Below are 56,458 nucleotides of genomic sequence, written 5' to 3'. Positions count from 1 at the left end.
CGACGAGATCGAGGCCGGGGTGCGCCGGCACGGCAGGGTCCAAGTCACCGGCCACGGCGAGGTGTTCGCCTACGAGGTCGACGGCCTGGGCAGCCAGGTGCTGATGGACGACGCCAACATGCCCAGCCTGCTGTCACTGCCGCTGTGCTCGTCGCTACGACCCGACGACCCGATGTACCTGGCCACCCGCCGCTTCGTCCTCTCCGAGGCGAACCCGTCCTTCCACCGGGGTGTCCACGCCAGCGGCATCGGGTCACCGCACACCCCGGCCGGCCACGTCTGGCCGATCGCGCTCGCGGTGCAGGCCCTGACCACCGACGACCCCGAAGAGCAGTCACGCCTGACCCAGAGCCTCGTGGCCACCGCCGCCGACGGTGGTGTCGTGCACGAGTCGTTCCACCCCGACGACCCACGTCGGCACACCCGGGACTGGTTCGCCTGGGCCACCGCCATGGTCTGTGAGCTGCTGCTGGTGCGCAGCGAACTCAGCCCAGACGCTCCCCGCTGAGCAGCGCGGGCAGACGCCGGCGGAACTGCGCCGGCGGCCAACTGGTGATGCCGGTGGTGGTCACCGAGGTGATCGCCCCGCTCGGGCCCCGGGTCAACACGGTGTCCTCGCCGTAGTCGGCGAACCCGTCCTTGGCCGGCGAGTGCAGCCGCAGGTCGTCGGTCACCCGCAGCGCCACCGCAGTCTGGGCCGGGTCGGCCAACTCACAACCCAACCGGACGACGCGAGCGCCCGCAGGCACCAGGTGGGTGGTGCCCCACAGCGCCTGGAACCGGCCGGCGAATCGCTCCGGATCAATCGGCTCCCCCTCCTCACGCGACGCGCCCACGACCTTGTCGACCAGGGTGTAGACCGCGGTGGCCCAGTCGCTGGCCATGGTGCCCAGCCGGTTGGTGAGCACCGCCACCGCCAGTCCCTCGACCGGGTCGACCCAGGTCTGGGTGATGTGGCCGGGGAACCCACCGGAATGCCCGACCAGGGTGCGATCACCGGCCTTGCGCTGGATCAGCCCCAGGCCGTACCAGCGGGTCTGACCGGCCTCGACCACGGTCGACTCCTTGCGCTGCATCAGCCGCTTCGAGGCGTCCGACAGGAGCTGGTCGGTGCCCAGGGCGTGGGCGGCCAACCAGGTGGTGGTGCCCTCGGCGGTCCCCCAGAACCCGGTGGCCGCCCCTTCGGCGAAGGTGTTCACCGGGGCGATCACCACAGGAGTGGGCGGGGCGTCGTCCATGCTCATCGGCAGGCTGTGCCCCGAGGCCATCGGACCCTTGGGCCCCACGCCGATCTCGGGGCCCAGACGCAGCGGAGCACCGTCACCGGGCAACTCGTCCAGCATCGTGGTCATCACCTCGGCCCAGGGCTTGCCGGTGACCGCCTCGAGCACCAGCCCGAGTGCGCTGTAGCCGAGGTTGGAGTAGTGGAAGTGCTGCTGGGGTGCCAGGACGAGGTCCTTGCGCAGCTCGGCGAGCAGCGAGTCGCGGTCGTGGAAGCGGTGGTCGAGCTGCCAGAAGTTCGCGTCCTCACCGTCACGGGCGATCCCGGCCTGGTGCGAGAGCAACTCGCGGATGGTCACCGACCCGGCGGGGGTGTCGTCGAGTTCGGGCAGCCAGGCACGCAGCGGGTCGTCCAGACGCAGCAGGCCTTCCTCGACCTGCTGCATCACCGCGGTCGCGGTGAAGGTCTTGGAGTGCGAGGCGATCCGGAACCCGTGGCGGGTGGTCAGCCGCTCACCACTGGCCTGGTCGGCCAGCCCGAAGGCCTTCGAGTACAGCAGGTCGCCCCGATCGCGGATCGCGACCTGCACCCCCGGCACCTGGGTCTTGGTCCGTTGGGTCTCGAACCAGTCGTCGAGGAAGGGGCGCAGTGCCGCGACGGCGTCGGCGACGGACAGGCCTGGCGTGGTCGTGGAGGTCATGGATCGATCCCACACCACCACGGGCCCGACTGGGGCAACTCTGGGCAACCCTTGGCCGAAGCCTCGTCCGGTCTGGCTGAATGGGAAGCACGAACCGATGACGAGGAGAGCGTGATGGTGGATCTGGCGGCACACCTGTCGCGGCGAGTACAGGGACGCCCTGGTGGCCGACTACGAGCAGTTGCTGCCCGAGCATCCGGCGTGGCCGACCTTGTGATCGCAGGGTCGCCGGCCGTGACTGTGGCGAATGTCACCATGGACGCTCTTGTCAGCACGCTGTGACCACGGCAGGGTGGGTTCATGAGTTCAAAGGCGAACAACCAGGCGGTGAGTGTCCCCGCAGACCTACGCAATGTCGTCCTCGTCGGCTCGGCCGGCTCGGGCAAGTCCACGCTGTTCGAGCACCTGCTACGGGCTCGGATCGCGGGGTACCGACCTGACAAGGACGACAGTGAGCGGGCAGCCGCCCTCACCCTGGCCTCGGTGGCCACCGGTGATGTCGTGGTCAACCTGTTGGACGCCCCCGGCCACCCCGACTTCGTCGGCGAACTGCGCGCCGGGCTGCGCGCCGCTGACGCGGCGATCTTCGTGGTGTCGGCCACCGACGGCATCGACAACGCCACCGCCGCGCTGTGGCGTGAGTGCGCCGCGGTGAACATGCCGCGGGCCATCGTGGTGACCAAGCTGGACGCCGAGCGCGGCGACTTCGAGGCTGCGGTCGAGGCCTGCCAGGAGGCCTTCGGCGCCAATGTGGTGCCGGCCTACCTGCCGCTGCGCAGGGGCAGCGAGATCATCGGCAACATCTCGCTGACCACCAAGAACGTGCACGACTACTCCTCGGGCAGTGACCAGCCGCGTGAGGCCACCGACGAGGAGTCGGCGCTGATCGAGGAGTACCGGGCCCAGTTCCTCGAGAGCGGCGTCACCGAGGCCGACGACGAGGAACTGATGGAGCGCTACCTCGAGGGCGAGGACCTCGCCGTCTCAGAGGTGGCCCAGGTGCTGCTGGGCGCCATCGCCCAGGCCAACTTCTTCCCGGTCATCCCGGTGCTGTCGACCAACGGCGTCGGCACCGAGGAGCTCTACAGCCTGATCGAGCGCGGCTTCCCGACCCCTGACCTGCACGAACTGCCCCAGATCGGCACCCCGCAGGGCGAGCCGCTCGATCCGATGACCGCCGACCCTGACGGTGAGTTGGTGGCCGAGGTGATCCGCACCACCTCCGACCCGTTCGCGGGCCGGTTGTCGATGGTGCGGGTGTTCTCGGGCACGCTGCGCACCGACGACGTCGTGCACGTCTCGGGCCACCGCCAGTTGTTCAGCGGTGTCGAGGACACCGCCCACCCCGACCACGACGGTGAGGAGCGCGTCGGCGCCCTGTCGTTCCCGGTGGGCACCGAACTCAAGCAGCGTCCGCAGGCGATCGCCGGCGACATCGTCCTGGTCGCCCGGCTGTCGCAGGCCGAGACCTCCGACACCATCTCGAGCCGGGAGCGCCCGGCCGTGATCGAGCCGTGGGTGCTGCCACAGCCTCAGCTGCCGATGGCGGTGCGTGCCCAGACCCGCAAGGACGAGGACAAGATGCCCAACGCCCTGGCTCGGCTGGTCGTCGAGGACACCACGGTGCGTCTGGAGCGCAATGCCGAGACCGACCAACTGGTGCTGTGGACGATGGGTCAGGCCCACACCGACCTGCTGCTGGCCAGGCTCAACGAGCGCTACGGCGTCTCGGTCGACATCGAGGACGTGCGGGTGGGCTACCGCGAGACCCTGACCGCGTCGTTCAACGGCCAGGGCCGTCACGTCAAGCAGTCCGGAGGCCACGGACAGTACGCGGTCTGCGAGGTGACCTACGAGCCCAACGAGCGTGGTGCGGGCTTCGAGTTCATCGACAAGGTGGTCGGTGGCGTGGTGCCGCGACAGTTCATCCCCTCGGTCGAGAAGGGCATCCGCGCCCAGCTCGAGAAGGGCACCGTCTACGGCTACCCGATGGTCGACGTCAAGGCCACCCTGTTCGACGGCAAGGCCCACTCGGTCGACTCCTCCGACATGGCGTTCCAGACCGCGGGATCGCTCTCGCTGAAGGACAATGCCAAGCCCCACCAGGTCGCACTGCTCGAGCCGGTCGACGACGTCACCGTCACCGTCGGCGAGGAGTACCTTGGCGTGGTGATGACCGACCTCAGCAACCGTCGTGGACGCGTGCTCGGCACCGACGCCGGTGGCCCGCACGAGGTGGTCATCCGGGCCCAGGTGCCGGCCAGTGAGCTCAGCCGCTATGCGATCGACCTGCGCGGACTGGCCCACGGCAGTGGCTCGTTCACCCGCACCTTCTCGGGCTACGAGCAGGCACCGGAGTCGGTGATCAAGGCACTGCCCGAGCGCTGATTGGGTTCGGGTTCGCCTACGCTGACCCTCGTGCACTCACCGACCCGACCGCGGCGCCAGGTGGTCTCGTTCGTCCGCCGTTCGGCGCGGATGAACGAGTCCCAGCAGCGTGCCTGGCAACGCCATGCCGCCGAGTGGGTGGTCGAGGTCGAGCAGCACGAGACCTCGACCTCGGTGGCCGAGCAGCCGCCGCTCGACCTCGGCACCCTGTTCGGACGCACCGCGCCACTGCTGGTCGAGATCGGCTCGGGCACGGGTGACTCACTGGTACCGATGGCTGCCGCCCGTCCCGACTGGAACGTGCTCGCCTTCGAGGTGTTCCAGCCTGCGGTGGCCTCGACGCTGGGCAAGCTCGCCGCCGCCGGGGTCGGCAACGTGCGGCTGCTGATGCACGACGCCGTCGGCGGCCTCACCCACCTGCTCACACCCGCTTCGGTGGACGAGGTGTGGACCTTCTTCCCCGACCCGTGGCACAAGACCCGTCACCACAAGCGCCGGCTGGTCAGCCCGGAGTTCGCCGGTCTGGTCGCCTCGCGGCTGACCGACACCGGCACCTGGCGGCTGGCCACCGACTGGGACGACTACGCCGAGTGGATGCGTGAGGTGCTCGACGTCGCGCCAGGCTTGGTCAACGTGCATGCCGGAGACGGCGGCTGGGCGCCGAGGTTCGCCGATCGCCCGGTGACCCGGTTCGAGTCGCGCGGTCTGGCTGCAGGACGCACGATCCGCGACCTCACCTACCGACGTGCCGAGTCGGGAACGGCGACGCCATGACCAGGTGGCGGATCGACCTGGCCTACGACGGCACCGACTTTTCCGGCTGGGCCCGCCAGCCCGGTCTGCGCACCGTGCAGGGCACGTGTGAGGACTGGATCGGCCAGGTGCTGCGGCTGCGCGAGCCGGTGACCCTGACGGTGGCTGGTCGTACTGATGCGGGGGTGCACGCCTCGGCCCAGGTGGCCCACGTCGACCTGCCTGATGACCTCGTCGTGGACGACCGCGGCGGAGCTCGTCCGTTGGAGCAGGTACTCACGCACCGGTTGCGGCGGGTGTTGCCCGACGACGTGGTCGTCCATGCCGTCAGCCCTGCTCCACCGGGGTTCGATGCCCGGTTCTCGGCGATCTGGCGACGCTACTGCTACCGGATCTGGGATGCCGCCTCGGTGCCGGTGCCGACGCTGCGGCGGCGCGTGGTGACCGTGCGCGGCGAACTCGACCTGGCGGCGCTGAACCGGGGCGCCTCGCAGTTGCTCGGGCTCCGCGACTTCGCTGCGTTCTGTCGGCCGCGCGAGGGGGCGACCACGATCCGCGACCTGCACCGGTTCGAGGCGGCGCGCACCGACGACGGCACCGTCGAGGTCACCGTGGTGGCCGATGCCTTCTGCCACTCGATGGTGCGCTCGCTGGTGGGCGCGGTCACCGCGGTCGCGCAGGGCCGTCGTCCCACCGGGTGGATCGACCAGGTCGCCGCCTCACCGGTCCGCCACGGCGAGGTGCTGGTGATGCCGGCCCACGGGCTCACCCTCGAGCAGGTCGGCTACCCTGCCGACGACCAGTTGGCCGAACGCGCGACCGCCGCCCGCGCCCGCCGCGACGAACAGGAACCGGTGTGAGCCACTACTTCACCACTCCCGACGGCGACGAACGCCGCCGCGAAGTGGGCGCGACCATCTGGGGGCGCGAACACACCTTCACCACGGCCAACGGAGTCTTCTCCGGCACTCGCCTCGACCCCGGCACCGCGGTCCTGTTCCGCGAGACCGCCCCGCCGGAACCCGGGCTGCGGCTGGCCGACGTCGGGTGCGGCTTCGGCCCGATCGCCGTCGCCCTGGCGGTGCACTCCCCCGGCTCGCAGGTCGCCGCGGTCGACGTCAACGACCGTGCCCTGCAGTTGACCGCGGTCAACGCCCACGCGGCTGGCGTCGGCGACCGGGTGCACATCCTGCGCCCCGAACAGGTCGACCCGCAGGCTCGCTACGACGAGATCTGGTCGAACCCCCCGATCAGGATCGGCAAGGAGGCCCTGCACGCCCTGCTGCTGGAGTGGCTCCCCCGACTGAGTGCCGACGGGCGGATGGTGATGGTGGTCGGCAAGTTCCTCGGCGCCGACTCGCTGCAGCGCTGGCTCACTGACCAGGGCTGGGCCTGCCGCAGGCTCGGCTCGGCCAAGGGCTTCCGGGTGCTCGAGGTGACCCGAATCGCCCACGACACCTGACGCCGCGGCCCCGGGCTGGGCACAGTGTGGCCATGCACCCTGACCTGACCGGGCCACTGGACCACAGGTGTGCAGGGACGGTTCCACGCCCGCTGGTACATCCCCTGCTCGACCGCACGGTCGACGAACCGGTGCTGCTGGAGGCCGGCTGGTACGGCTCCCTGGACAGCCCGTGCACCGGGGAGGCCCTGCTGCACCGCCACGTCGCTGAACCAGACGCCCGTGTGGTAGCTTGACTCAGCTGTTCGACGGGGGAATCCGGTGCGAGACCGGAACTGACCCGCAGCCGTGAGGGCCCCAGGCCCAAGTCGGAATGCCCGCCGCTTCAGCCATCCCACGCCCCGTGGTTCGGGGCGCCCCGTCGAGGCATGCGGGTGGGTACGGACGAGAGCTCCTCTCCGGGCCCGTGTGCCCGTGACCTGAGAGGACATCGAATGTCTGTCATTCGTCGACTGCTGGCTGCCGGGTTTGCGGCCGTGGTCGCCCTGAGCGCCGTCAGCGCCGCTCCCACCGCCCAGGCCGACCCTATCCGCGTGGTCGCCGTGGCCAACCAGGACCAGACCCACGCCGCGGCCGACTGGATCGCCGCCCAGTGGAAGGCCAACCCTGAGTCGTTCAACGCCGGTGTGCTGTCCGACTCGATCCTTGCGCTCGCCGCCTCCGAGACCCAGCAGGGCGTGGCGCTGCAGATGCTCGACGAGCTCAAGGCCCGCGCCGCCGGCTACGCCACCGGGCCCGCCCCCACCGCCAAGCTGGCCCTGGTGGCCGCCGTGATGAAGGTCGACGCCACCGACTTCGGCGGGGTCGACCTGCTCGCCGCACTCGACAAGGGCTTGGCTGCCGACCCGACTGCTGGAGGCTACTTCGGCCCGGCCCTGGCCATCCTGGGTCTGGCCCGCAACGGGGTCGACGTGCCGCCGGCGGTGCTCGAGGCCGGGCTCGCCGCCCAGGGCCCCAGCGGGGCCTTCGGCTACGTGGAGACCTGGAACGACAACGCGTTCGCCGAGGACGCCGACATCACCGGCATGATGATCGCCGCGCTGCTCACCATCCCCGACGCCCCCGGGGCCGCCGAGGCCCTCGAGAAGGCGCTGGCCTGGGCCTCGTCGCAGACCATCGACGCCAGCTACTGGGCGAGCTACTCCCCCGCCAACACCGCCGGGCTGCTCGGATCGGCGCTCGAGGATGCCGGCACAGACGTCTCGCGCACGCTGGCCTGGTTGGTCGGTCAGCAACTCGACAACGGCGCCTTCGCCGCGAGCCTCGACGGCACCACCGCCAACCTGATGGCCACCACCCAGGCGATCCTGCTGCTGGCCGAGACCAGCTACGCCACGGTGACCTTCGTCCCGGCCGAGGTCTCCCCCCCCGTCGACCCGGACCCGGGCCAGAACCAGACCGACCCCTCCCCGTCGCCCAGCACCACCGACGAGACCAAGCCGGTCAAGCTGCCCTCGACCGGTGACGCCGACGGTCTGGCCGGGCTGATCACCATCGTGTTGGTGGCCACCGCAGGCGGCACCGTCTTCGCCCGTCGCCGATGAAACGGACGATCGCGGCCTGGCTGTTGGCAGCCGGGGTGGTCGCCGGCGCCCTGCTGGGCGTCTCGACCGCCCGGGCCGCCGAGCCCGCCCCGGCCCTGCCAGCCGGCCCGATCACTGACTGCCTCTCAGGTGGGCGAGTGTGGCTGGTGGTGGTCACCGACACCGGTGCCACCCGGGCTTCGATCTGCGTCGGCCGGCCCTCGACGGGACTGCAGGCGCTCTCGACGGTCGGGTACTCCAACGCTCCTGGTGGCTACGTGTGCACGGTCGCCGGCTACCCGTCGACCTGCCCCACCACGTTCGCCAACCAGTACTGGAGCTACTGGTACGCCACCCCCGGCGGCCAGTGGACCTATTCTCCGCTCGGCGCTGGCGGCCGGCGGCCCCCGGCGGGCACGCTCGAGGGCTGGTGCTACACCGCCAACGCCTCAGCCGCAGCGCAGCGCAGCACCTGCCAGTCGCAGCTGAGCTCGAAGGTCAACCCGGCCACGCTGGTGGTCCCCACGGCACCGGCGACCACCAAGGCACCCACCACCAAGGCACCCACCACCAAGGCACCCACCACCATGGCGCCCACGAAGGCGCCCACGACCAAGGCCACGACCAGGATGACGTCCGTGCGTCCGCCGACGCTGGCTCCGCGACCCACGCGCTCGATGATCACCAAGGCCCCGGCCACCGCCCCCGCGCCGGTGTCGTCGGGTCCGGCGAGGCCCACGACTGCAGCCCCGACGGCCGAGGCCACGTCCGCCTCCGGATCGTCCCCTTCGTCGGCCTCGTCGACCAGCACGACCACCCCCACCCCGGGACTGTCGGGCGCGACCAGTGCGTCGGACTCACCCTCGAGTGGTGAGGACGAGGTGGTGGCTCCTCCGGTGGCCAACACCCCCGAACCGGGGTCGCCAGCCGGGGTGATCACCACCGTGGGTGTGCTCGCCCTGGGCGGGAGCGCCGCAGGCATCTACCTGTGGAAGGGACGCAGACCCTGACGTGGCAGCGGTGACCGCACCCACGCACCCGTGGGCCTGGTGGGGCTGGGCGTTGGTCGCCGCAGCCACGGTCAGCCTCACCCGCAACCCATTGCTGGTGGTGCTGGTGATGGCTGCCGTCGCGTTCGTGGTGCTCGCCCGCCGAAGCGATGCCCCATGGGCACGCTCGGTGGGCGCCTACTTCGTGCTCGCGCTGGTCATCGTGGCCATCCGGGTGACCATGCAGGTCTTCTTCGGCGGCCTGCGCGAGGGACCGGTGCTGTTCACCCTGCCCGAGGTGAGGCTGCCCGACTGGGCCGCCGGCATCCGGCTCGGAGGACCGGTCACCCTCAGCGGTGTGCTGTTCGCCCTCTACGACGGTCTGCGGCTGGCCGCGATCATCATCTGCGTCGGGGCCGCCAACGCCCTGGCCAACCCACGCCGGGCCTTGAAGAACGTGCCGGCAGCGCTGCACGAACTGTCGGTCGCGGTGGTGATTGCCCTGTCGGTGGCACCCCAACTGGTCGAGTCGCTGCACCGGGTGCGCCGGGCGCGCCGCCTTCGCGGTGGCGCCGCCAAGGGCTGGCGTGCGGTAACGGCCGTGCTGGTGCCCGTGATGGAGGACGCCGTCGAGCGATCGATGCAACTGGCCGCCAGCATGGAGTCACGCGGCTTCGGGCGCACCCGCGACCTCGGCCGAGTGGGTCCGGGGCTCAGCCTGCTGCTGGTCGGCTCGGTGCTGCTGGTCACCTTCGGCAGCTACCTGCTGCTGGGTGTCCCCGACTCCCGGCTGGCCGGACTGGCCTGCCTGGCACTCGGCGTGGCGGCAGCCGTGCTGGGGCTGAGGCGATCGGGACGACGGCTCTCGACCACCCGTTACCGGCCCGACCGCTGGACCTGGCGCGAGACCGCCGTCGTCGCCGCGGCAACGGCGGCGCTGATCGTCGTCCTGGTGCTGCAGGGCTGGAACCCGGCGGTGCTGCAGCCCACCACCACCCCGCCGGTGTGGCCATCGCTGCACCCGCTGTTCCTGCCCGCCGCGGCGCTGGTGGCCGCGCCGGTGCTGGTGACGGAGCGTGGACGATGATCCAGTTCGACGACGTCACCATCGGCTATGGCACCGAACCGGTGCTCGACCGGGTCAGCTTCACCATCGACGACGGCGACCTGTGCCTGCTGGTCGGCGCCACCGGCAGTGGCAAGTCGACCCTGCTCGGGGCGATCAACGGGCTGGTGCCGCACTTCACCGGCGCCAGCATGGCCGGCGACGTACGCGTCGACGGACGATCGACCCGCCAGCACCCACCGCGCGAGTTCGCCGACCTGGTCGGCTTCGTCGGGCAGAACCCGCTGGCCGGGTTCGTCACCGACACCGTCGAGGACGAGATCGCCTACGGCATGGAGCAGTTGGGCGTCGAGGCGACCGCGATGCGCAAGCGCGTCGAGGAGACCCTCGACCTGATGAACATCGCCGACCTGCGACGCCGCGCCCTGGTCACCCTGTCAGGCGGCCAGCAGCAGCGGGTCGCGATCGCGGCGGTGCTGGCTGCGCAGCCCCGGGTACTGGTGCTGGACGAGCCGACCTCGGCCCTCGACCCGACCGCTGCCCAGGACGTGCTGGCCGCGATCACCTCGCTGGTGCACGACCTGGGACTCACCGTCGTGCTGGCCGAACACCGACTGGAGCGGGTGATGCAGGCCGCCGACCAGGTGCTGTGGCTGCCCGGCGACGGCTCGGCCGTGCTGGGAGCCGCCAGCGAAGTGCTGGGACGCGCCAGCGTCGTCCCCCCGCTGGCCGAGCTGGCCGCCACCCTCGGCTGGGACGAGGTGCCGCTGTCAGTGCGGCAGGCCCGCCGCAAGGTCGCCGCGGAACGGATCGTGCTGCGACCGGCCGCCGAGGCCGTGCCCACCACGCCAGCCGGCCCCACCCCCCTGCTACGTGCCACCGGCCTCACCGTGCGCCATGGCGACCTGACCGCAGTCGACGGCATCAACCTCGACCTGCACGCGGGAAGCGTCACCACGCTGATGGGCCGCAACGGCGCCGGCAAGTCGAGCCTGTTCTGGGCGCTGCAGGGTGCACAGCCCAGCACCGGTTCACTCCAGGTCGACGGTCATGACCCGCGCCGGCTGTCCCCCGCCCGGGCGCGTGAACTGGTCGGGCTCGTGCCGCAGACTGCAGCCGACCTGCTGCACCTGCACACGGTCGCCCTGGAGTGCCAGCAGTCCGACCGCGAGTCGGGAGAGCCGGTCGGCACCACCGAGGGGTTGCTGCGGCGGTTGGGTGCCGACCTGGTCCCCGACCGGCATCCGCGTGACCTGTCCGAGGGCCAGCGCCTGGCGCTGGTGCTCGCGATCCAGTTGGCAGCCTCGCCTCGGATCGTCCTGCTGGACGAGCCGACCCGCGGCCTGGACTACCCGATGAAGCAGCAACTGGCCGACATCCTGGCTGACCTGGCCAGCCGCGGACATGGCGTGGTGGTCAGCACCCACGACGTGGAGTTCGCCGCCCATGCCTCGCAGCGCACGGTGATCCTGGCCGAGGGTGACGTCATCGCTGATGGCCCCACCCGCGAGGTGTGCACCGCCTCACCGGCCTTCGCTCCGCAGGTGGCCAAGGTGTTCCACCCCGAACAGGTGCTGACCACGGCCGAGGTGGCGAGCCGCCGTGGCTGACAACCCGGCGCTGCCTCGATCGGGCGTCCGGCAGGACGCGGTGCGGCTGTCGCCCCGCTCACGGGTGCTGCTCGCCGTGGCGGCACTGCTCGGCGCGCTCGCCTTCACTTGGCCGTTGCTGCTCGACCCAGGGGCCACGTTGGCCGGGGACGACCTCGCGCCGCTGCTGTTCGCGCTGGTGCTGCCGGTCGTGCTGGCCGTGGTGGTCGCCCAGCTCACCGGAGATGACCTCGACGTCAAGGCACTGGCCATGTTGGGTGTGATGTCGGCGGTGGTGGCGGCCGTGCGTCCCTTGGGGGCAGGCACCGCAGGCATCGAGACCGTGTTCTTCCCGATCATCATCTCGGCCCGGGTGTTCGGTCCGGGGTTCGGGTTCGTGCTGGGCAACACCGGCCTGCTGGCCTCAGCCCTGATCACCGCCGGTGTCGGCCCGTGGCTGCCGCACCAGATGCTGGCCGCCGGGTTCGTCGGCCTGCTGACCGGTCTGCTGCCACGGCTGCGCGGACGAGCCGAGATCGCCCTGCTGGCAGCCTGGGCGATCCTGGCCTCGGTGGTCTACGGGTGGCTGATGGATCTCTCGTTCTGGCCGTTCATGGTGGGTGGTGAGTCGACCATCAGCTTCGACCCGGCCGACGGCACCCTGGCCAACCTGCACCGGTTCGTGGTGTTCAACCTGGCCACCTCGATGGGCTGGAACGTCGGACGAGCCCTGACCACGGCCGCCCTGGTCATCCTGCTCGGACCCGCCCTGCTGCGGATTCTGCGCCGGGCAGCACGCCGGGCCAGCTTCGGCTGAAGCCGACCCGGCCGCACTGGTCGACCGTCTCGTCCCGGCGGATCAGCTCTTCTCGAAGGTGACCCGCTTGAGCACCTCGGGCCAGGTGCGGTCGAGGATGCGCCCACCCCAGACCACGCCACCCCAGACCAGCAGCGGTCCGGCGACCAGGCCCAGCACCAGCGCCACCCAGCCCAGCACGGGCCGGTCACCGCTGAGCAGCGCCAGGGCCAGGGTCGGTGCGGCGACGATGCCTGACCCGATCATGCAGACCAGGCTCGACACCATCGCCAGCATGCCGCCACCAGAACTCTTGGCGAAGGCGTTCTGCCCCGGCGGCGGGGTGGGCCACTGCCACAGAGCACCCGCCACCGACCCGACGGCACCACCGGCGCAGATCGCCATCACCGAAGCCCCGACCAGGCCGGGCGCGTAGCGCCACAGGTCGCCGATGGCCAGGAAGAAGACGATGGTGGCCACCGCGATCGGCACCAGCAGCACGCCCAGCGCCAGCAGCCGACCCCAGCGGTCGTCACGCCCGCGCAGGCCGGCGCTGATCTGGGTCCACAGCGCCGATCCGTCGTAGTTGATCTCGCCAGCCACGGTCAGCCCGGTCATCAGCAGGAACCCGAAGACCGGGAAGGTCAGCATCGAACTGCCCAACCAGGTGTCGGCCCCGTCGGCCAACATGGCGTCGCGATTGATCCACATCGGGGCCGCCATCAGGAACGGCAGGGCAATGATGCTGACGATCAGCAGCAGGTGGCGCGGGTCACGCCGCCAGTACCGCAGCGAGCGTGCTGCGACAGCGCCCGCAGGGCTGGCCGGCACGATGCGGTCGACCCACGAGGCGGCCCCGACCTTGGTGCCCTCGCCACTGCTCTCGAGCGGTGACACCAGTGCCTTGTCGAGGCTGCGTTCCCAGACCAGCCATGCCCCGGCAGCCAGCGCGACCCCGAGCACCAGCTTGGCCAGCGCGGCCAGCCAGTTGGCGTGACCGACCTCCCAGGGCACCGACCAGATCCAGCCGACCGGCGTCCATCCCAGCACCCGGCCGATCCGGCTGACCTGGTCGACGATGCCGATGCCCGAGGAGTCGAAGCCCCTGCTCACGAACTGTATCCCCAGGCCGAAGCCCAGACCGACCAGGCCCAGGGTGATCGCGGCCAGGTCGCGGAACTTGCGGGTGGTGATCGCCGAGGCGAACACCGCGACCAGCGCGCGTGACAGCAGCACGCAGGTGGCAGCCCCGATCGGGGCGGCGACCAGCGCGGCGATGAACAGCAGCGGCGAGGTCGACCAGGTCAACAGCGACCCCAACGCGATCAGGCCGGTGGCGAAGCCGCCCAGCGTGGTGAACGTGGCCAGCAGCAGCCCCGGCATCAAGGTCCGTGCCCTGACCGGGAAGAGCGCGAACCGGCCCGGGTCGAGGGTCTGGTCGACACCGGAGACCAGCAGGGTGAGGAACGGCCAGAGCAGGGTCACCATCGCAAACCCGACGGTCAGCACAGCGCCACGAAGCTCCACGCTGCTGGTGCGCAGTGCCCACTGCCCGGCGATCGCTGCGAAGGTGGCACCGGCCAGGTAGAGCCCGCCGAAGATCAGCGCGATGATCTTGCCGGTGTTGCCGCGGACGTCGCGCCCGAACAGCTTCAGCTGGAGGCCGACGAGTGTCCCAACCACGACAGGCCCTCCCCTCCGGCGAGTGCGGGTCCACCGACCAACTGGATGAAGCGGTCCTGCAGGCTCATGCCCTGCTTGACCTGGTCGATGTTGCCGACGGCGAGCACTCGTCCGTGCGAGATCACGGCGACGGCCTGGCACAGTGACTCGACCAGTTCCATCACGTGCGAGCTCATCACCACGGTGCCGCCACCGGCGACGAACTGGTGCAGGATCGCCCGGATCGCCTGACCGGACACCGGGTCGACGGCCTCGAACGGCTCGTCCAGCACCAGCAGTTGTGGGTTGTGGACGAGCGCGCAGGCCAGGCCGATCTTCTTGGTCATGCCGGCGGAGTAGTCGCAGACCAGGGTGTCGGCGTCAGCGGTCAGGCCGAGTGCCCCGAGCAGTGCGTCGGTGCGCTGGGCCACCTCGGCCGGCGGCACCTGGCGCATCTTGCCGACGAAGGCCAGCAGTTCGCGTCCCGACAACCGGTCGAACAGTCGAAGGCCGTCGGGCAGCACGCCCATCCTGGCCTTGGCCGCCACCGGGTCGCTCCACACGTCGTGGCCCCAGACTCTCACCTGCCCCTGGTCGGGACGAAGCAGTCCAGTGGCCATCGACAGGCTGGTGGTCTTGCCGGCGCCGTTGGGGCCGACCAGACCGAACAGGCAGCCCGCGGGGACGGCCAAGGACAGGTTGTCGACGGCGACCTTCGGGCCGAAGGCCTTGGTGAGGTTGATCATCTGCAGTGCGGGTACGGTCACGGGCCCAGTCTGCCGCTGTCGGCGGGTCGCCGGGCATGCATTTGGGCCAGTCCTGACCGACTTCCAGCCGGATTCGACCTGGTGGACGAACCCCTCACGCAGCACCATGGAGGCATGGCACTGACACGACGCACGAGCCTGACCCTGCTGGGGCTGGCAGCGACTGGCGCGCTGGGGCTCGGTGCGGGTTGTGCGCGGTTCCTCCCCGGTGAGGACGAGGGGCCCGAGGACCCCGGCCCACCGATCCTGGCGCTCGACCAGGTCGTCCACGTGTACTGGCCGCCGACCGTCGTCCGCCCTCCCAAGCCCCGGCACCGGTTGGTGATCGGCAAGGAGTCGGCCACGTTGTCGGAGCAGGACAAGCCGGATCGCACGGTCGAGGTGCCGTTCGAGACCTGGATGGAGGTGTCCAGGCGGGTCAACCGGTTCGCAGGCGTCGAACCGAGCCCTGCCTGCACCGGGGGGGCCGGCGTCGGCATCACTGCGAGCCACCAGGGCAACGTGCTGTTCCAGGTGTGGGGTGGGTGTGGGTCGCAGCGCCAGGAGGACGAGGTCACCCAAGCCGTGCAGCCGGTGCTCGACCTGTTCGCCTGAACAACCCGTCTGCACGGACGGGAATGGGTGGATCGAGGCCGTTGTTGCCCCCGACGAGAGCGTCTGTGCTCGAATGGACGAGTCAGACCCGCACATCGAAAGGTGAATCCATGGCTGTGTACACGCTGCCCGACCTCGACTACGACTACGGTGCCCTGGCTCCGCACATCGCTCCAGAGATCATGGAGCTGCACCACAGCAAGCACCACAAGACGTACGTCGACGGCGCGAACACCGCGCTGGAGAAGCTGGCCGAGGCCCGCGAGAAGGGCGAGTTCGGCCCGATCAACAAGCTCGAGAAGGACCTGGCCTTCCACCTGGGTGGCCACGTGAACCACTCGGTGTTCTGGAAGAACATGTCGCCCGACGGTGGCGGCAAGCCCGAGGGCGAGATCGCCGCCGCGATCGATGAGTACTTCGGCAGCTTCGAGGGCTTCCAGAACCAGTTCGACGAGGTCGCCAAGGGCGTTCAGGGTTCGGGCTGGGCGATCCTCGTCTGGGACCTGCTGGGCGGCCGCCTCAACCTCAACCAGCTGTTCGACCAGCAGGGCAACCTGCCCGCCGGCCAGGTGCCGGTGCTGCAGCTCGACATGTGGGAGCACGCCTACTACCTGCAGTACAAGAACGTGAAGGCCGACTACGTCAAGGCGTGGTGGAACGTCGTCAACTGGAACGACGTGACCGAGCGCTTCACCAAGGCCCGTGAGGTCAAGGGCCTGATCTGATCGCAGACCCCCGCTCGGCGCCCCGATCCGCAAGGGTCGGGGCGCCGAGCCGTCGCGGGGGTTCTCACTCCCAGGTGGTCTCGCCGGGGTGGTAACGCCAGGTCAGCACGGTCTTGGTGTACGGCGCATGCGGGTTGAGCGCACGCTGCACCGTGATCTCGGCCACCACCTGGAACACCTCGGCGGCGCCGTAGTAGCTGATCGGCCCGAACAGCGAACTCGCCTGCGGAATGTCACCGATCGAGATGATCTCGAGGTCATCAGGCATGCTCATGCCGGCCTGCACCGCCGCCGCCTGCAGGGCCAGCGCGAGGTAGCCGGTCTGCGCCACCACGGCGGTGGGGCGCTGGTCCGAACGAAGCCAGTCCAGGGCGGCCAGCCGGGCCGCGCCCATGGTTGCCGGAACGTCGCGCAGCAGGCCATGGGGGTCATCGCCGTGTTCGGCAGCCGAGTTCAGGAAGCGCTCGAGGCGGGTGACCACCGGCGGCTCGTACTGGCGGTCGAGCCTGGTGCCCAGGAAGTGCACCTTGGCATGGCGGGTCCGAAGGGCTGCGTGGGCCATGTGCACCGCCGGGCCGGCACCGGAGCTGATCACGTCGTGGTGGGCCGCCTCGACGAACTCCGAGAACACCACCAGGTGCTGCCCGCGCCGCGCCAGGTCAGCGACCTGCTCCAACCCGTCGGCGGTCGCGTCCGCGCCGGTGACGAACGAGGCGTCGAAGGCGCGGCCCTGTAGGAACTCGTACCAGGACTCGTCCACCAGGGCCACGGTGGTAAGCCCAGCCTGCTGCGCGTGCTCGCTGACCACCGCCGACAGCTCGTGGGTCCAGGGGTCGCGGGGGGCGCCCAGCGCCAGCGCGATCGCACCAGTGCGCCCGGTGCGCATCGCACGGGCGTACTCGTTGGGGATGTAGCCGAGCTCGGCAGCAGCCTGCTGCACCCTGCGGCGGGTCTCGGGGGAACCGGCAGGTCGTCCGTCGCGACCGGCGAGGACGAAGGAGGCGGTTGCCACCGACACCCCGGCACGCCTGGCCACGTCGGACAGCGTCGTCCGCCGGCTCGCCATCGCTCAGCCCTGCCCGGAGTCGAACCACTCCCGGGTCCGGTCGTCCAGCATCGGCACCTCGAGCACCCCACCACCCGAGCGGATCGAGTCGGTGCCACGACAACCGGTCGCCACCGCCTCACGGGCAGCCACCGCCGACACGTCGGTGCGTCCACCCTCGCGGGCGAAGCGGACGAACTCGGCCACCAGGTTGGGGTCGGCGCCGGCGTGTCCCCCGTCGCCGCGGTCGATCACTTCGACCCGGTCGGGCCGACCAGGGCCACCGCGCCGCGAGGTCCACACGTGGATCTGCTCGCCACCGCCGTCGCCCATGTTCTCGATCCGGCCGGCATCGCCGATCACGGTGTAGTTGCGCCAGTAGTCGGGAGCGAAATGGCACTGCTCGTAGCTGGCCAGCACGCCGTTGTCGAGCTGCATCTGCAGCATCGAGATGTCTTCGACGTCAATCACCGGGTTCAGTTCGGTCTGGGCGGTGGGCGGCCAGTTGTCGGTGCTGTACCAGTCCCACATCCGCCGGTCGGAGTTGTCGCGCCGGTCGGTGATGTCGCCGTAGACCATCAGGTCGCCCACTCCGCTCACCCGCCGGGTGTAGCCACCGGCCAGCCAGTGGATGACGTCGATGTCGTGGGCGCCCTTCTGCAGCAGCAGGCTGGTGGTCCTGGCTCGTTCGGCGTGCCAGTCCTTGAAGTAGAAGTCGCCCCCAGTGCCGACGAAGTGGCGGGTCCAGACCGCCCTGACCCGGCCGATCTCGCCGGAGTCGATGATCTGCTTCATCTGGCGCACCACCGGCATGTGACGCATGTTGTGGCCGATGTAGAGCCGGGTGCGGTGGGTCATCGCCGCTGCGAGCATCTGGTCGCACTGCTCGATGGTGATGCCCATCGGCTTCTCGACGAAGGTGGGCAGTCCCCCAGCCAAGGTCTTGAGCGCCACTGACGCGTGTGCATGGTCGGGGGTGAGCACCATCACCGCGTCGACGTCGTCGCGCCCGAGCATCTCGTCGACTCCGTCGACAAGGACGATGTCGTCGCCCAGGGCCTTGCGGGCGTCGTCCTTGCCACGCTGGGTCGGCTCGGCGACCACGGTCACCCGCGACCCCTGACCCGGGGTGTGCGCGTGCTTGGACAGGCCGCCGCGCATGCCGTAGCCGATCACGCCGATCCGTAGGTCGTCCATCATGTCCACCTCTCCTGCGGTCACAGCCGGGGCTCGTCGGCGAGCCCGATGACCGGCTTGTCGTTCTCGAGCTCCAGGATCGTGATCCGGTTGGTGCCCCCGCGCCACAGCCCGGCGGGCACGTGGAGGGTGGAGCCAGGCCCGATCGACCAGTAGCGACCGACCAGGAACCCGTTGACCCAGCAGTATCCCTGCCCCAGACCGGAGGTGTCGATGAAGCCGACACCCGGCTCGTCCACCTCGAGGTCGACCTGGCCCAGCAGCGGCAGCCGGCGGTGCGTCGCCGGGGTCTCGGCGGCCAAGTCGTCGCCCATCCGGTCCAGCGGCCAGGTGCGCACCTGCCAGCCGTTGAGGAACCGCATGCCGTACCAGAGCCCGCGCACCCCCTTGCCCTCGCCCAGCCTGGGGCCGAAGTTGATCCGGCCCAGGCTCTCGACCAGCACCTCGAGCGCGGCGTCGCGCCGCCCGCCGGGCAGGTTGGTGGCAACGCTCTCGTCCCAGCTGTTCACCGAGCCGAGCGGTTCACCGTCGAGGTAGGTGTGGGCGCGGTCGTGCAGCTCGTGGAACCGCAGCGGGTACTCCTGGTCGAGCAGCCCAACCGTGCGTGAGAGCTGGACGAAGCCACCGTGCAGGCCCAGAGCCTCGAACGTGGGCGGGTGCGGCAGGTCGTGCTCGGGCTCGCGGGTCCACAGCGCGGTGTCCTGCAGGCTGCCCAGCGCGCTGAACTCCAGCTGTCGCCCCAACAGGCGGGCAGGCTCGGGGGGCAGGACGAGCTCAGGCAGGTCACGGTGCTTGGCGATCACCTCGCGGAACGCATGGAACTTGGCGGTGGGACGACCGTCCTCGCTGATCGGGGCGTCGTAGTCGTAGCTGGTGACCGTGGGCTGGATGCGGGTGCCGTCGTGGTTGGCCCCGTTCCACAGCTCGAAGTTGGTGCCGCCGTGGCCCATGTAGAAGTTGACGCTCATCCGGTTCGACAGCATGGTGTCGAGCTCGCCGGCCGCCTCGGCCGCGTCACGGGTGTGGTGCTGTTCGCCCCAGTGGTCGAACCAGCCGTGCCAGAACTCCATGCACATCATCGGTTGACCGGGCAGTTCGCGACCGCACATGTCGACCACCTCAGCCGTGCGCGAGCCGAAGTTGACCGTGGGGGTCGCACCGTCGACGGTGCCACCGGACAGCCACTGGTGTCCGGGGCCGTCGCTGGTGACGAGCAGTTCGGTGATGCCGCGGGCGACCAGGCCGTCGCGGAGCCATTCCAGGTGGGCGGTGTCGTCGCCGAAGCTGCCGTACTCGTTCTCGACCTGCACCATGACGACATTGCCGCCGCGGTCGGCCTGGTGCACGGCGACCACCGGGATCAGGGCGTCGAACCAGCGTTCGACGTGGGCCTCGTAGCGCTCGTCGCGCACCCGCAGCCGCATGCTGGGATCGGCCAGCAACCAGCCGGGAAAGCCGCCGGCCTCCCACTCGGCACAGACGTAGGGACCGGGCCGAACGATCGCGTCCAGCCCGGCCTCCTGCGCCAGGGTGAGGAAGCGGCTGAGGTCGCGCCAACCGGTGAAGTCGATGGTGTCGGGGTCGGGGGCGTGGAAGTTCCAGACCACGTAGGTCTCGACGGTGTTGCAGCCCATCGCCGCCAGCAGGCCCAGCCGGTGGGCCCAGTCGTCGGGGTGCACCCGGAAGTAGTGGACGGCCCCGGAGATGATCAGGTGGGGTTCGCCGTGTCGCTGGAAACCCTGGTCCGTCGGTTCGATGGTGGTCACGGTTGCGGGCCTCCGATGCGGTCGGTGGTCTGGGACTCCAGGGCGACGGTCGAGGTCTCGACGTCGGCGTGCGGCTCGTCGTCACCGGTGACGGCGGCCAGCTCCGCCTCGACCTGCTCGACCGGAACCCCGAACTGAATCCTCTCAGCCCGCAACTGCTCGGCACCGCCCACGGTGTGCAAATGGCAGCGTGCCCAGTGCCCGGGCGACACCTCGGTACGTTCGGGCTTGTCGGTGGTGCAGATCTCCATCGCGAACGGGCAGCGCGGGTTGAACCGGCAGCCTCGGGGCGGCTCGATCAGCGAGGGTGGCTCACCCAGGTCACCGACCTCGTCGAACAGCGACCCCTGGTCGGACTCAATGCCGCGGTCGGGGTTGGGTGAGGAGTCGAGCAGCAGCCGGGTGTAGGGGTGCTGCGGGGTGTGGATCACCGACTCACTGGGGCCGCCCTCGACCATCTCGCCGGCGTACATCACGTTGATCCGGTCGGCGATGTAGCGGGCCGAGGCGATGTCGTGGGTGATGTAGAGCAGGGCCACGCCGTCCTCGTCGCGCAGCCGGGTGAGCAGGTTGAGCACGTCGAGCCGGATCGAAACGTCGAGCATCGAGATCGGTTCGTCGCCCAGCATCACCTGTGGTTCGACGGCGAGGGCGCGGGCGATGACGATCCGCTGGCGCTGGCCGCCGGACAGTTCGTGGGGGAACTTGTCGATGTACTGCTCGGCCGGCAGCAGGGCCACCTTCTCGAGCAGACCGAGCACCTTCTGCTCTACCTCGCGCTTGCCCAGCCGGGGCTGGTGGATCTTGACCGCGCGTCCCAGGATGTGGCGGATCGACTTCAGTGAGTTCAGCGAGGCGAACGGGTCCTGGAAGAGCAACTGAACCTGGGCGTAGTAGTCCTTGGCGGCCTTGCCCCACACCGACTTCACCGGACGACCCTGCAGCAGGATCTCTCCGGAGGTGACTGGGTAGTACAGCGAGAGCATGCGTGCGACGGTGGTCTTGCCCGAGCCGGACTCGCCCACCATGGCGACGATCTCGCCGCGGTGCAACTGCAGGTCGACGCCCTCGACGGCGCGCACCACCCGGGTGCCCTGCTTGCTGCGCACCTCGAAGTGCTTGGTGACGTCGCGTGCCTCGAGCACGACGTCGTCGCGGGCGTCGTCGCGCCGGCGGGCAGGCGGCTGGGTGTTCGCGGCGGTGGTCACGACCAACCTCCTGGGTCTCGGGGTGTGGTGTCGAGGGCGAGTGAGGCCTCTTCCGGATCGTCCGACGAAGGCGCCTCACCGGCGACCGGCAGGCTGGCGCCGATGGTGGGCTGGCCGGCCACGACCTCGGGCTGGTTGAGCAGGCAGGCCGCCCTGACCGCCGGTGCCACCTCGATGAAGGCAGGTTCCTGCTCGTGGCAGATCGGCATCGCCCTGGGGCAGCGGGGCGCGAACGCGCAGCCCGGCGGCAGGTCCATCAGGTCAGGCGCCGCCCCGGGGATGCCGCTCATCACCTTGAGCGGGGCGAACAGCGGTGGGAACGAGTCACGCAGCGCCGCAGTGTAGGGGTGGCGCGGGGTGGCGTAGAGCTCGCTGGCCGGGCCGATCTCGACGATCTTGCCGGCGTACATGATCGCCAGCCGGTCGGACAGTTCCAGCAGCAGCGACAGGTCGTGGGTGACGAAGATGATCGCGAAGCCCAGCCGACGCTGCAGCCGCAGCACCTGGCTCATGATGGTGCGCTGCATGACCACGTCGACCGCGGTGGTCGGCTCGTCCATGATCACCAGGTCGGGGTCGCAGGCCAGCGCCAGCGAGATCAGCGATCGCTGCCGCATGCCACCGCTCATCTCGTGAGGGTAGGAGTTCACTCGGTCGCGCGGGATGCCCGACATGGCCAGCAGGTCCTGGGCGCGGGTGTTGGACTCGTCCTTCGACATCTTCGGGTTGTGCAGTTGCAGCACGTCGCGGAACTGCTCGCCCAGTCGCTTGACCGGGTTGAGCGCGTCCATGGCGCTCTGCATGACGATCGCCAGTTGGTCCCAGCGGATGCTGCGCAGTTCCTTGTCGGTGCGGGGCACCAGGTCGGTGGCCGCACCGTCGCGGTGGTGGTAGATGACCTGGCCGCCCGCCGTCACCGCCGGGGGCCGCTGGAGCCGCAGGATGGCCGTCGTGAGCGTGGACTTGCCTGATCCGGACTCCCCCGCCACGCCGAGGATCTCTCCTCGGCGCAGCGTGAAGTTCGCGGTGTCGACGGCGCGCACGGCGCCCTTGAGGGTCAGGTAGTCAACGGTGAGGTCCTTGACCTCGAGCAGGACTTCGCCCACGTCACGTCGGCTCATCGGGGTCTCCTCGCGTCCCTCGGGGGTGGTCGGTGTTGGCGGGAGGCCGACACCGGTCGGCGTCAGCGCTTGGGCACCACGGTCTGCAGGGTGCGCCAGGTGTCGGCAGTGCCGTACATCAGCGGCACGGCGACATCGCCCTCGAGCTTGTCGGCGTAGCCGGTCCAGTTGGCGCCGGACACCTCGATGAAGCTCGCGCCCGGGTTGACCGGACCGATGTAGCACTCGTCGACGACCCGCTGCTGCAGCTGGTGCCCGATGTCCTTGAGCTTGGCCTCGTCGAGTTCGGCCGCGGCGGCGTCGAGCAGCTTGTCGAGCTCGGGATCCTTGATCCGTCCGGTGTTGGCACCGGCCTCACCCATCGGGGCGATGCCCTTGGAGTGCATGCCGGCGTAGACCTGCGCCATGTGGGTGCCGGAGGCGGCCCAGCTCATGCTGAAGTCGTACTCACCCTTGTCGACCTGGTCGAACAGCTGCTCCTCGGGGATCTTGAGCACCTTGATGTCCAGGCCGAGGGCCTCCTTGAGCTGGGCCTTGATGCCGTCGGACCAGGTGGCCCAGTTGGTGTAGTTGGCCACGACCTTGTAGGTGAGCGGGTGGCTCTTGCCGTCCTTGGTGAGGTTGCCGCCGCTGATCGTCCAGCCGGCGTCGGCGAGCAGCTTCTTGGCGGCCTCGATGTCGGGCTTGTGAGGCTCGGTCAGGTCGGACTTGACCTGGTCACCCCACACCGCCGGGTCGAGCCCGGTCGGGCTGATCGAGGGGAGGCCGATGTCGAACAGCGCGTGCAGCTTGTCGCTGTCGATCGCAGCGTAGATCGCCTTGCGCACGGCCCGGTCGTTGAACGGGGCCCGGGCGGTGTTGAAGATGATGCTCTCGGCGTTGTTGGCGTAGACCGTCCAGTACTTGTTGCCCTCGCCGCGGCTCTCGAAGGTGGCCTGCGGGTTCTGCAGCGAGATCGTGGCCAGGTCCATCTTGCCCTGCAGCAGCAGGTTGCGTGCCACGTCCTCGGACCCGTAGGTCACCCAGTTGACCTTCTTGACGTGTGGGATCTCGCCGATGAAGTGGTCGTCGCGCACCGCGAAGGTGACCTGCTGCGGAGTGAACCGCTCCAGGGTCAGCGGGGTCGAGGTGACCGGGTTGGAGTTGTTGGTGAAGGTGGCCAGGTTCTGCTCGGAGAAGATGTGCTTGGGCTTGGGACGAAGGTTGCCCACCACGCGGTCGCCCTCGATCGGGGTCTTGTCGTTGGGCCAGGTGAACTCGATGGTGAGGTCGTCGACCTTCTTGGCGGTGTAGTCGAAGGTCTCGCCCTTGGCCTTCTGCTGCTCGGCCTGCTCGGGCATCTCCATCACGGTGTAGACCACGTCGTCGGCGGTGATCGGTTTGCCGTCTGACCAGGTGGCGTCGTCGCGCAGCTTCATGGTCACCTTGGAGGCCGGACGGTCGAAACTGAACTCGCTGGCCAGCCACGGCTTGAGCTCGTTGCCGTTGATCCGGTCGCTCCACAGCATCGCCTCGTAGAGGAAGCCGGTTCCGACCACGCCCTCGGCCGGGGAGGCCGGGGAGAAGTTGTTGACGAAGCTGGGACGAGGCCCGAACACGTTGAGGTTGTAGGTGTCGATCGTGTAGGTCTTGCCGCCGCTCGAGGCGCTGCCTGAACCGTTGGTGGTGGTCTGCGGGCTCTCGCCCTTGTCGAAGCTGCAGCCGGCCAGGGCGGCGGCGCCGGTCACGGCGGCAGAGGCGAGGAACAGCGATCGCCTGCTGAGGGGGCTGGTGAACATGTGTCTTCCTTCTGGTGGGGCCACAGGACGTGGACGGGGTGTTGACCTTGTGCAGTTGTGCCGGCGCCGGGGCGCTCAGTCGGCGACCGCAGCGGCCTTGCGCTGGGCCTTGTTGAACTTGTTGACCGCACGGGTGTTGCCGGTGCGGAGCTTGGGGTTGGTGACCTCGTCGAGGCCGAAGTTGACCAGCGCGGCGGCGGTGCCGATGAAGGCGATGGCCAGGCCGGGGGTGATGAACCACCACCACCAGCCCAGGGTCAGCGCGCCCTGGGTCTGGGCGTTGGTGATCATGGTTCCCCAGCTGATGACGCCACCGGTCGAGACGCCGAGGAAGTTCAGTCCGGCCTCGGCGAGGATGCCGGCCATGATGGCGCGCAGGAAGGTGGCCGACACGATGCCCAGCAGGTGCGGGAACACCTCCGAGAACACCATCCGCCAGCGGGACTCACCGAGCAGCTTGGTGGCCATCGCCCAGTCGCGTCCGCGCAGGGTGAGCGTCTGGGCCCGCAGGTAGCGGGCCATGCCCGGCCACTCGAAGATGCCGATCAGGAAGGCCATCAACGCCCAGCCCATGGCGTTCGACCCGGGTCCGCCGGCGGCCGAGATGTAGCCGGCGGCAATCAGGGTGAGGGCGAACGACGGCATGGTCATGAAGACGTTGGTGATGCCGTTCATGATCGTGTCGTAGATGCCGCCGAAGAAGCCGGACGAGACTCCGATCAGCGCGCCGAGGCCGATGGCCAGCAGGGCGGACAGGGTCCCCACGGCCATCGAGCCCCGGGCGCCGGAGATCAGTTGGGCGAGCACGTCCTGCCCCGAGATGGTGGTGCCGAGCAGGTGGCCGCCGTGGCCGGGCGGGGTGTGCAGGGCGTCGTAGTCGACGTCGAGGGGGCCGAAGCCGACCAGCTTGAGCAGCAGGTCGCCGAAGACGGCGACGAACACGAAGAAGCCGAAGATGGCCAGGCCGGTCTGCACCCGGCGGTTGCGCAGAAATCCTTCGAACACGGCCAGCTCCTCAGTTGGTGTCGGCGACCCGCGGGTCGAGCAGGACGTAGATGGAGTCGGCGATGAAGTTCGCGACGATGGCGGCGGCGGTCAGCATCAGCAGCACGGTCTGCATGGTCGGGAAGTCGTGGTTCGCGATCGAGCTCTGCAGCAGGTAGCCCATGCCGGGATAGGTGAACACCGCCTCGATCAGCACCGTGCCGCCGATCACGCCACCGATCGCCATGGCCAACCCGGTGACGTTGGGCAGCAGGGCGTTGCGGGCGGCGTAGCCGAACAGCACGCGGGTCTCGGGCAGTCCCTTGGCTCGGGCCAGCAGCACGTAGTCCTCGGTGCCGGTGGCCACCATGACGTTGCGCATGCTGAACAGCCAGCCGTTGAAGCCGATGAAGACCAGCGCGAACATCGGCAGGGCGCCGTAGAACAGCACCGACATGACGAACCAGAAGTTGCCAAGGCTGTAGGGCACGCTCGGGTCGTAGCCTCCCGAAACCGGGAACCACTTGAGCTTGATCGCGAAGATCCACAGCATGACCAGACCGAGCCAGAACCCGGGGAAGGCGTGGAAGAAGGTGGTCAGCGGCGCGAAGATCGAGTCGAAGGCGTTGCCGGGCTTCCAACCCATGATGGCGCCCAACGCGGTGCCGATCAGCCAAGCGATGATCGTGGTGCTGCCGACCAGGAACAGCGTCCAGGGCAGCGCCTGCAGGATCAGGTCGGCGACCGGGGTGGGGTAACTGGTGGTCGAGACGCCGAAGTCGAACTGCACCACGCCCTTCCAGTAGTCGAAGTACTGGCCAATGATGTTCTTCTGCGGGTCGCCGTAGATCCGCCGGACGGCCTCGATCTGGCTCTGGGTCGGCTCCTGGCCGGTGGTGTACTGGATGCGCCGCAGCACCGCTTGGGCCGGGTCACCCGGCATGAACCGGGGAATGATGAAGTTCAGGGTCACCGCTGCCCACGCCACCACCAAGTAGGCACCGATCCTGCGCAGGAAGTAGCGCGAGCGGCCGTGCCCCATCGCCGCCAGTCGTCCGAGTGGCCGTGCCGCACCGGCGGTGGTCAGCGGAACCTCGGTGACGATCTCGCGTGGGCCGGCGCCCAGGCGTCGCGTCGGCTGAGAGGTCAGCCGTTCCTCGCTCATCTGGTCACTCCTTCGTGGACCGGAAACGTGTAAAACTATTTACGTAAAAGGATTCACAGAAGGTATGTCGAGACGGGAAGCCGTGTCAAGGGTTTCGCCCGAAACGGTGGTCCGGACTGCCTCATCACCTCAGGCGGCGAGCCCTGCAACAATGCCAGACGACGTGCGCGACCGTTCTCAGGCTGTCATCGCGCAACGAGCGGCACCCACGTGGCCTCGGTGCGAACGGGGCGTCCGGCCACCAAGCCACCTTCGTGGACGAAGCCTTCGTCCCTAGCCCGCAGGGCCTCGACCAGCAGCCCACGCCAGTGGCCGAGCTCGTCCGACCGCTCGGGAGTCGCCGACAGGTCGTGGCACTCGGTCGGGTCGTCGTCCAGGTCGAAGAACTGCTCGCGACCTGAGCCCGACAGCCAACAGAACTTGCGGTGGCCGTCGGTCACCCAGTGCATCGACTCGACCACGCCGTAGTGGCTGATCACGTGCTCACCGTGCAGGTGGTCGCGCCACGGCTGGTCGTCCTGACCGCGCAGCAGGTCGGCCACACTTCGTCCGTCGACGCTGTCGGGAATGTCGACCTCGGCCAGGTCGAGCACGGTGGGCATCACGTCACGCAACTCGACCACCTCGTCGCGCCAGCGGCCACGCTGCTGCTCCTGCCCCGACGGCAAACGGACGATGAACGGCACCCGGGCGCTGCCCTCGTAGCCCACCGACTTCCTCTGGTGGTGGTGGTCGCCCATCATGTCGCCGTGGTCTGAGACGAACACGATCACGGTGTCGTCGGCCAACCCTGCAGCCGCCAGTGCCTCACGGAAGCGGTAGATCTGGTGGTCGATGTGGGTGATGTTGCCGTAGTAACCAGCCCGGGCCCGGTGCAGCACATCGGGGTGCTGCGCGCCGAACTGGGCCTCGGGTCGGTGGTCGGTGCGGTGCTCGTCCAGTGCGTCGACCCAGTCGCCCACGACCGGCTCGCCGGTGTCGGCGGACAGGTACTGGTCGAAGGCCCACTGCGGCGGGTCGAGCGGGGCGTGCGGGCGGTGGAACGACAGGTAGAGGAAGAAGGGCACGGTCGGGTCGCGGCGCTCGAGCCAGTCGATCGCCTCGCTGACCAGCCCGGTCGTGGGATGCAGCGCCTCGGGCTTGTCGTAGGGCCTGGCCGTGATCGCGTTGCAGCTGAGTGCGTCGTCCAGGATGTCGGCTGCGGCCATGCCGGGCTGGCGGCGCAGCCACGCCAAGTAGTCGTCGCTCGCCTCGTGACGGTCGTCGGCCCTGCGCACCGCGTGCAGGAAGCCGTCGTGCAGCACCACGTCGTCGAAGCCGCAGCGGGCCCGGGGCGGGTGCACGTGCATCTTGCCGATCGCCTGGGTCTGGTAGCCCGCCTCACGCAGGCAGCCCTGCAGGGTGACCGGGTGGGCCTGGGTGAAGGGCACGCCCTCGCGGTAGCCGTAGCGGCCGTGGCGCTCCTGCGACTGCCCGGTGAACAGCGCCACCCGGGCCGGTACGCAGGTGGGCGTGGCCGAGTAGGCGTGGCGGAAGGCGGTTCCCTCGTGCACCAGCTCGTCCAGCCACGGGGTGCGCACCACCGGGTGGCCGGCCGCCGACAGTGCGTCCCCACGCATCTGGTCGACGCAGACCAGCACGATGTTGGGTCGCTTGTCGGATCCTTGGCTCATGGCAGGCTCCCGGTGGTGACCGGTTCGCCGAATCGCCGGTAGAGCCAGCGCGGCGTCGGTTCCCGGGTGAGCAGGCTGCGCCAGACCGCCTCGATGACGAATGGGGCGAGGCCGAGCGTGGTGTTGAGGTTGGTCAGGCCGGTGAACGGTCGCACCGGCGTCACCGGGACGAAGGCCACCCGCCCGGGAGCGGTGGACGGCCGTGAGGCGCAGACGTCGCGGGTGCGGCCCTCGTGGGTGACCTTGAGCCAGGTGTGGCCGCTGTGCCACCAGGGAGCCCGCTCCAGCCGCACCCGGGCAGCGTGCACCCGACGCACCTCGAAGCCCAGCTCCTCGAGCACTTGGGCCAGGGCGGAGTTGTACTGGTTCGACAGGCCTCGTCCGTTGGCGAAGGACTGCTGCGGACTCTGCCACAGGTGCCAGGCCGAGTAGTGGGTGTAGCGGTCGTGGACGAGTTGCTGGGCCAGGCCGACCAGGTCCCAGCCGGCCAGGCGCGAGTCGCGGCAGCGGCCGACGACCTCGTCCAACGTGGTCGGCTCACCCGGCTGGGCAGGCACGGCCGGTGGTGCCTTGAGGACGACAGGGGCGGCCGCAAGCCCTGCGATCACGCCCAGGGAGCGCAGTGCACTCATCCCTGCTTCTCCTTCCGGTTGAGTCGGTGGTGCAGTTCGAGCATCCTCGCCACCGAACGGTCCCACGAGTACTGCTCGGCGCGGGCCCGCGCCGCCTGTCGCGTCTGCGGCCCCAGGCGGGTGATCAGCTCCTCGGCGGCGTCGGCCAGAGAGGCCGGGTCGGGGTCGCCACTGGCACCGCTGGCGGCGTCGATCAGCTCCACTCCCCCACCTTGGTTGCTGGTCAGCACAGGGGTGCCGCTGGCCAAGGCCTCGAGCACCGCCAGCCCGAAGGTCTCGGCTGGGCAGACCGACAGCGAGACGTGGCTTCGCGCGAACCGGGCGGCCACCTCGTCCCGGCCGTCGACGAAGCCTGCGAAGGTGACCGGCGCGTCGCCGGCACGTCGGCGCAGCGCCTCGACGTCAGGGCCGGTGCCGTACATGGTCAGGTGCACCCGACGACCACGACGGTGCAGTTCGAGGGCGGTGTCGAGGGCCAGTTCAGGACTCTTCTCGTGCGACATCCGGCCCACGTAGCACAGCTCGACCACCTCGTCCGGTGACCCGGTCAGCGCGGGAGGCTCGCCCTTCGAGGGGTGGAAGGTCTCCAGGTCGACCCCCAGCGGCACCGACCACAGCGTGGCGCCGGTGTCGGCGAACTCCTCGGCGGCGTACTGGCTGGTCACCACGACCGTGTCGAAGTTCTTGCTCAGCCGACGGTTGAGGGCACCGACGACGGCTTCGACCCCGAACTGGCGCTTGAGCCACAGGGCGAGCATGTCGTCGAGCCGCTCATGGCTGAACAGGGCTGACCCGATACCCCGCTTGCGGGCCCATCGGGCGGCGGGCGACAGCGTCCACTTGTCCGAGACCTCGATCGAGGTGGGCTTGAACCGGTCGAGCACGTCGAGGGCCCGCCACGGCTGGGCGATCATCCGGTAGTGCGGGCTGATCTTCGGGGCCCGCACCTGGACGAGGATGCCGTCCACGGTCTCCTCGTAGCTGTCCTGCTCGCCGGGAATGACCAGGATGCGTTCGTGGCCGGCGGCGACGTAACCCCGTCCCAGCGCGTTGATCGCCACCTTCATGCCACCGGAGACGGGTCCGACGAAGTTGGCCAGCTGGGCGATCCGCAACCGCGGGGTGTCAGGCACGTGATCCACCCTAGTCGAGCCTCACTCGGGAGGGGGTCGCAGGATGGGCCAGTCGACACTGCCTCGGATCGCCTCCAGGGCCTGGTGCAGACTCACCGACTCGTCGAACACCTGCTCGTCGAGACCGGCGATCGGGTCGTCGGGGCGGTACCACTGGCTCATCAGCTCGGCGCCGTACTCGGCGGCCTGGGGCTTGGTGGCGTGGCGCCGTACGGTCTCGTCGAAGCTGATCCGGTAGCGGAAGCACCGGGTCAGCCCGAGGTGGTCGGCGACCAGGGTACGCAGCATCTCCTGGTAGATCCGCGAGTGCAGGATGCCCTCGAGCACCACGTGGAAGCCCTGGTCGAGGGCGTGGCGGACGACGGTGTCGATCAGGCCGATGGCCGGGTTGTCGTCGCGGTCGCGAATCTTGAGCACGTCGCGGCGCATCACGTCCTGGCCGACCCAGGCCAGCTGCCCCGGCATCTGGGCCTGCAGCAGCCTGGCCACGGTGGTCTTGCCGCTGGCGGAGTTGCCGCGCAGCACGACCAGGCGGGTCTCGGGGCTGCCGCAGGTGCTCACCCGGCACAGCCTAGGGACGAGCATGCGACGAGCGCCCGACCCCACGCGGGGATCGGGCGCTCGTAGGCGTCAGTGGTGGACGATCAGGCGTCGGCCTTCTCGTCGTCCTCGTCGTCACTGACCGCGTTGACGAAGCCGGCGGCCTCGGCAGCCTCGGCCGAGTTGAACCAGACCTCGGCGATGGTCTGGGAGTACCACGGCGACTCGGGGGTGTGGAACTTCATCGAGTTCTCGTTGCCCTTGATGTCGAAGCCCTCGGGGGCCTCCTCACCACGGAACGAGCCCTCGCCGTAGTCCTTGGCGTCGTCGGCAGCGGTCTCGTCGGCAGCGGCCTCGTCGGCCTCGGCGACCTCGGAGACGGTGGCGACCTCGACGTCCTCGGCCTTGGCCTCGAACTTCTCCGCAGCGGTCGGCTCGTCGGTGGCCTCGGCCTTGGCGGCAGCCTTCGGGGCAGCCTTGGCAGTGCGGCCCTTGGCCTTGCGGCCGTCCTCGACCGACTCGGTCACCAGCTCGAGCACGGCCATGGGGGCGTTGTCGCCCTTGCGGTTGCCGACCTTGGTGATGCGGGTGTAGCCGCCGTCACGACCCTCGAACTGGGGGGCGATCTCGGCGAACAGGGTGTGCACGACCGACTTGTCGGTGATCGTCGACAGCACGATGCGACGGTTGTGCAGGTCGCCGCGCTTGGCCTTGCTGATCAGGCGCTCGGCCAGCGGACGCACGCGCTTGGCCTTGGCCTCGGTGGTGGTGATCCGGCCGTGTTCGAACAACTGGCTGGCCAGGTTGGCCAGGATGACCCGCTGGTGCTGCGGCGAACCGCCGAAGCGGGGTCCCTTGGTGGGCTTGGGCATGGTGTGGATCTCTTTCGTGTGAACAGGGTGCGGATCAGTACTGCTCGGTCTCGGCGTAGTCCTCGTCCTCGACCTCGTCGTCGTAGCGCGCCACGGCGCTCAGCGGGTCGAAGCCGGGGTTGGAGTCCTTGAGCGACAGGCCGAGCTCGGCCAGCTTCTCCTTGACCTCCACGATCGACTTGGAGCCGAAGTTGCGGATGTCGAGCAGGTCCTGCTCGCTGCGTCCGAGCAGCTCACCCACGGTGTGGATGCCCTCGCGCTTGAGGCAGTTGTAGGAGCGGACGGTCAGGTTGAGCTCCTCGACCGGCAGGGCCAGGTCGGCGGCGAGCTGCTCGTCGACCGGCGACGGGCCGATCTCGATGCCCTCGGCGTCGACGTTGAGCTCACGGGCCAGGCCGAACAGCTCGACCAGGGTGCGCCCGGCCGAGGCGACGGCGTCGCGCGGCAGCATCGACGGCTTGGTCTCGACGTCGACCACGAGACGGTCGAAGTCGGTGCGCTGCTCGACACGGGTGGCCTCGACCTTGTAGGTGACCTTGAGCACCGGCGAGTAGATCGAGTCGACCGGGATGCGGCCGATCTCGTCGTCGTCGTCCTTGTTGAGAGCGCTCGAGACGTAGCCGCGGCCACGCTCGACCTCGAGCTCCATCTCGATCTTGCCGTTCTCGTTCAGGCTGGCGATGTGCAGGTCGGGGTTGTGCACCTCGACACCGGCCGGGGCCTGGATGTCGGCAGCGGTCACCGCACCGGCGCCCGACTTGCTCAGGTACATGGTCACCGGCTCGTCCTCCTCGGACGACAGCACCAGCATCTTGAGGTTCAGGATGATCTCGGTGACGTCCTCGACGACGCCCTCCAGGGTGGAGAACTCGTGCTGGTTGCCCTCGATCTTGATGCTGGTCACCGCAGCGCCCGGGATGGACGACAGCAGGGTGCGACGCAGCGAGTTGCCCAGGGTGTAGCCGAAGCCCGGCTCGAGCGGCTCGATGACGAACCGTGAGCGGTGCTCGCTGACGACCTCCTCCGACAGGGTCGGACGCTGGGAGATGAGCATGGGTGTTCCTTCCCGCGCCGACCACCATTTGACGGCGCGTCTGAAGGCCGGGGTGACCAGTTCACCCCGGCCGGTGACTCACTTGGAGTAGAGCTCGACGATCATCTGCTCCTGGACGTCGACCGTGATCTGCTCACGGGTCGGGAGCTGGTGGATCAGGATGCGCATCTTGTTGGGACGCACCTCCATCCAGGCGGGCACCTCGCGCTCGCCGTGGGTCTCACGAGCGATCACCAGCGGGTGCAGCTCGTACGACTTGGGCTTGACGTCGATGACGTCGTGCGCGGTGACGCGGTAGGACGGGATGTTCACCTTCTCGCCGTTGACCAGGAAGTGGCCGTGGACGACCAGCTGGCGGGCCTGGCGGCGGGTGTTGGCGAAGCCGGCGCGGTAGATGACGTTGTCCAGGCGCGACTCGAGGATCTGCAGCAGCAGGTCACCGGTCTTGCCGGGCTTGCCGTCGGCCTCGGCGTAGTAGCGGCGGAACTGCTTCTCGAGCACGCCGTAGGCGAAGCGCGCCTTCTGCTTCTCGCGCAGCTGCAGCGAGTACTCCGAGTCCTTGGTACGACCGCGACCGTGCTGGCCGGGGGGGTACGGGCGGCGCTCGAAGGCCTTGTCGTTGCCGACGAGGTCAGTCCCGAGGCGACGGGACTTGCGGGTCATGGGTCCGGTGTAGCGGGCCATTGCGGTATCGGTCCTTTGAGTTTCTCGGGTCGGTCAGTTGCGACGGGGCTTGGGGGGACGGCAGCCGTTGTGGGCGACCGGGGTGACGTCGGAGATCGCTCCGACCTCGAGGCCCACGGCGGCCAGCGAACGGATGGCGGTCTCACGGCCGGAGCCCGGACCCTTGACGAACACGTCGACCCGCTTCATGCCGTGCTCCATGGCGCGACGGCCGGCGTTCTCGGCGGCCATCTGGGCGGCGAACGGGGTGGACTTGCGCGAGCCCTTGAAGCCGACGGTGCCGGCGGAGGCCCACGAGATCACGGCCCCGGTGGGGTCGGTGATGGCGATGATGGTGTTGTTGAAGGTCGACTTGATGTGAGCCTGACCGGCAACGATGTTCTTCTTCTCCTTGCGACGCACCTTGGTCTTAGCGGCGGCGGCGCTCTTGCGGCTGGCAGTGGCCATGAGTCTGGTTTCTCCTCAGATCTTCGGTGTGGTCAACCGACGCCGGGCGTCAGCGGGCCTTCTTCTTGCCCGCGACGGCCTTCTTCTTGCCCTTGCGAGTACGTGCGTTGGTACGGGTGCGCTGGCCACGGACCGGCATGCCACTGCGGTGGCGACGGCCCTGGTAGGTGCCGATCTCGACCTTGCGGCGGATGTCGGCGGCCACCTCACGACGCAGGTCACCCTCGACCTCGTAGTTGGCCTCGATGTGGTCACGCAGGGCGACCAACTGTTCGTCGTTGAGCTGGTGGACCCGAATGTCACCGCTGATGCCGGTGGCCTCGAGGGTCTGCTTGGCGCGGGTGCGTCCGACGCCGAAGATGTAGGTGAGTGCGACCTCGAGGCGCTTCTCGCGCGGCAGGTCGACACCGATGAGGCGTGCCATCTGGCTTCCCTTTCAATGCTGTCGGTCCCGACTCCCCCTGTTTCCCGCAGGGTGTGTGGAGTTCGGCTGGGATGACCGCGAAGGTGTGTTGCGTGACGCGTCCCCGATGGCAGGTGTTCCGGCTCACTGGGGCCTCGGCCTTCGTCCGAGGGTGCGACCGGCGTCAGCCGGCCTTGCGTGCACGTTGTGGGTGTGGAGTTGTCAACAGATCTTTCGTTGTGCTGCGGACCAGGTCCGCGGTGTTCTGCGACCGCCGCAGCGGGCCGGGGCTCAGCCCTGGCGCTGCTTGTGGCGCGGGTTCTCGCAGATCACCATCACGCGACCGTGCCGGCGGATCACCTTGCACTTGTCGCAGATCTTCTTGACGCTCGGCTGAACCTTCATCGAGCAACTTTCTGGTCTCGGACCACCTCGGGCATGACGGGCATGCCAGACGTGGAGCGGTGAATGGTGGGTGGTGCGGTGGATCAGCCCTGTCGACCGGTCACTTGTGCCGGTAGACGATGCGGCCGCGGGTCAGATCGTAGGGGGACAGTTCGACGACGACCCGGTCAGAGGGAAGGATGCGGATGTAGTGCTGCCGCATCTTGCCACTGATGGTTGCCAGAACCCTGTGGCCGTTGGCCAACTCCACGCGGAACATCGCGTTCGGCAGTGCCTCGACCACGGTGCCCTCGAGTTCGAGGGCTCCCTCTTTCTTCGCCATTGCGTCCTAAGTTGGTTGGGAGATCCTTCGGTCACACGTGACCGACTGCCCACTCTACGCCCCGGGGCCGCCGGGGCCCAAATCGCCCCCGAGCCCGATCCGCGCCCCCACTGGGCGCTCGGCAACCCCGCCTTCAGGCGAACAGTGCCGACACCTGCTCGACCAGGTCGTCGTCCAGCACCTCGCGTCCGGCGGCCGCGTTGGCCCGTACTTGGTCGGGGGTGGTGGCACCGGCGATCACGCAGGTCACGCCGGGCTGGGCCAGCAGCCAGCCGATGCTCACCTCGAGCATCGAGCGGCCTGCGCGCCGGCAGAGCTCGGCGTAGGCGTCGAGCCGCTGCCAGTCGACCTTGGCGAGCACGTCGTCTCGTCCACTCAGCCGACCACCCTCGGGACGAGCGCCCGCGGAGTACTTGCCGGTCAACAGACCCGACGCGAGCGGGAAGAACGGCAACAGGCCCAGGCCCAGGTCGTTGATCGCCCCCAGGTCGGCGCGTTCGATCTCACGCTCGACCAGCGAGTAGTTGTTCTGCGCCGAGACGAACGGGGTCAGCCCCCGCTCGCGGGCCACCCGGTCGGCACTGCGCATCTGCACCGACGAGAAGTTCGAGTGGCCGATCGCCTTGACCTTGCCGGCCTTGACCAGCTCATCCAGCGCACCCAGGGTCTCCTCGATCGGGGTGTGCGGGTCGGGTGTGTGCTGCTGGTAGAGGTCGATCGCCTCGATCCGCAGGCGCTTCAGCGAGGCGTCGCACGCCTTGCGCACGTAGCCTGCCGAGCCCGGGTTGCCCCATTCCTCGCTGCCCGGCCCACCGCCGTTGCGGTTGCCGAACTTGGTGGCGATCTGGACGACGTGGCCGCGCGAGGCCAGCCAGTTGCCGATCAGTTCCTCACTGACCCCGCCCTGGTAGAGCTCGGCGGTGTCGACCAGGGTGATGCCGGCCGCGAGCGCCGCGTCGAGCACCGCGTCGGCCCCCTCCTGGGTCGCGGTGGCGGTGCCCTGCCGCCCGAAGTTGTTTCCGCCAAGACCGATCACCGCCACCTCGGGTCCCTGCCCGAGCCTTCGCATGCCCATGGTGCTCATTGGTCCACCCTACGACGGGGGACGCCGGGGCTAGGGTCGGTCCATGAGCTACTTCGCCGTGCACTACACCTACAGCGACGACCGAGCCGGGCAAAAATGCGCTGCGTCCCGAGCACCGCGGGTTCCTGCGCGACCTGGTCGACCAGGGCATCCTGGTGGCTTCAGGGCCGCTGCTCGGCACCGAGCCGGGACGAGCGCTGCTGGTGGTGCGCGCCGATGCAGCCGACCAGGTGCGCCAGGAGCTCCTCGACGACCCGTTCCAGACCCACGGCTTCGTCACCGACGTCGACGTGGTCGAGTGGAACCCGGTGATCGGCATCCTCGCCGAGGGCTGAGGCTGCTGGCTCGTCCCACCGTCGTCAGCGAACGGCGTTCGACCCCACCACCCAGGTGTTGCAGCCGCTGATCTTGGACATGTAGAGCCCGCGCATCGACCAGTAGCGCATCGACGCCGCCGAGCCATGCTTGGCGTCCTGGTCCCGCGCGGTCCAGGCGTAGATGATGTCGTGGTCCCTGCGGGTGAAGGCCAACGACTTGGTGTGGTAGAGCATCCGCATCGACCAGCAGCTGGTCTGCAACTCGATGCGCCGCGAGATCTCGTTGGTCGACATCGAGCCCTGCAACTGGTAGCTCGTTCCCAGGATCGATGACATCTGCTGCACGTGGTGGCCGTACTCGTGGCTCAGGGTCTCGGCGGCCCGCAGCCGCCACCAGTTGTTCGACTGCGTCATCAGGTTCTCGTTGACGAAGATCGTGTAGCTGCCGTAGTCGGGGTGGCCACAGTAGAACGAGACCCGTGACCGCTTGACCGTTCCGCAGCGGGTCGACAACGTCGACGTCTCGTTGAAGAACACCACCTTGGGCTTGGGTAGCGACCGTCCTGCGCGCTTGAACACCGGCAGCCAGGCGTTGTGCTGGCAGTTCAGGTAGTTGGTGGCGAAGGTGCGGAACTGGCTGCGTGAGGTGAACGGTGCCGGTGTCGCCGGGCACTTGGGGACCGGGATGTCGTAGCTGTAGATCCTGTTGCGCTGCAGCGTCACCCAGGTCGGGTGGTTGGAGTGCGGTCCGGGCAACTGCTCCCACTTGCGGTCGGGCAGCGGCTTGACCGGTGTGGGCTTCGGGGTCGTGGGCCGGGGTGTGGGCCTGGGCCGCGTCGTCGTCGGCGTCGGTGTGGGCGTGGGCCGCGTGGTGGTGGGCGTCGGGGTGGGCTGGGGCGCCACGGTGCTGGGCGGACGAGTCCAGGTGGCAGTGGGGCTGGCGCTGCGGGCACTGCTCAGGAAGGCTGCACCGATGACCATCAGCACCAGGGCACCGATGCCGACGATCGCCAGCACGCCGGCGGCCACCCCGCAGCCCGAACCACTCCTGCGTGGTGTCGCTGCGTAAGGACGTGCGCCAGCGGGATACGGACTGCGGTAGGGCTGGTAGTGGGCTGGCTGGGGGCCCGGCTGCATCGGACCACGGGGCATGGGACGCGGCTGCTGAGCACCCGGTGGCGGGCCAGGTGGCATGCCGCCGCCCGGCCAGGGGGTCTGCCAACCTTGGTTCTGCCAAGCGGGCGAGGGCTGCTGCTGCCAGCCACCCTGCTGCGACCCGCCCTGCTGGGGCCATCCACCGGAGTGGGGACCACCCTGCTGGGGCGCAGCTCCCTGAGGCGATGACCAACGCTGGGCACCCCACCCCGGTTGCGGCCCCTGCGGAGGGTACGGCTGGCTCATGCCCCCATTCTGGCCGAGCAGAGGGTCGTCGCCTCGGCGGGGCCGCTGCCGAGCGACAGCTGCGCCTTCGGTCGCGGCAGCTCAGAGCAGGATCACCAGCAGCAACACCAGGGCCAGGACGAGGCCCACGCCGGCCACGCCGAGGGTGGCCAGACCGGCGCGCTGGGCGTTGACCGCGGGGGTCAACTCCCCCGGCGGCGGGCCGCTGTCGGCCTGCGCGACGATCGCCGGCAGTTGGTGGGTCGGACGAGCGGGCAGCACCTGCGCCACCGGCAGCAGGTCACCGAGGGTGCGCGCCTCGAACACCCGGTCCAGGTGCGCGCGGTAGGTGTCCTGGTCGATGAGGCCGTCACCGAAGGCCTTGTTGAGCCGGTCGACGAGGCCCTCGCGCTCCTCGTCGTCCACAGGCAGGTCGGGCTGGCTGCGGTACTTGGACGAGATCGGCAGGTTGCTCACCCCCCCAGACTAGCCGCGGGGACGGGTGTGACCCGGAGTTCGTGTTCGACGCCCCGGCTCAGTGTTTGGATGGGGCCATGACCACCTTCACCTGGGACGACCGACGCTTCACGGCCCACAACGTGCACGCCGACCTCGTCGACTTCCGCGGCGAGCAGGTGCTGCGGATCGTGCGCGACCTGGACGCCCTGCCCTTCGACATCGACCGCGAGGTCGAGACCGTCGACGAGCCGACCCACGTCACCGTGACCGACCTCGACATCGCCAACGGCATCATCGAGGTCAAGCTGTTGAGCCGGATCCAGTCCCCCACCCCGCTGCCCAACGCCGGCGGCTTCGCCGGTCTCACCTTCCGGGTCGCGCCCGACAACTCCGGCTTCGAGTCGATCTACGTGCGCCCCAACGCCGGACGCTCACCCAACCCGGTCGCCCGCAACCATTCGGTGCAGTACTTCTCCTACCCCGGGTACAAGTTCGCGGTGCTGCGCGAGCCCGAGTACGCAGGGCTGTACGAGACCTACGCCGACATCGGTCTGGACGAGTGGATCACCCTGCGGGTGGAGTTCACCGACCAGAGGGCAGCGCTGTACCTCAACGACCAGGCCCAACCGTCGCTGGTCGTCCCGCGACTGCTGGGGTCGACCACGCAGGGCACGGTCGGCCTGTACGTCGACATCGGCACGATCGGGTACTTCAAGGACTTCAAGATCGTGCACCAGAGCCCGGGCGTGCTGAACGCCTGAGCTCAGTGCGGCCGGAGCCCCGTGAAGTGCGCGGCCCAGGCCAGCAGGTCGGCCCACTCCTCAGCGATCACGTGGGCCGGCTTGCCCGGGCCGTGGCCGGTGGCGGGCTCGATCCGGGTGGCGATCGGGGCGTCGCCGCCCTGGGCTGCCTGCAGGGTCGCCGTGAACTTGTGGCTGTGCGCGGGCACCACCCGGTCGTCGTGGTCGCCGGTGATCACCAGGGTCGGCGGGTAGTGGGTGCCGGGGCGCACGTTGTGCAGCGGTGAGTAGGCCTGCACCACGGCGAAGTCCTCGGCGAGGTCAGGGTCACCGTAGTCAGAGATCCAGGCGGCCCCGATGGTGAAGGTGTGGAAGCGGTAGAGGTCGAGCACACCGACCTGCGGCAGTGCTGCGCCGTAGAGGTCGGGACGCTGCGTGATCGCCGCCCCCACCAGCAGGCCGCCGTTGGATCGGCCGTAGCAGGCCAGTTGATCCGGCGTGGTGATGCCGCCAGCAACCATGTCCTCGGCGCAGGCGATGAAGTCGTCGAACACGTGCTGCTTGTGCGCACCACGACCCTGGTCGTACCACTCCTGACCGAACTCGCCACCGCCACGCAGGTTGCAGATCGCCAGCACACCGCCGGCCTCGAGCCAGCCGCGCCACCCGGGGCGGTAGTCGGCCAGCACCGGGATCGTGAAGCCGCCGTAGCCGTAGACCAGCGTCGGGCGTGGGCCCTCCAACGGCAGGTCGGCGCGACTGAGCACCCAGTAGGGCACCCGCGTGCCGTCGGTCGAGGTGGCGTGCCGGCGCAACTGCACCACCGGCAATGGGTCGAGGGCATCGGGGTCGGGCAGCGGCTCGACCTGACCGGTCGAGGCGTCCAGGCGCCAGGCCTCGCCGGGCTCGGCCACCGAACTGGTGGCGACGAACACCTCGTCCTGGCTCGACTCGGCCGAGACAGCGGTGACAGCGCCGACCTTGAGGTCGACCTCGCCGAGCCGCTCGCCGGTCGACGACCAGCGGGTCAGCACCGGTGCCACGTCGACCAGGTGGCAGGTCAGGATGCCGGATGCGGTGGCCCAGGCGTCCTCGAGGGTGCCCTCCTGCTCGTCCACGACGACCTCGACCGGCTGCTCGGGCCGGGTCAGGTCGACCGCGACCAGGCGCCCGCGGACGGCGTCCTGGTGGGTCAGGTGGATCAGCCGGTCGCCGACGATGGTGACCAGGTCACGCTGGTGGTCGTCGTCACCGAAGACGGTCACCCACGCGCCCACCGTGGTGCGTCCACCGGTGGTCTGCAGCGGCGCGACCCAGACCCGGTTGGTGCGCTCGGTGCCACGGGAGCCCTCCAGCACCAGCCAGTCGGCGTTCGACCCGCCCTCGCGAGCCTGGACGACCCGGGCACCGAACATCACCGACGGGTCGTCGGGGAAGCTGAACAGTTGGGTGCGCTCGCCGCCCAGTGCGTACTGCCACAGCACCGGGCCGCTCAGGGCAGTGGCGTCGGTGCCCACCGACTCCCCCGCGCTCGACCACTCCAGGTAGAGCAGGCTCGTCGAGTCGGGCAGCCAGGTCGGCGCCGAGAACTTGGTGACCACCTCGTCGTCCAGCAACCGACCGGTCGTCAGGTCGAGCACGCGGTAGGTCGTCCAGTCTGAACCGGCGGCACTGATCGCGTGCGCGAGCTTGGTGCCGTCGGGGCTGACGGTGACGCCGGCCAACGAACTGGTGCCGTTTTCCGACCAGGAGTTGGGGTCGAGCAGCAGGTCGCCGCCCTCGAGCAGCGCCTGCAGCGACCTCGCGCCGTGCAGCAGGTCCTGCTGGGTCGAGCCGTCGTTGCGGGTCTGCAGGTACCAGCCGTTGTCGCGCCACGGTGCGCTGCGATGAGGACGGACGACGATCCGCCGCAGGGTCTGGTGGAACCAGTCGAGATCGCCCAGTTGGGTGAACACCTCGGCGGTGTGGGCCCGCTGGCGCTCGACCCAGTCGACCACTTCGGGGGCGTCGGGGTCCTCGAGCCAGCGATAGGGGTCAGCCACCTCGACCCCGTGCAGGGTCTCGACCAGGTCGTCACGTCGGGTCTGCGGAGCGCTCATGCTGCCACCCTAGCGAGGCCGGGTGACCAGAAATCAGGGTGCGCCGTGACCGGGACGTGCGACAGGTTGGGGCCCGTGAACGGCTACCACATCGCAGCGGTCGACCTGCCGCCGGCCGGGGGTGACCCCGGCAGCATCGCCGTCGCCTTCGAGGCCACCGCAGCGCTGGACAACCGGCACTCTCGACGAATGATCGGCTCGCACGACGTCGACCGACCGGGTTCAGAAGGACTGCACTACTAACCGCACCGCACCGACGCCCGCAAGCTCGCCCTACGGGCCGTGGTCGGGCCGCCCCGCGGACCGATCGTTGAGGACGGCCTGCCGATGATCCAGGCCCACACCCCGCTGCGGGCTTCGACATCCGCCCCGAGCCGGTGGACGCCGACCGGGTACTGCGGCAGGCCACAGTCGCCGATGCGCAGTTCCGGCGGATCGGCACCGCGGTCCGCCACGTCGCCAGCGGTGAGCTGGCCGGGTTCACCGCCATCGATGTCCGGCGGTCAGGGGGACGGGGAGGTTTGCTACCAGGGCGACACCATCGTCCTGGCCGGCCACCGTGGCCGCGGCCTGGGCCTGGGGCTCAAGCAGGCCAACATCGCCCACCTGGGACGACTCAGCCCGCGGACCCGACGCATCCACACCTGGAACGCTGGCGAGAACGACCACATGTGGGCGATCAACGAGGCCCTGGGCCAGCGCACCGCGAGCATTGGCGAGGGCTGGCACAAACCCTGTGAGCCTCAGCGCTTGCTCGCCGAGCGGTGCGCCGCCTGGTGGACCAGCACCGGGTAGCTGCCCGGCACCGCCACCTCGACGCCGGTGCCCCAGAAGAACTCGGTGGGTCGGCTGACCAGCTGCCCACCACGTGAGGTGATCTCGTCGGTGGCGGCGGTGATGTCGTCCACCATGAAGCTGATCTGGTGGTGCCGCGGTGCCCGCTCGACCGCCCCGTCGGCGGCGAAGGCGGTGGGGTGCACGCCGAGCTCGCTGGGGCCGGTGTCGAAGATCAACCATGCCTGGTCGGTGTCGGGCTGGGCACCGGGCTCGGAGGAGTCGTCGTCGGCGACGAAGGCCAGGCCGAGCACCTCACCGAAGAAGGTGCGCGTGGCTGCCGGGTCGTCGGAGTGCGCCAGGGTGTGCACGGCGATGGTCATCCCCAGACCCTGGCCGAGCAGAAACCCGCTTGCCCAAGCCGATGCCGATGGCTCAGGCTGGGGCGCTGTGAACACCGCACGCCCCACCGAGGCCTTCCACATCGCTGTCGTCGACCTGCCCGAGCACCTGCGCGAGGCGGACGAGCAGACGCTGGGCGTGCTTGCCACCCTGCTGCGCGCCGACGTCACGATGAGCAACGAGGTGTGGGCCGAGGTGTTCGGCCACGACGACTTCCGCAACGTGGCGACCAACACCCTGCACTCGATGCGGCACCAGAAGACCCGGCGCAAGGTCGTGCTGGTGGCCCTCACCGGGCGGGCGTTCGCAGGCGTGGGCGAGTTCGGCCTGCCCCACCTGTCGGCCACCGACGACCTGGGTGACAGCGAACTGGTCGGCAGCGTGTTCGTGGCCAACCCGATCATCGACAACACGCACCTGATCGACGGCATGGAGGTGGCGGTCAGGGCCGACTGGCGGCGTCGCGGCGTGGGCTCAGCACTGCTCGAGGCGGCCGAGGTCGTCGCCCGGGTCTGGGGTGTGACCACGTTGATGGGTTGGGGCACCCACCGCGAGGGAGGCGACAGTGCCGACGCCGTTCGTCCGAAGGAGGGGCTGTTCTCGGTCAGCCCTGACGCCGGATCAGCGCTGGCACTGGCGCGCGGCTACTCGCTGGCCCAGTGCGAGCGCCACTCCACGCAGGACGTGCCGTCGGAGCCGGTGGCTTTGCCCCCGACGCCGCAGGGTTACGAACTGCTGTACTGGCGCGACCACACCCCGGCCGGGGTGAAGCAGGCACGCTGCCGTCTGGCCGAGGCCATGGTCAGCGACACCCCCAAGGGAGAACTCGACCTCGAGGACGCGACCTGGACCGTCGAGCGCCTCGACACCGTCGAGCAGTCCACCTTCGAGCTCAACGAGGGGCTGACCACTGCGGTGCGCCACGTCGCCACCGGTGAACTGGTCGGCTTCACCGAACTCAACCGCGTGCGCGACCTGCCGGCTGTGGCCTGGCAGGAGGTCACCGTGGTGCTCGGTCACCACCGCGGGCACGGACTGGGTCGCGTGCTGAAGTGGGCGAACCTTGCCCAGTGCCAGCAGCTGTGGCCCGAGGTGGAGCGCATCCACACCTGGAATGCCGGTGAGAACCGCTGGATGCTCGCGATCAACGACGAACTGGGCTACCGGATCGCCACCGTCGGTGGCGCGTGGCAGAAGAAGCTCGGCCAGGCCTGAGCAGCCGGCGGCCTGGCGCGTTCAGTCGGCCAGTGGGCCGAACGGCAGGCCGCGGCGGGTGAGTTCGGCCTCGCCGCCGTCCTCGAGGGTCAGCACCCACAGCCCCTGCTTGGTGAACGTGACCGTGTTCTCCCAGTGCGACGCCCATGAGCCGTCGGTGGTCACCACGGTCCAGTCGTCATCGAGCACCGCGGTGCCCTCGCCCTTCATGGTGACCATGGGTTCGATGGCCAGGCACAGTCCCTCGACCACCTTCGGCCCGCGACCGGCACGTCCGTGGTTGGGCACGTCGGGGCTCATGTGCATCTGCGAACCGATGCCGTGGCCGGTGTACTCACGCACGATGCCGTAGGGGCGCCGGTGGGCCGCCACCGACGACTCGATGGCGTGCGAGATGTCGCCGATTCGACCGCCCAGGCGCATGGCGCCGATCCCGGCCCACATCGACTCCTCGGTGACCCGCGACAGTTCGGCCACGTCGTCCTCGACCTGGCCGACCAGGAAGGTGCGTGCAGCGTCGCCGTGCCAGCCTCGTCCCCGGTCGTCGTCGACGATCGCCCCGAAGTCGACCGAGACGATGTCGCCCTCGTCCAGCACCCGAGTCCCCGGGATGCCGTGCACGATCTCTTCGTTGACCGAGATGCAGGTGACAGCTGGGTACGGGGCCATCCCCCAGTCGGCGCCATAGCCCAGGAAGGACGACCCGGCGCCGCGCGCCGCCAGGATGTCGCGGGCTGCCTGGTCGAGTTCAGCGGTGGTGGCGCCGGGACGAGCCAGGTCACGCAGGGTCGACAGCACCTCGGCGACCACCAGACCGGCCCGGCGCATGGTCAGCAGCTGGTCAGGCCGCTTGAGTTCGAGCCCCTTGGCGCGCAAGACGGACTCAGGCCCTGGTGGCGTCGTCGATCGCGGCGAAGACGCCCTCGGTGACCTCGTCGATCTCACCGGAGCCGTCGACCTCGATCAACAGGCCGCGAGAACGATAGGTGGCCAGCAGCGGCGCGGTCTCCTGAGCGTAGACCCGCATCCGGTTGCGGATGATCAGCTCGTTGTCGTCGCTGCGGCCCTCTTCCTGGGCCCGGCCGAGCAGACGGTGGACGAGCTTCTCCTCGTCCACGACCAGCGAGACCACACCGTCGATCCGCTCGCCTGAGTCACGCAGGTGGTTGTCGAGAGCACCAACCTGGTGCGGGGTGCGGGGGAAGCCATCGAGCAGCCAGCCGTCGCGGCAGTCATCCTGGTGCAACCGGTTCTCGACGATGGCCTCGGTGACCACGTCGGGCACGTAGTCGCCGGCGGCCAGGATGGCCTGCACCTCGCGGCCCAGCGGCGTCTGCCGGGCGATGTTGTCGCGGAAGATGTCGCCGGTCGAGATCGCCGGGATGCCGTAGCGCTCGGCGATCCGCTCTGCCTGGGTGCCCTTGCCGGCCCCCGGCGCGCCCATGATGAGCAGTCTCACTTGAGGAACCCTTCGTAGTTGCGTTGCTGCAGCTGACTCTCGATCTGCTTGACCGTGTCGAGCGCAACGCCGACCACGATCAGCAGCGATGTGCCGCCGAATGGGAACTGGCCCTGGGCGTTGATCAGGATGAACGCGAGGGTCGGGATGAGGGAGATCACTCCCAGGTAGAGCGAGCCCGGGGCGGTCAGGCGGCTCAGCACGAAGGCCAGGTAGTCCTCGGTCGGCTTGCCGGCGCGGATGCCGGGGATGAAGCCGCCGTACTTCTTCATGTTGTCGCTGATCTCGACCGGGTTGAAGGTGATCGCCACGTAGAAGTAGCAGAAGAAGATGATCAGGGCGAAGAAGACCACGTTGTAGATCCAGTGGTCGCCGCGCACCAAGTTGGCCGCGATCCAGCGCGACTCGGGCCGCTCGGGCCGGAAGGTCGAGTAGAGCACCGGCAGGTACATCATCGACGAGGCGAAGATGACCGGGATGACACCGGACTGGTTGACCTTGAGCGGAATGTAGGTGGTGGTGCCACCCAACAGACGACGCCCCACCATGCGCTTGGCGTACTGCACCGGGATCCGGCGCTGCGCCTGCTCGACGAAGATCACCGCGAGCATCACCAACAGGCCGATCGCGATCACCATGCCGAAGACGAACCAGCCATTGGCGCCCGGACGAGCGACCTTGATGCCCCACAGGGTGGTCGGGAACGAGGCGGCGATCTGGGTGAAGATCATCACCGACATGCCGTTGCCGACGCCGCGCTCGGTGATCAGCTCGCCCATCCACATGATCACGGCGGTGCCGGCGACCATGGTCAGGATCATCACGACGATCGGGAAGATCTCTTCGCTGTGGACGACACCGGTGCAGCCCTGGAAGAGCTGACCCTGGACAGCCATGGTCACGAATGCGGTGGCGTTGAGCACAGCCAGCACCAGGGTGAGGTAGCGGGTGTACTGGGTGATCTTGGCGGTGCCGGAGGCACCTTCCTTCTTGAGCGCCTCCAGACGCGGGATCACCACGGTCAGCAGCTGCAGGATGATCGACGCGGTGATGTAGGGCATGATCCCCAGCGCGAAGATGGCCAACTGCAGCAGCGCGCCGCCGGAGAACAGGTTGATCATCGAGTACAGGCCAGCCTGCTCACCGGTCTCGACGAGTTGGCGGCACTCGTCGATGCGCTGGATGTTGACGTTCGGCACCGGGATCACCGAGCCCAGCCGGAAAATGGCCAGGATCATCAGGGTGAACAGGATCTTCTTGCGAAGGTCCGGTGTCCGGAACGCGTTGGCGAAGGCGGAAAGCATCCGGGGCACTCTCTCGATTGGACTCACATGCGCGCCCATGACAGACGCCACGGCAGCCTATCAACTCCGGGCCCGGGACTCGCATTCGGCCCTGCTGAGGGATCGCTGAACCCCGCTGACCCGGCCTGGGCGGCTCACAGGCTTCTGTTTTGTAACGATCTACCTCCCATCGGTGGACTGATGTGGCCACTCCCGCCAGCTTTGGGTAACTTTCTGGCACAAACCCCGACCGGGAACACTTGGGAGCGTTGGCGGCCTGCCCCGTTCCCTCCCGGCCCCTCACCCTTGGAGGAACATTGGGCAAGAAGCTCATGGCCTCAGCCGCGGTGTTGTTCGCTGCCTCGCTGGCAGTGTCCGCGTGCTCGACGCCGGAAAAGAAGGCAGAAGAGTCGCCTGCCGCGACTGGCGGCGGCTCCGCAGCCCCCAGTGGGAGTGCAACCCAGACCACTCAGGCTGGTCCTGAGGGTGCGCTGACGGTGCTGTGGAACCAGTACTTCTACTCCCTCAACAACAACACCAGCTTCGGCAACAACGTGACCAATGCCAACATCGCCTACTCGGTGAGCTCGGGCGTGTGGCACTACAACAAGGAGCTGGAGAAGGAGAAGGACGACTCCTTCGGCACCTACGAGAAGACCTCGGACTCGCCGCTGACCGTCAAGCAGACCATCGCCGACACCGCCCAGTGGTCGGACGGCGTCCCGGTCCGCGCCTGTGACTACATCCTCGCCTACGGCGCCTCGTCCACCCTCTTCAACACTTTGAAGACCCAGGAAGAGATCGCCGGCGCCTCGAACGAGGACGGCACGATGAAGAAGCAGGCCGACGGTGTCGTCTACTTCGACTCGTCGTCCGAGGCCTGGAAGCTCATCACCGAGTTCCCGCAGATCTCCGACGACGGCAAGGAGATCACCTACAAGTACTCCTCGGTCTACGCCGACTGGGAGTACGCCCTGTTCGGCACCGGTGTGCCGGCGCACGTCGTGGGCAAGCGCGCCCTCGGTGTCGCTGATCCCACCGCTGCCTGTGACGCGGTTCTGAAGGCCTTCCAGGACAAGGACAACTCGGCTCTGTCGAAGATCGCCAACGTCTGGAACACCGACTACAACTTCACCTCGACCCCGGCTGACGCCGAGCTGCTCGTCTCGAACGGCCCGTACGTCATCAAGGACATCGTGGACGAGAAGTCGCTGACCATGACCGCGAACACGAACTACAAGGGCAAGTACCAGCCCAAGATCAAGGACGTGACCGTCGTCTACAACGAGGATCCCACCGCTTCGGCGCAGGCCCTCAAGAACGGCGACGTGGCGATCATCCAGCCGCAGGCGACCGCTGACCTGCTGCAGTCGCTCCAGGGCGACGACAAGCTCGAGGTGCTCACCGGCGACCAGGCCGTCTACGAGCACATCGACCTGACCATGAACAATGGTGGCCCGTTCGACCCGAAGACCTACGGTGGCGACGCCGCCAAGGCCCTCAAGGTTCGCCAGGCCTTCCTGAAGACCATCCCGCGTCAGCAGATCGTCGACAGCCTGATCAAGCCGCTCAACCCGAACGCCACCATCCGCAACTCCTACAACATGACCCCGGGTACCCCCGACTACGACAGCACCATCGCAGGCAACGGCATGAACGCCTACGACACCGTCGACGTCGAGGGCGCCAAGGCTCTGCTGCAGGAGGCCGGCGTGTCCGGCACCGTGAAGGTCCGCTTCCTGTACGCCAAGACCAACCCGCGCCGCCAGCAGGAGTACCGTCTGGTTGCCGAGTCGGCCAAGGCTGCGGGCTTCGAGGTCCAGGATGCGGGCGACCCGAAGTGGAGCGAGCGTCTGGGCTCCGGTTCGTACGACGCCTCGCTGTTCGCCTGGTCGCAGAGCAACGACTCGCTGGGGGGTTCGGCTGCGAACTACACCAGCACCGGCCAGAACAACTACTCGGGCTACAAGAACGAGCAGGTCGACAAGTGGTGGACCGAGCTGAACCAGTCCACCGACAAGGCCAAGCAGGTTGAGATCAACACCCAGATCGAGAAGCAGCTGATGGACGATGCCTTCGGCATCATCCTCTTCCAGCATCCCGACATCACCGCGTTCGACAAGACCAAGGTGAGCAACGTCTCGACCATCCCGTTCAACCCGAACTACTACTGGAACATCTGGGAGTGGGAGCTCGTCAAGTGACCTCCTCGTGAGGGTCACCTGACCATACAGACAGTGACGGGGTGCCCTGGCGACAGGGCCCCCCGTCCTGCTTTCCCCACCGGTCCTCCGGACGCCTGTGGAGGGACGACAGACCACACCCCGATGCATGGCTGATGTGTCACCTTGGGGTGAAGTCCGGCACAATCGGACTCTGTGGCGTGCGCCGTCTGGTCGCCACGGGGTTTGACGAGCGCACCCGACATGGTGTGAGGTCACACCACGCGCCCGGGTCACGCCCCTGACCCGAACGCATCGACACGTACGACGAAGGACACCCTTCATGATCCGATTCATCGCCAGGCGACTGGTCACGGCCGTGGGCCTGTTGCTGGCCCTGTCGGCCGTGGTCTACGGCCTGCTGGCCATCGCGCTCGACCCGCTGGAAGACCTGCGGACCTCGACCCTGCCGAACGCCCAGGCCCTGCGGGACGCCCGCGTCGCCACCCTGCGGCTCGACCAGCCGTGGTACGAGCGCTACTGGACGTGGCTCACGCAGTTCGTCCAAGGCAACCCCGGGCTGGCCTGGCGCACGCAGCAGAGGGTGGCTGACATTCTTCCCGGTGCGATTGCGACCTCGGTGCAGTTGGTGGTCGCAGCCACGGTGCTGGCCCTGATCGTCGGTGTCACGATCGGCGTGGTCAGCGCGCTGCGCCAGTACACGACCTTCGACTACTCGGTGACCTTCGTCTCGTTCGTGCTGTTCTCGCTGCCGGTGTTCTGGGTGGCGGTGCTGCTCAAGCAGTTCATGGCGATCGAACTCAACAACTACCTGGGCTCCCCCTCGGTCAGCTGGCCGCTTGTCGTGGGGTTGAGCCTGGTGGCAGGGCTGTTCTGGGCCGGCGCCCTCGGCGGCGGACGCCGGCGTCAGCTGATCACCTTCGGCTTCGCCTTCGTGGTGACCGCAGCAACCCTGGCCTTCATCTTCGGGTCGGGCTGGCTGCGCAACCCGGTGATCGGCCCGATCGGCTACATCCTTATCGGTGTCGGCACGGCTGTGGCCGTGACCGCGCTGTTCGCGGGTATGCGCAACCGGCGGGCGCTCTACTCGGCGCTGACCACGGTCGTGGTCGGGCTGATCAGCTACTTCATCCTGCAGGGCTTCTTCGACGACTACGAGGTCAACACCGGCTTCCTTCTGGGCCTGCTGGCCTTCGCGCTGGTGCTGGCTGCCGTGATCGGTTGGGCCTTCGGCGGCCCTGACCGCGGCGTCTCGGTGCGTGGAGCCGTACTGGTGGCCCTGGTGCTGTCGGTGGTGACATGGTTCGACCGGGTGCTGCAGACCTTCCCCGAGTACTACCGGATCAGTGGCGGGCGCCCAGTGCCCACCCTGGGGTCGCAGCGGCCCAACTTCAGTGGTGACTACTGGATCACCCAGCTCGACAAGATGACCCACCTGATCCTGCCGACGCTGGCCCTGCTGCTGATCGGCTTCGCCGGCTACGTGCGTTACGAGCGTGGCGCCACCTTGGAGGTGCTCAACCAGGACTACATCCGCACGGCACGCTCCAAGGGCCTGCCCGAGCGGGTCGTCATCGTCCGCCACGCCCTGCGCAACGCACTGATGCCACTGGCCTCGATCGTCCCGCCGGACTTCATCGCCATGATCGGCGGTGCCGTCATCACCGAGACCATCTTCAGCTGGAACGGCATGGGCCGGATGTTCATCCGGGCCCTGGGTGGGTCTGAGACCGACCCGATCATGGCCTACATCATGATCACCGGAGGGATGGCGATGGTGGCCAACATCATCGCTGACATCCTCTACGCCGTCCTCGATCCTCGAATCCGGGTGAACGCATGAGCAACAACGACAACGAGCAGTTCGACCTCAACGAACTCGAGGATCGGCGGGGCCAGGGCGGTCTCGGCGACTCCACCGTGCAGGGCACCACCGAGGCAGCCGATGCCATCGACGGCCACCTCGAACACGATCCCGCTGAGGCCGTCGGCCGCGGCGAGGGAGTGGGCGAGGCGATCGAGGTCGAGGGCCTGTCGCAGGGCAAGATCGTCCTGCGCCGCTTCGTGCGCCACATCGGCGCCCTCTTCGGGCTGGCCACCATCATCATCATCGCCCTGCTGTCGTTCCTGACCATGGGCATCGGTGGCATCGATGGGCTGTGGCACGTGCAGGACCCGAACTCCACTCCCCCGGTGGTCAACGGCGGTCGTCCGACCCTGGGCCTGCCGACCTGGCTGGGTGGCGACGGGTTCCAGATCGGCCCCTACCCATTCGGGCAGAACACCATCGGCAACGACAACTTCGCCCAGGTGATGACCGGCATCCAGACCTCGCTGATCGTCATGTTCGTGCTCGGCGTGGTCGTGCTGCTGATCGGCACCACCATCGGCTCGCTCTCGGGCTACTACCGGGGCAAGCTCGACAACGTCCTGATGCGCTTCACCGACCTGGTCATCACGCTGCCGGTCATCGTGCTCGGCGCGGTGCTGGGCAAGATGATCTACACCCTGCCCACCAAGTGGGGCTGGTCGGACGAGACCAAGGCCCTGATCCAGCGCTGGATGCCGGTCGAACTCGCGCTGGCGCTGGGTCTGATCCTGTGGCCGGGTCTGGCGCGACTGGTGCGCTCGGAGTTCCTGTCGCTGCGTGAGCGCGAGTTCGTCGACTCGGCGCGCGTGGCAGGTGCGACCAACTTCCGGATCATCACCAAGCACATCCTGCCCAACACCATGGGCGTGATCGTGGTGAACATCACCCTGCTGATGTCGGCCTCAGTCGTGCTCGAGACCGCGCTGAGCTTCCTGGGCTTCGGCATCAACTACCCCTCGATCTCGCTGGGCGGCCTGATCTCGGCCAACCAGAGCGCGTTCGACACTCGTCCGTGGTTGTTCTGGTGGCCGGGCATCTTCATCATCCTGCTGGCGCTGAGCGTGAACTTCATCGGCGACGGCCTGCGTGACGCGTTCGACCCACGCACCAAGCGCGTCCCGAGCCAGCGCAAGCTCGACCGGGCTGCCCACCGCGCCCACATGGACACCCGCACCACCACCGCCACTGCGAGCGGCCTGGGAGGCAACTGATGACCACCGAGACCCCCACCAGCCCCGAGTCGGCCAGCGGCGAGCACCGCGGCTGGCTGTCGGGCCGCGGCGAGAAGACTGCCGCCAACACCGAGGTGCGCAAGGGCGACGTCATCCTCGACGTCGACGACCTGGCCGTGAACTTCTGGGTCGGCGGTGACTGGTTCAACGCGGCCACCGGCCTGACCTACCAGCTCAAGGCCGGCGAGGTGCTGGCGATCGTGGGCGAGTCCGGCTCGGGCAAGACCCAGTCGGCGATGTCGCTGATCGGCCTGCTGCCCCCGAATGGACGAGCCAGCGGTTCGGCCAAGCTGAAGGGCACCGAGCTGATCGGCTTGACCGGGGCGCCGATGCGGCGCATCCGTGGCAACGAGATCGCGGTGATCTTCCAGGAGCCGATGACCGCGCTGAACCCGCTCTACACCTGTGGGTTCCAGATCGTTGAGACCCTGCGGACCCACTTCATCATGGGACCGAAGGAGGCCAAGGCCCGCGCGCTCGAACTGATGCGCCTGGTCGAGATCCCCGAGCCGGAGGTGCGGTTCAACTCCTACCCGCACCAGTTGTCGGGTGGCCAGCGCCAGCGCATCATGATCGCGCAGGCGTTGTCGTGTGAGCCCAAGCTGCTGATCGCCGACGAGCCGACCACGGCCCTCGACGTGACGGTGCAGGCCGAGATCCTCAAGCTGATGCGCGACCTGCGCGAGCGGGTCGACGCCGGCATCATCCTGATCACCCACGACATGGGTGTGGTCGCCGACATGGCCGACCGGATCATCGTGATGCGCAACGGCCAGGTGGTCGAGCACGGCACCAGCAACGACATCTTCAACAACCCCACCCACCCCTACACCAAGCAGCTGCTGGCAGCGGTCCCCCACCTGGGCGCCCACACCAGCGAGGCCGCTGAGGACTCCACCCGCCGGGTATCGACGCTGGTGCGCGAGGGTGACGCCCCGGTGCCGCTGACGCCCGGCAACGAGGGGGTCGTCCCGGCGCTGCTGATGGAGGAGGCGTCGATCGAGTACCCCAAGCAGGGACGCAAGCCCGCCTTCCGTGCCGCGCACAAGGTGAACCTGCGGATCGATCCCGGTGAGGTGGTCGGCCTGGTCGGTGAGTCCGGTTCGGGCAAGACCACGATCGGACGAGCCGCCGTCGCCCTGCTGCCGGTGGTCGAGGGCAAGCTGTCGGTGGCTGGCCGCGACATCACCGACGCCAAGCACCGCGACCTGCTGCCCTTCCGCAAGGAGGTCGGCATCGTCTTCCAGGACCCGGGGTCGTCACTGAACCCGCGCCTGCCGGTGGGCGAGTCGATCGGTGAGCCGCTCTACCTGCACCAGAAGCTGCGGGGCAAGGAGCTGTCGAACCGGGTCGAGGCACTGCTCGACAGCGTCCAGCTGCCGCGCTCTATGCGCAACCGCTACCCCCACGAGCTCTCCGGCGGTCAGCGTCAACGCATCGGCATCGCCCGGGCCCTGTCGCTGCAGCCGAAGCTGCTGATCGCGGACGAGCCGACCAGCGCCCTGGACGTGTCGGTGCAGGCCCAGGTGCTGAAGCTGTTCCAGAACCTGCAGGAGGAGTACGGCTTCGCCTGCCTGTTCATCAGCCACGACCTCGCCGTCGTCGAGATGCTCAGCGAGCGGATCGCGGTCATGCGCAACGGACACCTGGTCGAGGTGGGCGACACCGTTGACATCGTCCGCAACCCCCAGCACGAGTACACCCAGCGCCTGCTGGCCGCGGTGCCCGTGCCCGACCCGGACGAGCAGCGCAAGCGCCGCGAACTCCGCGACGCAATCCTGGCCGACGTCGTCAGCTGAGCAGGGGCTCCCAACCCTCACTGTGCACGGGCTTGCCCGCGCCGCGATGGGCTCTCCCCCGCTCTGCGCTGGGCTTCCCCCGCACCATCTTTGGTGCGGGAACTCGATTTTGGTGCGGGAGAGGGGCAAGACGAAGGCGCGGCGCGGGTGAGGCTGGGCCTGAGTCGCTGAGGGCCCGGTGAGGACTCAGCGCCAGCCAGACGCTCCGTCCAGTGCCCCTCGTACTCGAGTGAAGAACTTGTAGGGCTGCCGGAGTTCAGCGCCGCCCCATCGGACGAGCGCCCAGCCGCGATCGCGCAGGTACTGCTCGCGCTGGCGCTCGTACTGGGCGACCGCCTCCGGCCCACCCGCGGCCTGGGCCAACTCGCCCTCGTACTTGCCCTTGCCCCCGTACTTGCCCTTGCCCCCGTACTTGCCCTTGCCGTCGAACTCCCCCAGCAGCCGCTGCTCCCTCCAGCAGAAGTCCGCCCGGTACGGGCCGATCTCGAACTGGAGCTCAGGTATCGGCAGACTGAACCTGTACATCAGTCCTCGTGATCTGGACTCGGCCGGGCTCTCCGCCCTGGCGTCGGCGCGCTCAAGAGCCACTCTCGCGGTGTGGACGCCCACCTGCCGTCCTTGCACCTCATGGAGGGTCAGGAGCTCCTCACGATCGATCCCGGCGCGCAACGCCGCGTCAGCCAGTGCCAGCGCGTCGAGGTCGTGGAGCATCGGGAGAACATCGACCACGCTGCGCACGGGTGAAGTGACCTTGATCCCTTCCAGGACGACGATCTGGTTCACATCCACGGGATTGACGCGGACTTCGATCAACCTTGTCTGGCTGCCACTGGTTAGCCGGCTGAGCTGCACCCTTCTGGGGATCGGAACCGGCAGAGCGTGGAGCACCGCCGCGCTCGCATGTGAGACGCAGCGGGCTTGCGTAGGCAGCGCACCGTGGCGAGGACGAGGCGTCGGTGGCGCTGCTCCCGGTCGAGCTCCTCCGGCGCTGCGTACCAAAATCGAGTTCCCGCACCGACGTGGGTGCGGGAACTCGATGTTCGTGCGGGGGAAGGGCCGGAGCCAGAGCGGGAGCCAGCGGCCGACACCGGGCGCCCGCCCCCAGCCCCCGAAGACGCCACGAGGGCCCCAGCGCTGTGCTGGGGCCCTCGAGGTGGTTGTGCAGGTCGTCCGAATCAGGTCTTGGAACCAGACAGGGCGATGCCCTCGACGATCTGGCGCTGGGCGAAGATGAACACGATCAGCAGCGGCAGGGCCGTGATGGTCGAGGCCGCCATGATGCCGGCCCAGTTGGACGAGTAGGCGCCCTTGAACTGGTTCACCAACAGCGGCAGCGTGAACTTGTCGGAGCTGTTGAGGAAGATCAACGGGTAGAAGAAGTTGTTCCACTGGCCCAGGAAGGTGAAGATGCCCAGGGCCACCATCGGCGACTTCAGCAGCGGCAGGATCAGCGAGACGAAGATCCTGAAGCGGCCTGCACCGTCGATGGCTGCAGCCTCTTCGAGCTCCAGCGGGATGCCTCGCGCATACTGACGAAGCAGGAACACACCGAAGGCGTTGAACAGGATGGGCGGGATGATCAGCGGCAGGTGGGTGTCGACCCAATCCAGCTGACCCATGATGATGTAGAGCGGGATGATGGTCAGCTGACCGGGCACCATCATGGTCGACAGGAACAGCATGAACCAGAAGCCGCGTCCGAAGAACCGGATGCGGGCGAAGGCGTAGGCCGCCATCGCACTGGTCAGCAGCGTACCCAGCGTCACCACCGTGGAGATGTAGAAGCTGTTGAAGAACGCCAGCGGGAAGCCACTGGCATACCACGCGCCACCGGCAGAGGCCTGGTCGAAGGCCTCGCTGTAGTTCTGCGGCTGCCAGTTCATCGGCAGCAGCTTGGGCGGCTGCATGAAGATCTCTTCGAGCGGCTTGAACGAGCTGAAGAACATCCACAGGAAGGGAAGCGCCATCGCGATCGACGCGATCGCCATCAGGATCTGCAGGATGACCTGCCCGATCGTGATGGGACGGTGACGGATGCGCTCCTTGCGGGGCTTGCCGGTCGTGGGGACGCCCGTGGCGTCAGCGGTTGCAGTACTCATTCTGTGTAGAACACCCACTTCTTCTGCGCAATGAGCTGGAGGCCGGTGAGGGCGAGCAGCATCATGAACAACAACAGGGCAAGAGCCGCACCAACACCGAAGTTGAACTCACGGAAGGCGGTCTGGACGATCTCGTACACGATCGTGCGGCCGAAGGCCGGGGCGGTGGTGTCGAAGAACACGAAGATGTAGTCGAACACCTGGAACGAACCGATGATCGAGGTGATCGAGAGGAACAGGATCGTCGGCGAGATCAGGGGCAGCGTGATCCGGAACATCTTCTGGATCTCGTTGGCGCCGTCGATCGAAGCCGCTTCCATCATCGAGCTCGGCACGTTGTCGAGGCCGGCCATGAACATGACGAGCTGGTAACCCAGCCCCTGCCAGACCGACACCAGCACCACGGCGGGGATGACGAAGTTCGGGTCCTGAAGCCAGTCGGGGGCAACCAGGCCGACCTGCTTGAGCCAGCCGGTGATGGGCGAGATGTCGGGGTTCAGCAGCCAGAGCCAGATCACCGACACGGCCACCGTCGCGGTGACCTGTGGGGCGAAGAAGCAGGCTCGGTAGAAGTTCTTCATCTTGCCCGTGCGCTGCAGCAGCAACGCGAAGATGAAGGCCGAGATCATCAGTGCAGGCACCTGCAGGGCGGTGAACCATGCCGTGTTCTTCCACGACTGGATGAACTGCTCGTTCTCGAACACCGCCTTGAAGTTGCCGAAGCCGACGTACTCGCGGGAGCCGAAGCCGTCCCACTTCATGAAGGCCAGGATGATGGCGAAGACCAGCGGGCCGATCATGAAGGCGAGAAGGCCGATCAGCTGAGGCGCCATGAAGATGTAGCCGTGGATGTTGTCGCGCATGCGCTTCTTGCGCAATGCGGCGCGGTGGCTGGACGAGGTACCGGCCTCGACCGCCTGCCGAAGGTCTCGCCCGCCGCGACCCGCCGGCTCCTTGCCACCATCGGCCACCGCGACGGCGGCTTCGGTGACATCATCAGCGGCGCCTGCAGGCATCCCTGCCACGCTTCCGCTGGTTTGGGGACGTTCCGTCATCGCAACGTTCCTCCTTACGTGAATTGTCTGTCCCCGACACTACCCCGGGACGAGGTTCTCGTCCCGGGGTTGCGTCAAGGAGTGAACGGCGTGTCAGGCCTTGCCGGTGTTGATGTAGGAGGTGAGCTTCTTGCCGAAGTCGACCGCCGAGATCTTGGCCTTGATCCACTTGTCGACCTCGGTGGAGATGTTGGCAGCCACGACCGCGTTGTTCGAGATCTTCAGCGGGATGGCGTAGCCCTTGGCAGCCAGCTCGTTGAAGGTCTTGGCGTGTGCGGGCAGCGGCGGGTTGTCCTCCACCACCAAGTTCTCCAGACCCTTGATGGACGGAACGGCGTTGCCA

53 protein-coding genes, 2 pseudogenes and 1 riboswitch (1 of these 56 cut by a window edge) are annotated in these 56,458 nt (G+C 68.5%); of the genes and pseudogenes, 21 read left to right on the top strand and 34 right to left on the bottom strand.

The window, feature by feature from the left end:
- A protein-coding gene (locus IE660_RS14465) for a glycoside hydrolase family 125 protein (RefSeq protein WP_407929035.1) crosses the window boundary here: on the top strand, nt 1-508 show its final stretch. It extends 779 nt beyond the left edge of the window; only the last 508 of its 1,287 coding nucleotides appear in the window; the start codon falls outside the window, past its left edge; it ends in the stop codon at nt 506-508.
- Here the strand turns inward: IE660_RS14465 and IE660_RS14460 are convergent.
- The gene (locus IE660_RS14460; protein WP_203569082.1) at nt 486-1,922 is read right to left on the bottom strand and encodes a serine hydrolase domain-containing protein; all 1,437 of its coding nucleotides are present in this window, start codon (nt 1,920-1,922) and stop codon (nt 486-488) included. The genes IE660_RS14465 and IE660_RS14460 overlap by 23 nt on opposite strands.
- Nucleotides 1,923-2,222: 300 nt before the next feature.
- Between IE660_RS14460 and IE660_RS14455 the strand changes: the two genes are divergently transcribed.
- The 9 genes from IE660_RS14455 to IE660_RS14415 all read left to right on the top strand — a co-directional run bounded on the left by IE660_RS14455 (nt 2,223) and on the right by IE660_RS14415 (nt 12,509).
- Nucleotides 2,223-4,310, top strand: coding sequence for an elongation factor G-like protein EF-G2 (locus IE660_RS14455; RefSeq protein WP_203569081.1), 2,088 nt, complete (start codon nt 2,223-2,225; stop codon nt 4,308-4,310).
- Nucleotides 4,311-4,340: 30 nt separating this feature from the next.
- Entirely contained in the window at nt 4,341-5,084 is a 744-nt protein-coding gene (gene trmB / locus IE660_RS14450; RefSeq protein ID WP_328701976.1) for a tRNA (guanosine(46)-N7)-methyltransferase TrmB, read from the top strand.
- Complete coding sequence (gene truA / locus IE660_RS14445; protein WP_203569080.1) at nt 5,081-5,923, top strand: tRNA pseudouridine(38-40) synthase TruA; 843 nt, start codon at nt 5,081-5,083, stop codon at nt 5,921-5,923. The genes trmB and truA overlap by 4 nt, the downstream gene beginning before the upstream one ends.
- Nucleotides 5,920-6,525, top strand: a complete 606-nt coding sequence (locus tag IE660_RS14440; RefSeq protein ID WP_203569079.1) for a class I SAM-dependent methyltransferase — start codon at nt 5,920-5,922, stop codon at nt 6,523-6,525. The genes truA and IE660_RS14440 overlap by 4 nt, the downstream gene beginning before the upstream one ends.
- 208 nt (nt 6,526-6,733) lie before the next feature.
- A riboswitch (cobalamin riboswitch) is annotated at nt 6,734-6,864 on the top strand.
- Nucleotides 6,865-6,959: 95 nt separating this feature from the next.
- Nucleotides 6,960-8,069: an LPXTG cell wall anchor domain-containing protein gene (locus IE660_RS14435; RefSeq protein WP_203569078.1), complete on the top strand. Its 1,110-nt coding sequence runs from the start codon at nt 6,960-6,962 to the stop codon at nt 8,067-8,069.
- On the top strand, nt 8,066-9,058 hold the full coding sequence (locus IE660_RS14430; RefSeq protein ID WP_203569077.1) for a hypothetical protein: 993 nt from the start codon (nt 8,066-8,068) through the stop codon (nt 9,056-9,058). Before IE660_RS14435 ends, IE660_RS14430 begins: the two co-directional genes overlap by 4 nt.
- Nucleotides 9,059-9,068: 10 nt before the next feature.
- Nucleotides 9,069-10,124, top strand: a complete 1,056-nt coding sequence (locus tag IE660_RS14425; protein ID WP_328701975.1) for an energy-coupling factor transporter transmembrane component T — start codon at nt 9,069-9,071, stop codon at nt 10,122-10,124.
- The gene (locus tag IE660_RS14420) at nt 10,121-11,713 is read left to right on the top strand and encodes an ABC transporter ATP-binding protein (RefSeq protein ID WP_203569075.1); all 1,593 of its coding nucleotides are present in this window, start codon (nt 10,121-10,123) and stop codon (nt 11,711-11,713) included. The genes IE660_RS14425 and IE660_RS14420 overlap by 4 nt, the downstream gene beginning before the upstream one ends.
- A complete protein-coding gene (locus IE660_RS14415) occupies nt 11,706-12,509 on the top strand; it encodes an ECF transporter S component family protein (protein ID WP_328701974.1) in 804 nt (267 codons plus the stop codon). Before IE660_RS14420 ends, IE660_RS14415 begins: the two co-directional genes overlap by 8 nt.
- Nucleotides 12,510-12,551: 42 nt before the next feature.
- On the opposite strand, the gene IE660_RS14410 is transcribed toward IE660_RS14415, so the two are convergent.
- Together IE660_RS14410 and IE660_RS14405 are read right to left on the bottom strand one after the other, a co-directional pair.
- A complete protein-coding gene (locus IE660_RS14410) occupies nt 12,552-14,171 on the bottom strand; it encodes a hypothetical protein (protein ID WP_203569074.1) in 1,620 nt (539 codons plus the stop codon).
- Complete coding sequence (locus tag IE660_RS14405) at nt 14,141-14,896, bottom strand: ABC transporter ATP-binding protein (RefSeq protein ID WP_203569156.1); 756 nt, start codon at nt 14,894-14,896, stop codon at nt 14,141-14,143. Before IE660_RS14405 ends, IE660_RS14410 begins: the two co-directional genes overlap by 31 nt.
- A 135-nt stretch (nt 14,897-15,031) precedes the next feature.
- Between IE660_RS14405 and IE660_RS14400 the strand changes: the two genes are divergently transcribed.
- Together IE660_RS14400 and IE660_RS14395 are read left to right on the top strand one after the other, a co-directional pair.
- The gene (locus IE660_RS14400; protein ID WP_203569073.1) at nt 15,032-15,511 is read left to right on the top strand and encodes a hypothetical protein; all 480 of its coding nucleotides are present in this window, start codon (nt 15,032-15,034) and stop codon (nt 15,509-15,511) included.
- Nucleotides 15,512-15,621: 110 nt separating this feature from the next.
- Nucleotides 15,622-16,236: a superoxide dismutase gene (locus IE660_RS14395; protein ID WP_203569072.1), complete on the top strand. Its 615-nt coding sequence runs from the start codon at nt 15,622-15,624 to the stop codon at nt 16,234-16,236.
- A gap of 64 nt (nt 16,237-16,300) precedes the next feature.
- Here IE660_RS14395 and IE660_RS14390 read toward each other — a convergent pair whose 3' ends face one another.
- The 20 genes from IE660_RS14390 to IE660_RS14295 form a co-directional block, all read right to left on the bottom strand.
- A complete protein-coding gene (locus tag IE660_RS14390) occupies nt 16,301-17,302 on the bottom strand; it encodes a LacI family DNA-binding transcriptional regulator (RefSeq protein WP_203569071.1) in 1,002 nt (333 codons plus the stop codon).
- A gap of 3 nt (nt 17,303-17,305) precedes the next feature.
- Nucleotides 17,306-18,502 carry a Gfo/Idh/MocA family protein gene (locus IE660_RS14385; protein WP_328701973.1) on the bottom strand — a complete coding sequence of 399 codons (1,197 nt, stop codon included), beginning with the start codon at nt 18,500-18,502 and terminating at the stop codon, nt 17,306-17,308.
- Nucleotides 18,499-20,244, bottom strand: a complete 1,746-nt coding sequence (locus tag IE660_RS14380) for a glycoside hydrolase family 35 protein (RefSeq protein WP_203569070.1) — start codon at nt 20,242-20,244, stop codon at nt 18,499-18,501. The genes IE660_RS14385 and IE660_RS14380 overlap by 4 nt, the downstream gene beginning before the upstream one ends.
- Nucleotides 20,241-21,452, bottom strand: coding sequence for an ABC transporter ATP-binding protein (locus IE660_RS14375; protein ID WP_328701972.1), 1,212 nt, complete (start codon nt 21,450-21,452; stop codon nt 20,241-20,243). The genes IE660_RS14380 and IE660_RS14375 overlap by 4 nt, the downstream gene beginning before the upstream one ends.
- Nucleotides 21,449-22,573, bottom strand: a complete 1,125-nt coding sequence (locus tag IE660_RS14370) for an ABC transporter ATP-binding protein (protein ID WP_207731141.1) — start codon at nt 22,571-22,573, stop codon at nt 21,449-21,451. The genes IE660_RS14375 and IE660_RS14370 overlap by 4 nt, the downstream gene beginning before the upstream one ends.
- Before the next feature lie 62 nt (nt 22,574-22,635).
- A complete protein-coding gene (locus tag IE660_RS14365; RefSeq protein ID WP_203569069.1) occupies nt 22,636-24,351 on the bottom strand; it encodes an ABC transporter substrate-binding protein in 1,716 nt (571 codons plus the stop codon).
- 75 nt (nt 24,352-24,426) lie between these two features.
- Nucleotides 24,427-25,356 carry an ABC transporter permease gene (locus tag IE660_RS15985; RefSeq protein WP_203569068.1) on the bottom strand — a complete coding sequence of 310 codons (930 nt, stop codon included), beginning with the start codon at nt 25,354-25,356 and terminating at the stop codon, nt 24,427-24,429.
- A gap of 10 nt (nt 25,357-25,366) precedes the next feature.
- Nucleotides 25,367-26,500: an ABC transporter permease gene (locus tag IE660_RS14355; RefSeq protein ID WP_203569067.1), complete on the bottom strand. Its 1,134-nt coding sequence runs from the start codon at nt 26,498-26,500 to the stop codon at nt 25,367-25,369.
- 185 nt (nt 26,501-26,685) lie between these two features.
- On the bottom strand, nt 26,686-28,173 hold the full coding sequence (locus IE660_RS14350) for an arylsulfatase (RefSeq protein WP_203569066.1): 1,488 nt from the start codon (nt 28,171-28,173) through the stop codon (nt 26,686-26,688).
- Nucleotides 28,170-28,805 (bottom strand): hypothetical protein, encoded by a 636-nt coding sequence (locus tag IE660_RS14345; protein WP_407929033.1) that lies wholly within the window; start codon nt 28,803-28,805, stop codon nt 28,170-28,172. Before IE660_RS14345 ends, IE660_RS14350 begins: the two co-directional genes overlap by 4 nt.
- Nucleotides 28,802-29,938, bottom strand: coding sequence for a glycosyltransferase (locus IE660_RS14340; RefSeq protein WP_328701971.1), 1,137 nt, complete (start codon nt 29,936-29,938; stop codon nt 28,802-28,804). The genes IE660_RS14345 and IE660_RS14340 overlap by 4 nt, the downstream gene beginning before the upstream one ends.
- Nucleotides 29,939-29,959: 21 nt before the next feature.
- Nucleotides 29,960-30,499: an AAA family ATPase gene (locus IE660_RS14335; RefSeq protein WP_203569065.1), complete on the bottom strand. Its 540-nt coding sequence runs from the start codon at nt 30,497-30,499 to the stop codon at nt 29,960-29,962.
- An 83-nt stretch (nt 30,500-30,582) separates the two neighbouring features.
- Nucleotides 30,583-31,350 (bottom strand): 50S ribosomal protein L17, sunset domain variant, encoded by a 768-nt coding sequence (rplQ, locus tag IE660_RS14330; protein WP_203569064.1) that lies wholly within the window; start codon nt 31,348-31,350, stop codon nt 30,583-30,585.
- Between the two features lie 34 nt (nt 31,351-31,384).
- Nucleotides 31,385-32,404 (bottom strand): DNA-directed RNA polymerase subunit alpha, encoded by a 1,020-nt coding sequence (locus tag IE660_RS14325; protein WP_203569063.1) that lies wholly within the window; start codon nt 32,402-32,404, stop codon nt 31,385-31,387.
- A 78-nt stretch (nt 32,405-32,482) separates the two neighbouring features.
- Nucleotides 32,483-33,088 (bottom strand): 30S ribosomal protein S4, encoded by a 606-nt coding sequence (gene rpsD / locus IE660_RS14320; RefSeq protein WP_203569062.1) that lies wholly within the window; start codon nt 33,086-33,088, stop codon nt 32,483-32,485.
- Between the two features lie 33 nt (nt 33,089-33,121).
- Entirely contained in the window at nt 33,122-33,535 is a 414-nt protein-coding gene (gene rpsK / locus IE660_RS14315; RefSeq protein WP_203569061.1) for a 30S ribosomal protein S11, read from the bottom strand.
- A gap of 49 nt (nt 33,536-33,584) precedes the next feature.
- On the bottom strand, nt 33,585-33,959 hold the full coding sequence (rpsM, locus tag IE660_RS14310; protein ID WP_203569060.1) for a 30S ribosomal protein S13: 375 nt from the start codon (nt 33,957-33,959) through the stop codon (nt 33,585-33,587).
- Between the two features lie 270 nt (nt 33,960-34,229).
- Nucleotides 34,230-34,343, bottom strand: a complete 114-nt coding sequence (gene rpmJ, locus IE660_RS14305) for a 50S ribosomal protein L36 (protein ID WP_020575560.1) — start codon at nt 34,341-34,343, stop codon at nt 34,230-34,232.
- A 100-nt stretch (nt 34,344-34,443) separates the two neighbouring features.
- Nucleotides 34,444-34,665 carry a translation initiation factor IF-1 gene (gene infA, locus IE660_RS14300; protein ID WP_203569059.1) on the bottom strand — a complete coding sequence of 74 codons (222 nt, stop codon included), beginning with the start codon at nt 34,663-34,665 and terminating at the stop codon, nt 34,444-34,446.
- Between the two features lie 133 nt (nt 34,666-34,798).
- Complete coding sequence (locus IE660_RS14295) at nt 34,799-35,749, bottom strand: aldo/keto reductase (protein ID WP_203569058.1); 951 nt, start codon at nt 35,747-35,749, stop codon at nt 34,799-34,801.
- A 98-nt stretch (nt 35,750-35,847) separates the two neighbouring features.
- On the opposite strand from IE660_RS14295, the pseudogene IE660_RS14290 reads away from it, so the two are divergent.
- Nucleotides 35,848-36,084 (top strand): annotated as a pseudogene (locus tag IE660_RS14290) (YciI family protein); the annotation flags it as partial.
- 24 nt (nt 36,085-36,108) lie between these two features.
- Here IE660_RS14290 and IE660_RS14285 read toward each other — a convergent pair.
- Both IE660_RS14285 and IE660_RS14280 read right to left on the bottom strand, forming a co-directional pair.
- A complete protein-coding gene (locus tag IE660_RS14285; RefSeq protein WP_203569057.1) occupies nt 36,109-37,218 on the bottom strand; it encodes a neutral zinc metallopeptidase in 1,110 nt (369 codons plus the stop codon).
- A gap of 330 nt (nt 37,219-37,548) precedes the next feature.
- Nucleotides 37,549-37,923, bottom strand: coding sequence for a DUF1707 SHOCT-like domain-containing protein (locus tag IE660_RS14280; protein ID WP_203569056.1), 375 nt, complete (start codon nt 37,921-37,923; stop codon nt 37,549-37,551).
- A gap of 77 nt (nt 37,924-38,000) precedes the next feature.
- On the opposite strand from IE660_RS14280, the gene IE660_RS14275 reads away from it, so the two are divergent.
- Entirely contained in the window at nt 38,001-38,666 is a 666-nt protein-coding gene (locus IE660_RS14275) for a LamG domain-containing protein (protein ID WP_203569055.1), read from the top strand.
- 2 nt (nt 38,667-38,668) lie between these two features.
- Here IE660_RS14275 and IE660_RS14270 read toward each other — a convergent pair whose 3' ends face one another.
- Nucleotides 38,669-40,744, bottom strand: a complete 2,076-nt coding sequence (locus IE660_RS14270; RefSeq protein WP_203569054.1) for a prolyl oligopeptidase family serine peptidase — start codon at nt 40,742-40,744, stop codon at nt 38,669-38,671.
- Between the two features lie 75 nt (nt 40,745-40,819).
- Between IE660_RS14270 and IE660_RS14265 the strand changes: the two genes are divergently transcribed.
- Together IE660_RS14265 and IE660_RS14260 are read left to right on the top strand one after the other, a co-directional pair.
- Nucleotides 40,820-40,987, top strand: coding sequence for a hypothetical protein (locus tag IE660_RS14265; RefSeq protein WP_203569053.1), 168 nt, complete (start codon nt 40,820-40,822; stop codon nt 40,985-40,987).
- 249 nt (nt 40,988-41,236) lie between these two features.
- On the top strand, nt 41,237-41,539 hold the full coding sequence (locus tag IE660_RS14260) for a hypothetical protein (RefSeq protein WP_203569052.1): 303 nt from the start codon (nt 41,237-41,239) through the stop codon (nt 41,537-41,539).
- Here IE660_RS14260 and IE660_RS14255 read toward each other — a convergent pair.
- On the bottom strand, nt 41,488-41,901 hold the full coding sequence (locus tag IE660_RS14255) for a VOC family protein (protein ID WP_203569051.1): 414 nt from the start codon (nt 41,899-41,901) through the stop codon (nt 41,488-41,490). The genes IE660_RS14260 and IE660_RS14255 overlap by 52 nt on opposite strands.
- Before the next feature lie 67 nt (nt 41,902-41,968).
- On the opposite strand from IE660_RS14255, the gene IE660_RS14250 reads away from it, so the two are divergent.
- Nucleotides 41,969-43,135: a GNAT family N-acetyltransferase gene (locus IE660_RS14250; protein WP_203569050.1), complete on the top strand. Its 1,167-nt coding sequence runs from the start codon at nt 41,969-41,971 to the stop codon at nt 43,133-43,135.
- 21 nt (nt 43,136-43,156) lie between these two features.
- On the opposite strand, the gene map is transcribed toward IE660_RS14250, so the two are convergent.
- From map to secY, 3 genes are read right to left on the bottom strand one after another with little or no spacing between them, the layout of a single operon-like run.
- Nucleotides 43,157-44,011 carry a type I methionyl aminopeptidase gene (gene map / locus IE660_RS14245; protein ID WP_203569049.1) on the bottom strand — a complete coding sequence of 285 codons (855 nt, stop codon included), beginning with the start codon at nt 44,009-44,011 and terminating at the stop codon, nt 43,157-43,159.
- Nucleotides 44,012-44,018: 7 nt separating this feature from the next.
- Entirely contained in the window at nt 44,019-44,594 is a 576-nt protein-coding gene (locus tag IE660_RS14240) for an adenylate kinase (protein ID WP_203569048.1), read from the bottom strand.
- Nucleotides 44,591-45,898, bottom strand: a complete 1,308-nt coding sequence (secY, locus tag IE660_RS14235; RefSeq protein WP_203569047.1) for a preprotein translocase subunit SecY — start codon at nt 45,896-45,898, stop codon at nt 44,591-44,593. The genes IE660_RS14240 and secY overlap by 4 nt, the downstream gene beginning before the upstream one ends.
- A gap of 476 nt (nt 45,899-46,374) precedes the next feature.
- Between secY and IE660_RS14230 the strand changes: the two genes are divergently transcribed.
- The 4 genes from IE660_RS14230 to IE660_RS14215 all read left to right on the top strand — a co-directional run bounded on the left by IE660_RS14230 (nt 46,375) and on the right by IE660_RS14215 (nt 52,961).
- Nucleotides 46,375-48,081, top strand: a complete 1,707-nt coding sequence (locus tag IE660_RS14230; RefSeq protein WP_203569046.1) for an ABC transporter family substrate-binding protein — start codon at nt 46,375-46,377, stop codon at nt 48,079-48,081.
- Nucleotides 48,082-48,382: 301 nt separating this feature from the next.
- Complete coding sequence (locus IE660_RS14225; RefSeq protein ID WP_203569045.1) at nt 48,383-49,903, top strand: ABC transporter permease; 1,521 nt, start codon at nt 48,383-48,385, stop codon at nt 49,901-49,903.
- The gene (locus IE660_RS14220; protein WP_203569044.1) at nt 49,900-51,141 is read left to right on the top strand and encodes an ABC transporter permease; all 1,242 of its coding nucleotides are present in this window, start codon (nt 49,900-49,902) and stop codon (nt 51,139-51,141) included. The genes IE660_RS14225 and IE660_RS14220 overlap by 4 nt, the downstream gene beginning before the upstream one ends.
- Nucleotides 51,141-52,961, top strand: a complete 1,821-nt coding sequence (locus IE660_RS14215) for an ABC transporter ATP-binding protein (RefSeq protein ID WP_203569043.1) — start codon at nt 51,141-51,143, stop codon at nt 52,959-52,961. The genes IE660_RS14220 and IE660_RS14215 overlap by 1 nt, the downstream gene beginning before the upstream one ends.
- Nucleotides 52,962-53,147: 186 nt before the next feature.
- Here the strand turns inward: IE660_RS14215 and IE660_RS14210 are convergent, their stop codons facing one another.
- The 4 genes and pseudogenes from IE660_RS14210 to IE660_RS14195 form a co-directional block, all read right to left on the bottom strand.
- Nucleotides 53,148-53,774: a hypothetical protein gene (locus IE660_RS14210; RefSeq protein ID WP_203569042.1), complete on the bottom strand. Its 627-nt coding sequence runs from the start codon at nt 53,772-53,774 to the stop codon at nt 53,148-53,150.
- 362 nt (nt 53,775-54,136) lie between these two features.
- Nucleotides 54,137-55,060 (bottom strand): carbohydrate ABC transporter permease, encoded by a 924-nt coding sequence (locus IE660_RS14205; protein ID WP_203569041.1) that lies wholly within the window; start codon nt 55,058-55,060, stop codon nt 54,137-54,139.
- Entirely contained in the window at nt 55,057-56,076 is a 1,020-nt protein-coding gene (locus IE660_RS14200) for a carbohydrate ABC transporter permease (protein ID WP_203569040.1), read from the bottom strand. Before IE660_RS14200 ends, IE660_RS14205 begins: the two co-directional genes overlap by 4 nt.
- 132 nt (nt 56,077-56,208) lie before the next feature.
- A pseudogene (locus tag IE660_RS14195) lies at nt 56,209-56,458 on the bottom strand (ABC transporter substrate-binding protein); the annotation flags it as partial.

This window comes from Aestuariimicrobium ganziense (assembly GCF_015352975.1).
Lineage (GTDB): Bacteria > Actinomycetota > Actinomycetes > Propionibacteriales > Propionibacteriaceae > Aestuariimicrobium > Aestuariimicrobium ganziense.
Note: the sequence above shows the minus strand (reverse complement) of the source record. Positions and strands in the feature narration are given on the sequence as shown.

What these genes read in the sequence shown, in the direction of transcription:
- IE660_RS14200 (WP_203569040.1), bottom strand. Translation starts at nt 56,076, where the DNA reads ATGCCTGCAGGCGCCGCTGATGATGTCACCGAAGCCGCCGTCGCGGTG.
- truA (WP_203569080.1), top strand. Translation starts at nt 5,081, where the DNA reads ATGACCAGGTGGCGGATCGACCTGGCCTACGACGGCACCGACTTTTCC.
- rpsD (WP_203569062.1), bottom strand. Translation starts at nt 33,088, where the DNA reads ATGGCCCGCTACACCGGACCCATGACCCGCAAGTCCCGTCGCCTCGGG.
- IE660_RS14345 (WP_407929033.1), bottom strand. Translation starts at nt 28,805, where the DNA reads ATGAGTGCACTGCGCTCCCTGGGCGTGATCGCAGGGCTTGCGGCCGCC.
- IE660_RS14205 (WP_203569041.1), bottom strand. Translation starts at nt 55,060, where the DNA reads ATGAGTACTGCAACCGCTGACGCCACGGGCGTCCCCACGACCGGCAAG.
- rplQ (WP_203569064.1), bottom strand. Translation starts at nt 31,350, where the DNA reads ATGCCCAAGCCCACCAAGGGACCCCGCTTCGGCGGTTCGCCGCAGCAC.
- IE660_RS14355 (WP_203569067.1), bottom strand. Translation starts at nt 26,500, where the DNA reads ATGAGCGAGGAACGGCTGACCTCTCAGCCGACGCGACGCCTGGGCGCC.
- IE660_RS14295 (WP_203569058.1), bottom strand. Translation starts at nt 35,749, where the DNA reads ATGAGCACCATGGGCATGCGAAGGCTCGGGCAGGGACCCGAGGTGGCG.
- IE660_RS14260 (WP_203569052.1), top strand. Translation starts at nt 41,237, where the DNA reads ATGTCCGGCGGTCAGGGGGACGGGGAGGTTTGCTACCAGGGCGACACC.
- rpmJ (WP_020575560.1), bottom strand. Translation starts at nt 34,343, where the DNA reads ATGAAGGTTCAGCCGAGCGTCAAGAAGATCTGCGACAAGTGCAAGGTG.
- IE660_RS14420 (WP_203569075.1), top strand. Translation starts at nt 10,121, where the DNA reads ATGATCCAGTTCGACGACGTCACCATCGGCTATGGCACCGAACCGGTG.
- IE660_RS14435 (WP_203569078.1), top strand. Translation starts at nt 6,960, where the DNA reads ATGTCTGTCATTCGTCGACTGCTGGCTGCCGGGTTTGCGGCCGTGGTC.
- IE660_RS14275 (WP_203569055.1), top strand. Translation starts at nt 38,001, where the DNA reads ATGACCACCTTCACCTGGGACGACCGACGCTTCACGGCCCACAACGTG.
- IE660_RS14405 (WP_203569156.1), bottom strand. Translation starts at nt 14,896, where the DNA reads ATGATCAACCTCACCAAGGCCTTCGGCCCGAAGGTCGCCGTCGACAAC.
- rpsK (WP_203569061.1), bottom strand. Translation starts at nt 33,535, where the DNA reads ATGGCCACTGCCAGCCGCAAGAGCGCCGCCGCCGCTAAGACCAAGGTG.
- IE660_RS14350 (WP_203569066.1), bottom strand. Translation starts at nt 28,173, where the DNA reads ATGAGCCAAGGATCCGACAAGCGACCCAACATCGTGCTGGTCTGCGTC.
- IE660_RS14325 (WP_203569063.1), bottom strand. Translation starts at nt 32,404, where the DNA reads ATGCTCATCTCCCAGCGTCCGACCCTGTCGGAGGAGGTCGTCAGCGAG.
- IE660_RS14285 (WP_203569057.1), bottom strand. Translation starts at nt 37,218, where the DNA reads ATGCCCCGTGGTCCGATGCAGCCGGGCCCCCAGCCAGCCCACTACCAG.
- infA (WP_203569059.1), bottom strand. Translation starts at nt 34,665, where the DNA reads ATGGCGAAGAAAGAGGGAGCCCTCGAACTCGAGGGCACCGTGGTCGAG.
- IE660_RS14460 (WP_203569082.1), bottom strand. Translation starts at nt 1,922, where the DNA reads ATGACCTCCACGACCACGCCAGGCCTGTCCGTCGCCGACGCCGTCGCG.
- IE660_RS14365 (WP_203569069.1), bottom strand. Translation starts at nt 24,351, where the DNA reads ATGTTCACCAGCCCCCTCAGCAGGCGATCGCTGTTCCTCGCCTCTGCC.
- IE660_RS14390 (WP_203569071.1), bottom strand. Translation starts at nt 17,302, where the DNA reads ATGGCGAGCCGGCGGACGACGCTGTCCGACGTGGCCAGGCGTGCCGGG.
- IE660_RS14255 (WP_203569051.1), bottom strand. Translation starts at nt 41,901, where the DNA reads ATGACCATCGCCGTGCACACCCTGGCGCACTCCGACGACCCGGCAGCC.
- IE660_RS14225 (WP_203569045.1), top strand. Translation starts at nt 48,383, where the DNA reads ATGATCCGATTCATCGCCAGGCGACTGGTCACGGCCGTGGGCCTGTTG.
- IE660_RS14215 (WP_203569043.1), top strand. Translation starts at nt 51,141, where the DNA reads ATGACCACCGAGACCCCCACCAGCCCCGAGTCGGCCAGCGGCGAGCAC.
- rpsM (WP_203569060.1), bottom strand. Translation starts at nt 33,959, where the DNA reads ATGGCACGCCTCATCGGTGTCGACCTGCCGCGCGAGAAGCGCCTCGAG.
- secY (WP_203569047.1), bottom strand. Translation starts at nt 45,898, where the DNA reads ATGCTTTCCGCCTTCGCCAACGCGTTCCGGACACCGGACCTTCGCAAG.
- IE660_RS14395 (WP_203569072.1), top strand. Translation starts at nt 15,622, where the DNA reads ATGGCTGTGTACACGCTGCCCGACCTCGACTACGACTACGGTGCCCTG.
- IE660_RS14400 (WP_203569073.1), top strand. Translation starts at nt 15,032, where the DNA reads ATGGCACTGACACGACGCACGAGCCTGACCCTGCTGGGGCTGGCAGCG.
- IE660_RS14220 (WP_203569044.1), top strand. Translation starts at nt 49,900, where the DNA reads ATGAGCAACAACGACAACGAGCAGTTCGACCTCAACGAACTCGAGGAT.
- IE660_RS14455 (WP_203569081.1), top strand. Translation starts at nt 2,223, where the DNA reads ATGAGTTCAAAGGCGAACAACCAGGCGGTGAGTGTCCCCGCAGACCTA.
- IE660_RS14270 (WP_203569054.1), bottom strand. Translation starts at nt 40,744, where the DNA reads ATGAGCGCTCCGCAGACCCGACGTGACGACCTGGTCGAGACCCTGCAC.
- IE660_RS14370 (WP_207731141.1), bottom strand. Translation starts at nt 22,573, where the DNA reads ATGAGCCGACGTGACGTGGGCGAAGTCCTGCTCGAGGTCAAGGACCTC.
- IE660_RS14430 (WP_203569077.1), top strand. Translation starts at nt 8,066, where the DNA reads ATGAAACGGACGATCGCGGCCTGGCTGTTGGCAGCCGGGGTGGTCGCC.